Here is a 47,851-nt window from a genome sequence, read left to right on the forward strand (position 1 = left end):
TTACCCTCCCCCTTGTGGGGAGGGTCGATCCGCGAAGCGGAGGGGGGTGGGGGTCTGCGCCACAACCCACCCCGGCGCTACGCGCCGACCCTCTCCTTCAAGGGGACGGTCAGATCTGGCCCTACACGCCTTGCCCGAAACCCGCTAAACAAACCCCATGAACCAGCACGCCAGCCTTCGCATCGGCCATTCGGCCTGTCCGCATGATTGCCCGTCGACCTGCGCGCTCGAGGTCGAGTTGCTTGACGGCAACCGCATCGGCCGCGTCCATGGTGCCAAGTCCAACAACTATACGGCCGGCGTCGTCTGCGCCAAGGTTGCTCGTTACGCCGACCGCGTCCACCATCCCGACCGCTTGCTGAAGCCGCTGGTGCGCAAAGGCGCCAAGGGCGAGGGCGCCTGGCAGGAAACAAGTTGGGAGGCGGCGCTGGACCTCGTCGCCGAAAAGTTCATCGCGGCCGAGGAAAAATACGGCTCGGAGACGGTCTGGCCCTATTTCTATGCCGGCACGATGGGGCTGGTGCAGCGCGACGGCATCGAGCGGCTGCGGCATGCGAAGAGATATTCGGGCTTCTTCGGCTCGATCTGCACCAACCTGGCCTGGACCGGCTGGATGATGGGGGCGGGCGCGCTGCGCGGTCCCGACCCGCGCGAAATGGCCAAGTCCGATTGCGTGGTGATCTGGGGCACCAATGCCGTGGTGACCCAAGTCAACGTCATGACCCACGCCATCAAGGCGCGCAAGGAGCGCGGTGCCAGGATCGTGGTCATCGACGTCTATGAGAACGCCACGATGAAGCAGGCCGACATGGGCCTTGTCCTGAAGCCTGGCACCGATGGCGCGCTGGCTTGCGCGGTTATGCATGTGCTGTTCAGGGAAGGCTTGGCTGACCGCGCCTATCTCGAGAAATACACCGATGACCCGAAAGGTCTGGAAGCGCATCTGCGCACGCGCTCACCCGAATGGGCGGCCGCGATCACCGGATTGACTGTGGCCGAGATAGAGAGTTTTGCCCGTCTGGTCGGCACGACCAGGAAAACCTATTTCCGCCTCGGCTACGGCTTTGCCCGCCAGCGCAACGGCGCGGTCAACATGCATGCCGCCTCCTGCATCGCCGCCGTCACCGGCGCCTGGCAATATGAGGGCGGCGGCGCCTTCCATTCCAATTCCGGCATCTTCAAGCTCAACCAGGAGGTGCTGGAGGGCACGCGCATGCGCGATCCCTCGATCCGCTATCTCGATCATTCGCGCATCGGCCCGGTGCTGACGGGAGCGCCGGATGCGCTCTATGGCGGGCCGCCGGTGACGGCGCTGCTCATCCAGAACACCAACCCGGCCAATGTCGCGCCCGAGCAGCGACTGGTGAAGCAGGGTTTCTTGCGTGAGGATCTGTTCACCTGCGTGCACGAGCAGTTCATGACCGACACGGCCAAGCTCGCCGACGTCGTGCTGCCGGCAACGATGTTCGTCGAGCATGACGACATCTACAAGGGCGGCGGCAACCAGCACATCACGCTCGGCCCGAAGCTGATCGAGCCGCCGGAAGGGCCGCGCACCAACCATTTCGTCATCGAGCAATTGGCTGAGCGCCTCGGAGTCGCCGACAGGCCGGGCTTCGGCCTCACCGAACAGCAGCATATCGACATCATCCTGGGCAAGCGCGGGTTGGGCAGCTTTGCCAGCCTGAAGGAGCAGAAATGGGTCGACCTGCAGCCGGATTTCGAAACCGCGCATTTCACCAAGGGCTTCGGCCATGCGGACGGCAAATTCCGCTTCCGCGCCGATTGGACCGGACAAGCCGCCCCCAATAGGCCGCCGAAAAGCATGGGCCTGTTCGGCCCGGTGGAGCAGTTGCCGCAATTTCCTGATCATGTCGACCTGATCGAGGTTGCCGACGAGGCGCATCCGTTCCGGCTGGCTACGTCGCCGGCACGCAACTTCCTCAACTCGACCTTTTCCGAAACGCCGGTGTCGAAGGCCAAGGAGGGCCGGCCGGAATTGCTCTTGCATCCCGACGATGCCGCCGCACACGGTTTGGCAGAGGGCGACCGTGTCGAACTCGGCAATGCGCGCGGCGAGGTGGTGTTGCATGCAAAGCTGTTCGACGGCATCAAGCGCGGCGTGGTGATTGCCGAAGGCATCTGGCCGAACAGCGCGCATGAGCGCGGCGAGGGCATCAACGTGCTGACTGGCGCCGACGCGCCCGCACCCTATGGCGGCGCGGCATTCCACGACAACAAGGTGTGGCTGCGCAAGGCGGGGTGATCGCCAGCTCACACCGGCAGGGCTTCTACGTCCTTTTTCTGTTCTGCCGGAGACGGATGTCGTCGGCGATCGCCTGGGCTTCGATTCCGATTTCGCGCAGCAGGCCGGTGACCGAATTGTGGAAGCCGACGAGATAAAGACCGAGTTCCGAAGCGCGCGCATTGACGCCGCTGGCGCCAGGCTCGACGCCGGGCTGGAGGAATTTGGCATAGGCTGGGCGGTAGCCGGTGGCGAAGAGATCGCGTCGAAGTCGCTGTGCCGACCATCGACGAAACGGGCGCCGCCCTCTGATATCTCGGCAATGTCGGGCGCGACCTTGATCGCGCCTTCGCGGATCTTGCCGATGGTGCCGACATCGATCACCGGGATGCGCGACGCCAGGGATATCTGCTCCAGCAATCCCTGCTTGGGCCGTTTGAGCCCATATTTCTCCAGCCTGCCCAACACCAGATCGAGGATGATAGGGAACACGGCGTCATTGACGCGTCGCGGCCCCAGGCGCGTCGCCATGCTGACGACCTGGATGGGCACCCCGAGCAGTTCGCGCGGCACGATATGGACGCCGCCGCGCACGGAGATCGTCGGATGCGCGCCGCCTTCCGCCAGGTCGAGCGCGATCTCGGCGCCGGTGTTGCCCATGCCGATGACCAGCACCGATTGGCCGGCAAACGGCGTGTTGTTGCGGTAATCCGCGCTGTGCAGACTTTTGCCCTTGAAACTGCCGGCGCCGGCGAATGCCGGCATCAGCGGCTCGGCATTGTATCCCGAGGCAATCACCACATGGGAAGCGCGCACGGTGCCTGATGTCGCTTCGACGCCCCAGCTTCTGCCCTGTCGGCCGATCGCCCGCACCGCTTCTCCAAAGCGGGGCCGCAGATCGAAGCGTTGCGCATAGGCATCGAGGTATTCGACGAACAGATCACGTGGCACATAGCGCGGATAATGCCTGGGGAAGGGCACGAAGGGCAGGGATGAATAGCGCTTGGTCGTGTGCAGGTGGACGCGCTGGTAGTGGCGCCGCCAGGCGGGAGCGGGCTGCTGCTCTTTTTCAAGCAAGATGAAGTCGACCCCGGCCTGCCGCAGGCACGCGGCAACGGCCAGGCCCGCCGGCCCGGCACCGATGATCGCAACCGGGGTGGTGTCGTGCAAGCGCGCCTCCCGCCGCCAATTCGCGATGCGGAGAATGGCGAAAGCATGCCAGACATGCAACCTGATCGCTCATCCCGGCAGCGGCACCGTCAGGCCGACCTTGACGCGGTCCATGGCCACGAAGGTGCGGAATTTGCGGACATTGTTGCTGTCGAAGAACAGGCGCCGCGTCAGCGCCTCATAGGCGCTCATGTCGGCCACCGTGATGGCCAGGATGAAGTCGGCCTCGCCCGTCACATAGTAGCATTGCTGGACTTCCGGCGCCGCCAGGAATTGCCGCTTGGCCGCGTCGATCAGTTCGGTGCGTTCGCTTTCGAGTTCGACCTCGACGAAGATGGTGATGGGCTGGCCGACCGCCGCCGGTTCGATGACCGCGACATTGGCCGCGATGACGCCAGTCTGTTGCATGCGCTTGATACGGCGCTGCACCGCCGGCGCCGACAGGTTCACGGCCTCGCCGATCAGTCGCTGCGGCGTCGTGTTGTCCTTCTGCAGCACGGCGAGAATGGCCAGGTCGAAATTGTCGAGCGAGGCTGGCAACGCGGGCAATGGCATGTCCTGAGGAAACAAACTTGCATTTCGGGGCCTTGAATACAGCGCTTTTTGCGCCTGCCTTGCAATATAGTCTCGTTGTCAGCCAAGGAGGCCTTGATGTTCCTGCTCAACCGCAATGCCTTGCACGGCAGCCCACTCGATCCGGTCGACGCCGAAACGCTCGGGGTTGCGGGGGCCGACGCGGCCGAGCGTTTCCTGTCCCATCGCGACAATCATCAGGAGACGCCGCTGCATGCGCTGCCGGCGCTGGCCTCCGAACTGGGCATTGGCGCCATCCACCTCAAGGATGAGGGTTTTCGCCTCGGCCTCGGTAGCTTCAAGGCGCTTGGGGGCGCTTATGCCGTCGTTCATCTGGTGCTGGAGGAAGCCGGCCGCCGGCTTGGCAGGCCGCTCGGCATCGCCGATCTCGATCAGCCCGATGTCAGGGCGGTCGCCGCCACCATGACGATGGCTTGCGCGACCGACGGCAATCACGGCCGCTCGGTGGCACAGGGCGCGCGGCTTGTCGGCGCGAGGGCGGCGATCTTCGTCCATGCCGGCGTCAGCGACGAGCGCATCACGGCTATCGCCCGCTACGGCGCCGAGATGATCCGCGTCGACGGCAACTACGATGATTCGGTCAGGCAAGCCGCACGCGTCGCGACGGACAAGGGCTGGACCGTCGTGTCCGATACGTCGTGGCCGGGCTATGAGCGCATTCCAGGCCTCGTCATGCAAGGCTACACCGCGATCATGCGCGAGGCGCTGCGCCAGCTCGGCGAACCGCCGACCCATGTCTTCGTCCAGGCTGGGGTCGGCGGCATTGCCGCCGCCCTGGCTGGCCATCTCGCCATCGTGCTCGGCGATGCCAGGCCGGTCTTCACGGTGGTCGAGCCCGCACGTGCCGCTTGCATCCTGGGCGCCGCCAGGGCTGGCCATCCTGTCAAGATCGCGCATGGCGAAGCGACTGTCATGGCGATGCTCGAATGCTACGAGGCGTCGCCTGTCGCCTGGCGCGTGCTGGCGCGTGCCGCCGATGCGTTCATGACCGTCGACGAGGAGGATGCGGTCGCTGTGATGCGGAGGCTTGCGCGGCCGGCCGGCGGCGATCCGGCCATCGTTGCCGGCGAAAGCGGCGGGGTCGGCCTGGCCGGATTGGTCCGGGCGCTGGCCGACAACAGGGGCGAACTCGGCCTCGACAGGCTCTCGCGGGTGCTGGTCGTCAACACCGAAGGTGCAACCGATCCCAAGCGTTATGCCGAACTCGTCGGCGTGGCCGCCGCGGATGTACTTGCGGGCAAAGTACTTTCTGGAGCAACGCCATGATCTCGGTCGACGCGCAGCGGCTGCTTGACCGTATTCGGGACCTCGGCGCCATCGGCCGCGACGGCGAGGGCCGGCTGGTGCGGCTTGCCGCCTCGGACGCCGACCGGCAGGGCCGCGACCGCTTCGTCGGCTGGTTGCGCGAGGCGGGGCTCGAAGTCGCCATCGACCGCATGGGCAATATCTTCGGCATCTGGCGGACGCCTGGGAATGCCGGGCAGGCGCCGATCCTGATAGGCTCGCATATCGATACAGTCATAGATGCCGGCATTTATGACGGCTGCTACGGCGTGCTGGCCGGGCTGGAGGCAATCGAGACACTGAAGGCGTCAGGCTTTGTCCTGTCGCGCCCGTTGGCCGTCGCCGCCTTCACCAATGAGGAAGGCGTGCGCTATTCCCCCGACATGATGGGCTCGCTGGTTCATGCCGGCGGTGTTGCGATCGACGAGGCGCTGGCGGCCGTGGGGACGGACGGCAGCGTGCTCGGGCAGGAACTGGCGCGCATCGGCTATGCCGGCGACGAGCAGCCGGGCTTCCTCAAGCCGCATACCTATCTCGAACTGCATATCGAGCAGGGCCCGGTGCTGGAGCGCGAAGGCGTGCCGATCGGCGCGGTGGAAAACCTGCAAGGCATCTCCTGGCAGCGCATCACCATCGACGGGGTCGCCAACCATGCCGGCACCACGCCGATGTCGATGCGCAGCGACGCCGGCCATGCGGCCGCCCGTGTCGTCGCCTTCCTGCACGATCGTGCCAAGGCTTCGAACACGCCGACCGTCGCCACCGTCGGCACGATGCGTTTCGAGCCCAACGCCATCAACGTCATTCCCTCGCGAGCGGTCTTCACCATCGACCTGCGCGATCCTTTCGAGCACCGGTTGCAGGCGGAGGAAGCAGCACTCGCCGCTCACCTCGAAGAACTCGCCGCCGCCGAAGGCGTGACGATCTCGGTCGAGCGGCTGGCGCGCTTCGAGCCGGTGATCTTCGACAGCCGCATCGTGGAGCTGATCGAGGCCGCTGCCATCAGTCGCGGGCTGGTTTCGAAGCGCATGACGTCCGGCGCCGGCCATGATGCGCAGATGATGGCGCGTATCGCACCTGCCGCGATGATCTTCGTGCCGAGCGCCGGCGGCATCAGCCATAATCCGCGCGAATACACCGAGGATACCGAGCTCGTCGCCGGCGCCAACATTCTGCTCGATGTCGTCACCCGACTTGCAACCTAGTTTGAGAGGGGCGGAGAAATGGCCAAAATCGATCTCGATGCCTTGAAGCAGGAGATGACCGGCTGGCGGCGCGATCTGCATGCCCATCCGGAATTCGGGTTCGAGGAAAAGCGCACCGCGGCCTTCGTCGCTGCCAAACTGCGCGAATTCGGCCTCGACGATGTGACCGAGGGCGTCGGCGGCACCGGCGTCGTCGGCACGCTGAAGCGCGGCAGCGGCAACAGGGCGATCGCGCTCAGGGCCGATATGGATGCCCTGCGCATCACCGAGCAATCGGCTGTGGCCTATGGCTCGCAAAATCCCGGAATCATGCACGCCTGCGGCCATGACGGCCACACCACCATGCTGCTCGGCGCGGCGAAGCTGCTGGCCGGGGAGGGCGGGTTCAACGGCACGGTGCGCTTCATCTTTCAGCCGGCCGAGGAGTGGGGCAGGGGCGCGCTGGCCATGCTCGACGATGGGTTGATGCGCCGCTTTCCCTTCGATGAGATTTTCGGCCTGCACAATCTGCCCGGATTGCCGATTGGCCATTTCGAAACCCGCCCCGGCCCGATGATGTCGGCCGAGGATATCTTCGAGATCGTTCTGAGAGGCCTCGGCGGCCACGCTGCCGGGCCGCAGGACGGCCGGGAGACACTGGTCGCCGCTTGCGCGCTGGTCACCAATCTGCAAACCATCGTCTCGCGCCGGCTGAGCCCGGCCGACATATCGGTGGTCTCGGTAACCGAGCTGATCACCGACGGCACCCGCAACGCGCTGCCCGGCCTTGCCCGTATCCTGGGAGACGCCCGCAGCTTTCGCCCCGAGGTCAGCGCCGAGATCGAGAAGCAGATGCGCACCATCGCCGCCGGCACCGCCGCCGCCTACAACGTCACCGCCGAGGTCGCCTACAGCAGGGAATTCGTGCCGCTGCACAACGACGCCGAATTGGTCGACGAGGCCTTTGCAGCCGCCGGAAACGTGTTCGCGCCCGAAGGCGTCGCCGTCGCCCGCGAGCCGATGACCGGCTCTGAGGATTTTGCCCGTTTCCTCGCTCACGTGCCCGGTTGCTTCGTCTTCCTCGGCAATGGCGACACGGCGCCGCTGCACAATCCGAGCTACGACTTCAACGATGACGGCGTGCTGTTCGGCACGAATTTCCATGCCGCGGTCGTCAGACGGCGATTGGGAGCATGAACGGCGCGGTCGTTCCGGAATTTGGCGGGAAGCCAAAGGGGTGGAATCCCCATGACGCTACGGCAAGACTCAGCTAACATCCATATTGCGGCGGACCTGATATCCGCCTGGCCGGCGCTATCAGGCACCTCCCAAGCGGCGCCGGCCGTCCTTTCCAGGCTGTGCTTTGTGCTGTCCCGCCGTGGTCCGCGGCGTTGCTGCACGCATGTCAACTCATTTGCCGGTCTTATCGGCTACAGGATTGCCGTCGGCGTGCGGGTTTTCCGCTGCCGGAGCCTTGGTTGGCGGGACGTTGTTGTCGCAGGCCGACACGGCCAGAACGATCAGCAGAAGGCCTAGGGAGAGCTTCTTCATCGCTACCTCCTCTCGTCTGACAACGAGACGACTTCCGTTTGGTTGCGACGATCAAGCCGAGGAACAAAAGCTCATGTCTCCGGTTGGATCAGGCAAAGGAGGACTGCTGGATGATCCGTCTGCTCTTGGCCTGCACCATCGCCTTCGTCACTTACCGCCTCGCGCGCAAGCTGATCGAGGACGTACCCGACACCGTAGATCCCCTGTTGCTGCCAGTCCCGAAGAATGATCGGGAGACATTGCGCAGGCAGTCGGCAGCGATGGGTGTCGATCCGGAACGCTGACCTGTCGACCCTGAGCTCGCCGCGCCGCTTCCTTGTTGCGAACAAAGCGGAAACGATGCTTGATGGGCGATGAACCTTGCCGCTCATGATTCGACATTTCGGGAACCGACCGACCAGCCTGCTTATCTCGCAAGGCTGAACGATGCCCAACGCCAGGCTGTCGAGCATGGCGACGGCAGGATCGCCGGACCGCTGCTGGTCATTGCCGGCGCCGGCTCGGGCAAGACCAACACGCTGGCGCATCGCGTAGCCCATCTCATCGTCAAGGGCGCTGATCCGCGCCGCATCCTGCTGATGACGTTTTCACGCCGCGCCGCCTCCGAAATGGCCCGGCGCGTCGAGCGCATCGCTGGCGAGGTGCTCGGCCGTGACGCCTCGATCGTCACTGACGCGCTGACCTGGGCCGGCACCTTCCATGGCATCGGTGCACGGCTACTGCGCGATTACGCGCAGGAGATCGGCCTCGATCCGGCGTTCACCATCCACGATCGCGAGGATTCGGCCGACCTGATGAACCTGGTGCGCCACGAACTCGGCTTCTCGAAGGCGGAAGCGCGCTTTCCGACCAAGGGCACCTGCCTTGCCATCTATTCGCGCGCCGTCAACGCGCAGGCGCCGCTCGGCGAGGTGCTGGGCTCCGCCTTTCCGTGGTGCGCCGGATGGGGCGAACAGCTGAAGCAGCTGTTCGCCGGCTATGTCGAGGCCAAGCAGGCGCAGAACGTGCTCGATTACGATGACCTGCTGCTCTACTGGGCGCAGATGACGGCCGAACCGGAGATAGCGACGCATCTGGGCGGGCGCTTCGACCATGTGCTGGTCGACGAATACCAGGATACCAACCGGCTGCAGGCCTCGATCCTCATGGCGCTCAAACCCGATGGCGCCGGGCTGACGGTGGTCGGCGACGATGCGCAATCGATCTATTCGTTCCGCGCCGCCGAGGTGCGCAACATCCTGGACTTTCCCAAGCAGTTCGCGCAGGCCGCCGATGTGGTGATGCTGGAGCGCAACTACCGCTCGACCGAAACCATTTTGGCCGCCGCCAATGCGGTGATCGGCGAGGCCTCGGAACGCTTCACCAAAAACCTGTGGTCGGAACGCAAATCCGCCGCCAAGCCGAGGCTGGTGACTGTACGCGACGAGGTCGAACAGGCCAATTTCGTCTGCGAGGCCATCCTGGCCGAGCGCGAGGCCGGCACGGCGCTGAAATCGCAGGCGGTGCTGTTTCGCGCCTCGCACCACAGCGGGCCTCTGGAAATCGAGCTGACGCGGCGCAACATTCCCTTCGTCAAGTTCGGTGGGCTGAAATTCCTCGATGCCGCTCACGTCAAGGATGTGCTGGCGGTGCTGCGCTTTGCCGAAAACCCGCGCGACCGCGTCGCCGGATTTCGCGTGCTGCAGCTTTTGCCCGGCATCGGCCCGTCGGCCGCCGCGCAGGTCGTCGAGACGATGACATCGGCGCTGGACGAGGCGATGGGCCTTGCCGGCTGGCGGCCGCCGCAGCGCGCGGCGGATGACTGGCCGGGCTTCGTCTCGCTCTACTCCGGCCTGCGTGCCGGCGCCAAATGGCCGGCCGATCTCGAACAGGTCAGGCTCTGGTACGAGCCGCATCTCGAGCGCATCCACGAGGACGCAACCACGCGCCGGGCCGACCTTCTGCAGCTCGAGCAGATCGGATCCGGCTACGCTTCGCGCGAACGGTTCCTGACCGAGCTGACGCTCGATCCGCCGGACGCGACCAGTGACCAGGCCGGGCCGCCGCACCGCGACGAGGATTATTTGATCCTGTCGACCATCCACTCGGCCAAGGGCCAGGAGTGGAAGAACGTGTTTGTGCTCAACACTGTGGATGGCTGCATTCCGGCCGATCTCGGTGTTGGTACCAGGGAAGATATCGAGGAGGAGCGCCGGCTGCTTTACGTGGCGATGACAAGGGCCAAGGACAGCCTCAACCTGGTCATGCCGCAGCGCTTCTTTGCCCATGGCCAGGCGGCGCGCGGCGACCGCCATGTCTATGCCTCGCGCACGCGCTTCATCCCGGCCTCCCTCCTTGCGGCATTCGAACAGACGGTATGGCCGGCAGCGCAAGCAGCGCCGGGCAGGGCGCCCCGGCCGGAGATACGCGTCGACATTGGCGCGCGCATGCGCGGCATGTGGAAATAGTCGCGGCGATGGCGCCAGTCAGGATCGCAATTGCCGGTGCGCTCGGCCGCATGGGGCGCCAGATGGCGGACGCCGTGCAGGCCGACTCGCGGCTGGCGCTTACTGCCCGCTTTCATCGACCGGGCGTCGTCGGCGATGGCCTGGTCAGTCGCGACGAGGCGCTCGGCCTGGCCGATGTGGTCGTCGATTTCACCACGCCGGCGGCATCGGCCGATCTGGCGAGAGCCTGCGCCGGCCGTCGCGGGCCTGCCATGGTCATTGGCTCGACCGGTTTCGATGACGCTGAATTGGCAGCCATCGCCGATGCCGCGAAAACCGTTGTCATCGTACGCTCCGGGAGCTTTTCGCTTGGGCTGAACATGCTGGTCGGATTGGTCGAGCAGGCGGCGAGAGCGCTCGGTCCCGCGGACTGGGATGCAGAGATTTTAGAGGCGCATCACCGCCACAAGATCGATGCGCCATCTGGCACCGCCCTGATGCTCGGCCAAGCCATTGCCGACGGACGCGGCGTCGAGCTTGATGCGATGGCGAGGCGTGTTCGCGACGGTGTCACCGGTGCGCGGCCTGCCGGCGAGATCGGCTTCGCGGTGCTGCGCGGCGGCAGCATCGTCGGCGAGCACAGCGTCAGCTTCTGCACCGGGGGCGAGATCGTCACCCTGTCGCATGCGGCCGAGGACCGCGTCATGTTCGCCCGTGGCGCCATCGCCGCAGCCCTCTGGGTGACCGGGCGACCGCCCGGTCAATACGATATGCGCGACGTCCTTGGCTTTGGCGCTTCCTGACGGGCCAGAACCCGCCGCTTTCCATTTCTCCAGTCGCCAAAATGATTGAAAGCTTGAGCCTGCCGCGACCGGAGGCGAAGCCTCCGCGTGGAGAATGCGGGGCGCCTTTTGGCGCGTCCTTCAGCCCGTTTGCAGCGACAATGACGACCCAGCCGCGAAGCAAACGCCCGGATGCGGTCACTCGCGCGGGCATCACGTAGATAAAACCGAACCGTTCGGTTCGATTTATGTTGACGGACCGTACATCAAACGGTGAACGTACGCTCTGCGCAAACGGGTGGGCTCAATGGAATTTTCTAAACAACTCATTGATTTAACGGGACAAAATTGTGGCAGCCAGCGATGTCGTTTCAATTTCAAGGGCCGTCCCACAGCTTTTTTGGCACATTTTCGTGACTGGAAACGACAACACCGCAGACCCATCTCGGGGTGGTCCGAGCGACGCGAAATCCTCCCAAGGGCACGCCACTAGACGGACAGAACAAACATACTGGAGTAACCAAAATGACCAAGATCGCTCTTACCGCCGCTGCCATCCTCGTTGCCACGGGCACCGCTTTCGCCGGCAGCGACAATTATGGTTCGGCCAACGCCAATCAGCCCGCCGCCGCTGTCGACCATTCCGTCACCGCTTCGATCTCGAAGACGAATGGAACCGTCCAGGCCCCGGCTTCGCAGGGCGCCGACCGCAACCTTTTCGGCCGTTGATCGCGACTGCCGACATCAACCAACTTGAACTCAGGAGTAAAGAAATGACCAAGATCGCTCTTACCGCCGCCGCCATTCTCATTGCCACGGGCAGCGCCTTTGCCGGCAGCGACAATTATGGTTCCAACAATGTCAACCAGCCGGTTGCCAACCAGTCGACCTCCAACATCGACACCACGCATACCGGCTCGATCACCAAGTCCATAAAGGCGCAGGGCGACGCGAATGCCAACGTGCCGGCTCAGTCTGGCCAGGGCATCTGGGGCCGTTGATTCTGTAAGTCTTCGACCACAAAGAGCGGTGGGCCCGGCCCGCCGCTCTTGTTTTTTGCGCATGACCAATCCTCCAAGCTCGGCAGAAAACAATCCGAGCCCAGGAATAAAACAGAACTGCCTGGGGTCTTGTCCTTAGCGGAACCGTCCTCCCAAGACGCCGCCTAACGGATGAACCAGGAGATTGAAATGAACAAGATCGCCCTCGCCACCGCCGCCATCCTCGTTGCGACCGGCAGCGCCTTTGCCGGCAGCGACCATTATGGCTCCGACAATGCCAACCAGCCCGTCGCCCCGATAGCGGGCGTGGATCACGTTGTCACCGGCGCGCTCACGGAGACGGGCATGGCCGGCCACGAGACAGGCGATGCCAAGACGAAGCCCGCTACCGACTGGCGCGAACCCGGCCAGGGCATCTGGGGCAACTAGCGGCCCGGGCGCGCAGTGGCCCTGGTTGCCCGCTCAACCCTGGATTTCTAGCGCAGATCCTTCAGACGCAGGCAATGCGTCAGCCGCGCGGACGACAGGTTGGACCAGTCGCCCTGGAAAACGAGGCGCGCAAAGGCTGCCGTTGGAAATTTTCCTTCGAGCCTCCTGCGCGCCTTGGCCTCTGACCCTGGCCCGGCAAGCTGTTTCGCCAGATATTGCAGACCGGGATTGTGGCCGACCACCAGCAAGCTGTCGTTCGACGGATCGGCTTGACGAATCTGGCTCAGAATATCCGTCGCCGAGGCTTCATAAAGCGCCTCGGAGAACGCGACTCGTGGATGCGCTGGCAACTCCGCGTCCACCAGCCGCCAGGTCTCACGGGTGCGCAGCGCCGGCGATACCAGCGCCTGGTCCGGCAGCCACCCGCGCGCCGCGAGTTCGCGCCCTATCAATTGGGCCGCCTTCAATCCGCGTTCGGCGAGCGGCCGGTCGAAATCGGGGAGGTTGGGATCGTCCCAACTCGACTTGGCGTGGCGCAGCACAAACAACTGTTTCACGATACTCCCGGTCGAATGGCGGATGCAGATGGAGACAGGACAGCTGCTGGTTCAGGCAATTTGCTTTTCGGCGGCCTCGCGCAAGACTTCTTCTCCCCACTGGTTCAGGCTCTTGCCTGCGAGTTCCGCTGCCATTGCGACTTTTGAATGAACCGAGGGGTCAACGCGCAACATGAGATTGCCGGAATAAGGTCTTTGCGGCGACTTACCGATTTTCGCGCAAGTTTCGACATAGTCGTCCACGGCTTCATGGAAGGCGGCTTTTAGCCCCGCGACAGTTTCTGAATGGAAGGATACGCCGTCTCGAATACCGGCAATACGGCCGAAGAAAATCTCGTCATCGTCATCATAATCAACACGGGCCGAATAGCCCTTGTAGGTCATCGCATTCATGGCTTCACTCCGATCCTCAACAAGAATTGGCGAGCATCCCGTACTTGATATCGCTTTGCTTCCTTTGAAGGGTGCAGCCGGTGGAACGTCTCGACTTCGCTCTTAAAGACAAAACGCACGCGTGAGCCGCTTCCTTCGATCACCTGGCAACCAACGGCGACCAGCAAGGCTTCGACGGCAATCCATTCGATACTGCCCGAAACTGGATCGGTGAATATCGCTTTGAGCACGCGCCTATGCTTGCTGTTCATGCAAGCATGAGATAGGCGGGTGCGCCAAAGTTTGCAATCAAATTATGACTGCAAAAATGCCTACGGCGTGATCCGCGCCAATTGCTCGAAATCGATTTCCTCGCGCAGCGGGCTCGGCGCAATGATCATCGAGGTTGCGTTTTCGGCATCGTCGGCGAAGCGGGCAAACACGGTGCGGCCCTTTTCCATCCGAGCCTTGCCCTCGGCGACCAGCCCCAGCGCCAGCGGATAGAGCTGGTGTTCGACCTTGAGCACCCGTGCGGCCAGCATGTCGGCATTGTCGCCGACCATTACCGGCACCGCCGCCTGTGCGATGATCGGGCCGTCATCCATCTCGGACGTGACGAAATGCACCGTGCAGCCATGAATGCGCATGCCCGCCGCCAGCGCGCGCGCATGTGTGTCGAGCCCCTTGAAGGCCGGCAACAGCGCGGGGTGGATGTTGATCATGCGGCCTTGCCATTTTTGGACGAGGCCGCTGGTCAAAATGCGCATATAGCCGGCCAGTGCCACGATCTCGGCATTGAAGGCCGTGAGGGCCGCATCGATCGCGGCGTCGTGCGCCTGCTTGCTGGCGTGGTCGGCCCGGGAAATCACCTGGGTGGCGATGCCGCGCGCCCTCGCCATGCCGAGCCCGGCGGCATCCGCCTTGTCGGAGATGACGCCGACGATTTCGGCCGGGAAAGCCGGGTCGCTGGCGGCGGCGATCAGCGCCGTCATGTTGGAACCGCGCCCCGAGATCAGAACGACAGTGCGTTTCTTCTGCGCACTCATAGACCGATCGAACCCCGATAGATGACGCCGGCGTCGCGGCGCGGCACGATCCGGCCGATCGGCGTCACCGTCTCGCCGGCTTCCTGCAAGACGGCAGCGACCTGCGCCGCCTGGCCGGACGCCACCGCCAGGATCATGCCGATGCCGCAGTTGAAGGTGCGCATCATCTCTTCGGGCGCCACACCGCCGGTTTTGGCCAGCCATGAGAACACAGGAGGCACGTCGATGGCGTCGAGATCGAGCTCGGCCGAGAACTCCTTCGGCAGAACGCGCGGAATGTTTTCGGGGAAGCCGCCGCCGGTGATATGGGCCAGCGCCTTGATGCCGTGCGTGTTGCGGATCGCCTTCAGGATCGATTTCACATAGATCCGGGTCGGCTCGAGCAGCGCCTCGGCCAATGTGGCCTCGTCATTGAAGGGAGCCGGATCGGTCCATGCCAGGCCGCTGGTCGCAACGATGCGGCGCACCAGCGAAAAGCCGTTCGAATGCAGGCCCGACGAACCCAGCCCCAGCAGCACGTCGCCCTCGACGATGTCGTCGGTGGGCAGAAGCTGGCCGCGCTCGGCCGCGCCCACGGCAAAACCGGCAAGGTCATAGTCCTTGCCGTGATACATGCCCGGCATTTCCGCCGTCTCGCCGCCGATCAGCGCGCAGCCGGCCTGCCGGCAGCCCGCGGCGATGCCGCTGACGATCACCGCACCCTGGTCCGGATCGAGCTTGCCGGTGGCGAAATAGTCGAGGAAGAACAGTGGTTCGGCACCCTGCACGACGATGTCGTTGACGCACATGGCGACGAGGTCGATGCCGATCGTGTCGTGCTTGCCTGCGTCGATGGCGATCTTCAGCTTGGTGCCGACGCCGTCATTTGCGGCGACCAGCACCGGGTCGGTAAAGCCGGCGGCTTTGAGGTCGAACAAGCCGCCGAAACCGCCGATCTCGCCATCGGCGCCCGGCCGGCGCGTCGCCTTGACCAGCGGTTTGATCTTCTCGACCATGAGATTGCCGGCATCGATGTCGACGCCAGCCTCGGCATAGGTGAGCCCGTTCTTACGCTTGACTGTATCGCGCTTCATATCTGGCTTGTCGCTGTTTCCTTTGCGGCTCTTCGCATGAACGGTTTCGGTCCGCAAGGAAAACGGCGCTGAAACTGCCGCTCCCCACCAGGGGAAGCTCGGCAGCTTCTCTCTTGCGCCCATCCCCCGTCTCCATCATCTATCGTTCAGACAGAAGCGACGGGACATGCGCTTGACCATCCCCAACCTGATCACAATCATGCGCCTTGTCCTGGTGCCTGCCGTGGTGCTGGCCATGCTGCAGGCGCGCTGGGATTGGGCCTTTGCCGGGTTCCTCGTTGCCGGCATCTCGGACGGCGTCGACGGCTTCATCGCCCGCCGGTTCAACCAGCATTCCAAGCTCGGCGCCTATCTCGATCCGGTGGCCGACAAGCTGCTCCTGGTTTCCGTGTTCGTCGTCCTGGGCTTCATCGGGCAATTGCCGCTGTGGCTGGTCGTCACCATGGTGTCGCGCGACGCGCTGATCATTTGCGCGGTGCTGTTGTCCACCGTGATGGCCCATCCCGTCGAGATGAAGCCGCTCCTCGTCTCCAAGGTCAACACCGCCATCCAGATTGTACTGGCGGCGCTGGTACTGGGTGAGCTTGCTTTTTCGATCCATCTCGATCCACTTCGTCCCGCCCTCATAATGCTGTCCGGGGTCTTGACCGTGGCTTCGGCCGCAGCCTATCTCGTGGCTTGGCTGAGGCATATGAGCGGCTATGGCGAAGGCTCCACCCCGGGCACCTGACAAAGAAGCTGCGGCGAGCGCGCCGGCGGCAGCCGGGGATGATCCATCCGCCGGATTCCGCCGGCAGATCTTCTTCTGGCTTGCCGGCGTCGCCGCGCTCGCGCTTTTCCTCTATGTTTTCAGCGCCATCCTCTTGCCCTTCGTGGCCGGCATGGTGCTCGCCTATTTCCTCGATCCCGTGGCCGACCGGCTGCAGCGACTCGGCCTCAGCCGTTTCATGGCAACGGTGGTCATCCTCATCACCTTCCTTGTCGTGCTGGTGCTGGCCTTTGTCATCCTCATCCCGGTGCTGGCGACGCAGATGGCCGATTTTGCCGGCAAATTGCCTGAGTACCTGACGCGGCTGCAGAGCCTGATCACCTCGTTCGATCCAAAATGGCTGGAACAGAAATTCGGCGTCAACGCCAATGGCCTGCGCGACGGATTGAATTCACTGCTGACATCCGGCTTCGGTCTGCTGACAACCGTGTTCACCTCGATATGGAGTTCGGGCGTGGCGCTGGTCTCGGTGATCAGCCTGTTCGTGGTGACGCCGGTGGTCGCCTTCTACATGCTGCTCGACTGGGACCGCATGGTGGCGGTGATCGACAGCTGGGTGCCGCGGGACAATGTCGCCACGGTGCGCGCCATCGCCAGGGACATCAACACGGCAACGGCCGGCTTCGTGCGGGGGCAGGGCACGCTGTGCCTGGTGCTGGGCGCCATGTATGCCACCGGCCTGACGCTGACCGGTCTCAATTTCGGCATCCTCATCGGCCTGTTCGCCGGGCTGATCTCCTTCATCCCCTATGTCGGTTCGCTGACCGGGCTGGTGCTGGCCGTCGGCGTTGCCTTCGTCCAGTTCTGGCCGGACTGGACCATGGTCGTCGCGGTCGCGGTGGTGTTCTTCATCGGCCAGTTCATCGAGGGCAATATCTTGCAGCCGCGGCTGGTCGGCAAAAGCGTCGGCTTGCATCCGGTGTGGCTGATGTTCGCACTGTTCGCCTTCGGCGCGCTGTTTGGCTTCGTCGGCCTGCTGATTGCGGTGCCTGCATCGGCCGCGGTCGCGGTGCTGGTGCGCTTTGCCATTGCGCGTTATCTGGAATCGCCGCTCTACAAGGGTCACGGCAAGGCCGTGCCGCCATTGCCGGCCGATCGTCGCAAAGGCATCAATCCATGATCCGGCCTGGCCGGGTCGCGCGGCTGAGCCTGGCATGAGCGACCAGAGGGCCGACCCGCCGCGCCAGCTGCCGCTCGATCTCGGCCATGGCACCGGCTATTCGCGAGACGAACTCGTCGTCTCCGGCACCAACAACCAGGCAGTGGCGCTGGTCGACCGCTGGCCGGACTGGCCCTCGCCGGTGGTCGTGCTCGCCGGTCCGGCCGGTTCCGGCAAGACCCATCTGGCCTCGATCTGGCGGGCACGGGCGGATGCCGTTCAGGTCGACGCGCACCGCGTTGGCGACAGCATTGTAAATCTCGGTGCCCGGCCGGCGCTGATCGACGACGTCGATACCGGCACAGTCGACCAGCAGGGGCTGTTTCATCTGATCAATGCGGTACGCGGCAGCGGCTCGCATTTGCTTTTGACGGCGCGCCGCTTTCCCTCGGCCTGGGGCGTCACGCTGCCGGATCTGGCGTCGCGGCTGAAGGCTGCGGCAACCGTCGAGATCCACGAACCCGACGATCTCCTGCTGGCAGGTGTCATCACCAAGCTGTTCGCCGACCGACAGGTCGAGGTCGAGCCGCATGTCGTGCAATATCTGGTGCGCCGCATCGAGCGCTCCCTGGCGACGGCCATGCGCGTGGTGGAGCGGCTGGACCGCGCCGCGCTCGAACGCAAGACGCCGATCACCCGGGCGCTGGCGGCTGAAACCGTCAGCGCCATGGACGAGGGGCAGGGCGAGTTCGAGGTTTAGGGCGCGATGGTCGGCCGGCCAGCAAATGGTGGTTCCATGTCCCTTTAACCGTCCCATTTCGGGAAACAAAGCTGGCACCGATCTTGCGACACAAGCTTGCCGGCTGACCCCGGTCCTGATTGCGTTCCAAATCAGGTTGTAGGCTCGCCGGGAGTGGGGCGGTTGGGGTTCTCGCCCGGCGAGCTTACCTTCATGTGACTTCAGTCACCCTCACTATTGCTGCGCGTTCGGCTTGCCCGCGCAATGCCAAGCTAGGTGAGAGAAGAACGGGTATTCGTCAATTGACGGATACCAAAAATGGCGACGAGGCCACCGAGTCGCTGAAATGCCGGCGCTCGGTGAACTCCGTGGCTAAGGCGAACGAGCCATATGCCCGCTGCTTGGCGTTGATCTCGTCAGTTGGCCTTCTTCGCCTTGTTCACATAGTCGTTCGTGTACGTCTGCGTGATATCGATCTTGGCGTTGGCCACATCAGGCGAACCGAGAGAGAAAACGTCGAGCACGGCCTGCGCGCCTTTTGGATCCATGAGCCCGGTGGTCGAATACATGGGGATCGCATTTTTCAACGCGGCCAGATAGGCGTCCTTGTCGCTGCCGATCAGATTGTCGGGAATCTGGGCCATGATCTCTTCGGCGCTGTGGGAGTGAATGTAATCCAGCGTGGCAAGCATGGCATTGGTCAATCCCTGCGTTGCTTGGGGATGCGCGGCCATCCATTCCGGCCGGGTGTAAAGCGCTCCGCCGGGATAGTCGCCTCCGAATACCGCCTCGGTATCTTTCTGGGTGCGCGTGTCCGCCAGGATGGTCAGGTCCTTATGCCTGGCCTGAAGCACGGTGACGGCCGGATCGAGCGTCACCACGGCGTCGATCTGCCCTTGCTCCATGGCGGCGACAGCGGTAGCGCCCAGCCCAACGCCGATCACGGCGGCGGATGTCGGGTCGATGCCGTTCTTCTGCAGAAGGAACTTCAGGAAGAAGTCGGTCGAGGAACCGGGAGCGGTCACGCCGACCTTTTTGCCAGCAAGGTCCTTCACTGACTTGATCTTGCCGGTCTGGCCCGGCGCCACCGCCAGCACCAGTCCCGGGAACTGGTCGTAAACGACGAAGGATTGCAGGCGCTGGTTCTTGGCGGCCAATTTCACCGTGTGATCGAAATAGCCGGACACCACATCCGCGCTGCCACCCAATACTGCGGTCAGCGATTGAGAACCGCCCTTGAAATCGACGAGGTCTGCATCGATGCCGGCTTTTTCGTAAGCGCCGATCTGTTTGGCGAGCACGGTCGGCATATAGCAGAGGCATGACGCTCCGCCGATCGAAATGGTGACCTTTTCGGCGGCCCCCGCGTCTGTGGCCACCGCGAGCAATACGACGGCGGCGGCCGCCAGTTTCGAAATGATCCTCATGATCTCCTCCTTGAGCGGGATTGGGCCCTATCGGCCTGGTTTCGAGAATTCAGGCCGCCAGACAAGCAGCCGCTTTTCGACCAGCGTGACGATCCAGTCGATCAAGAGCACAAAAGCGGCGAGGACGAACATTCCGGCAAAGACGCCCGCTACGTCGAAAACGCCTTCGGCCTGCTGTATCAGATAGCCTAGTCCCCCGGCCGCACCGAGATATTCGCCGACCACGGCGCCGACCACGGCAAATCCGACGGAGATATGGAGCGATGAAAACACCCAGGACAATGCCGATGGCATATAGACGTGGCGCAGCAATTGCCGTTCGTTCATGCCGAGCATTCGGGCATTGGCCAGCACCGTCGTGTTCACCTCCTTCACGCCCTGGTAGACATTGAAGAAGACGATGAAGAAAACCAGCGTCACGCCCAAGGCAACCTTGGACCAGATGCCGAGGCCAAACCAAAGCGTGAAGATCGGCGCCAGCACGACGCGGGGAAGCGCATTGGCCGCCTTTACATAGGGATCGAAGACGGCCGCAAGTCTCGGCTTGCGGGCAAACCAGAAGCCGATCGCGATCGCTGCCAGCGAGCCGATGGCGAAGGCCAGTATGGACTCCCACAGCGTGATCCACAGATGATGCCAGATCGTCCCGGTGGCAAACCACTTCCATATCTGGCCTGCCACCGCCAATGGGGTCGAGAAGAAGAAGGAAATATTGTTCGGATCGCCGATCAGGTGCGTCGTCGACGCTGCCTGCCAGAGCGCGATGACGATGACGGCCACGGTTAGCTGTGCGAAAAGCAGCGTCGTCCTTTTCATCGGATCGCTCCTTCTTCAATCTCGCCGTAAGCCTTGAGCACTTCCTTCTTCAGCATGTGCCAGATGTCGCGATGCAATTCCTGGAAGCGCGGTTCCAGCCTGATTTCCGAAATATCGCGTGGACGCGCCAGCGGGATTGGAAAGTCGCCGATGATGCGTGCCGAGGGACCGGCTGACATCACCACCACGCGATCAGCCAGCGCGATCGCTTCTTCGAGGTCGTGGGTGACGAACATCACCGCCTTGCGGTCGTCCGACCACAGCTTGAGCAAAAGGCCGCCCATGATCAGCCGCGTCTGTGCGTCGAGCGGTCCGAAGGGTTCGTCCATGAGGATGATCTTGGGGTCGCGGATCAGCACCTGCGCAAGAGCAACGCGCTTTCTCTGGCCGCCTGAAAGCATGTGAGGGTAGCGCTCGCAGAAAGCAGCCAGGCCGACGCGTCCGAGCCATGCTCGCGCGCGTTCCTTTGCTTCGGAAGAGGGCACGCCTGCCACTTCCAGCCCGATGGCCACATTGTCCAGAGCGGTCTTCCAGGGCATCAATGCATCCTGCTGGAAGAGGTAGCCAGCCTGTCTGTTGAGACCGCGAAGCGGGGCGCCGAACACACGGACGCTGCCTGCCGAAGGCTCGAGAAGCCCTGCGCCGGCATTCAGCAGCGTTGACTTGCCGCAGCCCGTCGGCCCAATGATCGCCACGAATTCCTGGTCGCCGACTTTCAGATCGGCGCGGGCGACCGCCTGGAAGCTACGCCCAGCCGCCAAAGCGAAATCTATGGTCACTCCATCGAGGTCGACCGCGATCCCGGATCCGGCTGGCGGCTGTCTGAATTTTGTCTCCGTGCCGCCCGTGGCGGTTTCCGTCGTCATGCCGAATGCCGCCCTGCGCCGAGACGGGTGGGTGTCCAACTGTCGCTCATGGTTCCTCCGTGAGGCTTTAGCGGAGACCGTCGATGTCCGATGGTCATCTGTCGCCCCACACCGTGCCGTGTTCCGGCTCACAATAGTCGATGCGGTGGAGCAGGCAACTTTGCCGTCCGCGGCTTTTTGTTGCGACCGTGACATGCAGCAGCAAAGACCACTGGGCGCGCGCGGAGATTGCCGACAGCCCCATTCTGCACCCGACACATTGCCATTCGCAGGCGCCAACGGCCCTCGATTGCCTGTTCTGTGAAAGGTGGTCGGAGTGGAGAGATTCGAACTCCCGACCCTCTGGTCCCAAACCAGATGCGCTACCAGGCTGCGCTACACTCCGAACGGTCTGTTGCCTATTCATTTCAGTGTTGCATGGCAAGTGCAAAAACCTGCAAGTGCAAAAACCTTGCCGCCGTCGGCATTGCGCAGTAATGACGGGCGAAGAGGCGGCCATGCTGCCTTGCACAGCAATGAGGTGGTCATGTCCGCGCGCATTTTCAGTCCAGCCAAAACCGCGATGCAGTCCGGCACGGCCAAGACCGGCCATTGGGTGCTGGAATTCGATCCCGAGATGCGCAAGAAAATCGACCCGCTGATGGGCTACACCACTTCCGGCGACATGAGGAGCCAGATCAAGCTGACCTTCGACACGCGTGAAGAGGCCGTGGCCTATGCCGAGAAGGAAGGGCTCGCCTACCGCGTCGAGGAGCCGAAAGAGCCCAAGCGCCGCCAGATTTCCTATGCGGAAAATTTCCGCTATGACCGCAGGACGCCCTGGACGCATTGACCGGCAAAGCCCGGGCGGGCGCCAGCGCAGACATCTTACCGGCTCCGAGCCGGCCAGCGGTCCCGTAGCTCAGCTGGATAGAGCACCGGCCTTCTAAGCCGATGGTCACAGGTTCGAATCCTGTCGGGATCGCCAATCTTTTCAACGGCTTAGCTGCTCCGGACGTGAGAAATTTCAACGCGGGCAGGAATCCGGTCGGAACTTTTCATCCCTTCTCGTCTTCACGAATGCGCTTGCCGGCACGACGGCGGCACGCCGCCGCCGTGGCGCCCTTTCCGTATTATTTCGTGACCTTGTCGCGCGGGAACCTTCGCAAGGATCACGCGTTCGGGGCCTTGTATTCGCGGTCCCTCATAAAAGTAAGCATTCGGGCTGCGAATGGCGGGCAAAACAAGCATGGGTTGGGGAAGGAGAAAACCGCGTCATGTCGAAACGTGAAATTGGAACGTCGCCCGCCTTGGGGCGACGTATCGCCGAGCTCAAAGCCAAGATGCAAACCGCCCGGATTTCCGACCATGAGCTGAAGACCTTCCACAAGGTTGCCGCCATCATGGGAGCGGGCGAAGGCTCTCTAGGCCTGGATGCCGACGATCTGATCGCGGCATCCTTTGTTGCAGAGACGCTGGGCGAATCGGCGCCCAACGGCTGACGGCAGGACCCTCCTGTCGTAGGTCCGGATCGATCATCCGGACAAATCTTCGAGACGCAGGCCGGAGGCGGCCGCCGGTCCGGCGGCCGTAACCCTGCAACCTCTGCCGTCGAATTGGAGGGAAAGTCTTATCGTTTTGTTTGCGTTGGCGCGTCATAGTAGACGCGGCTAACGGAGTTGAAGAGATGAAGCTCGACCTGTCGCCGACGAGTTGGGGCAGGGTGATCGCCGTCACCGCCGCCGGCACGGCGTTCTTCATTGGCGTGGCGTTTTTCGTCGATTCGTTCAACTTCCCGTATCTTTCCCCCGAAGCTGTGTGGCGGGCTCAGCTGACCGACATTCTGTTGCCCCTGGTGCTGGGTGGATCGTTTCTCTTCTTCCTGATGTGGAAGATACGCCAGTTGGCCATTGCCCAGCGCGATCTCACCGTCGTTGCCGCCACCGACAGCCTGACGGCGGTGCTCAACCGCGGCGCTTTCTCCATGCTGGTCGAAGCCTATCTCGAACAGGTCCGCAAACAGGCGTCGGCCAATTCCGGTGCGCTGCTGATCATCGACGCCGATCACTTCAAATCGATCAATGACCGGCTTGGGCATGACTGCGGCGACCAGGCGCTCAAACTGATCGCGCAGACGATCAAGGATCAGCTCCGCGGCACCGACATCGTCGGCCGCATCGGCGGCGAGGAATTCGGCGTGTTTCTTCCCGGTGTCGATCCCTCGCAATCCTGGCTGGTTGCCGAAAGCATCCGCCGGCGAATTCGTGAGGTGGAATTTTCGCCGGGCGGCCGGTCCTGTCCGCTTTCCGTCAGCATTGGCGGTACTGCCTTTAACGGGCCGACCACCTATGAGGAGATATTCTCGGCAGCCGACAGGCGGCTCTATGCAGCCAAATCGAATGGACGCGACCAGGTCAGTTTCGATCCGATGGTTTCCCAGCAAACGCCGCCAGCCGCGACAATCACGGTTCATTGAGGCGGATCCGGCCAGCCACCGGCGCCGGGGGCGCGTCGCTGGGGATTTCTGCAGCCATCACGCAGAAGGTATTTTCGCTTTGCGCGCCGCCCGCTAAAGGTGGTGGCCACAGCTCCGGCCGGGGCTGAATGCATCGGGCAGGGCCTTCTTCGCATGACATTGATGGGCGCGGCGGCACTGCTGATCCTGGTCCTGACCTATGCCGGCGTCGCCGCCGGCCGCATACCAGGCCTGCGCCTCGATCGGGCGGGGATCGCACTGCTCGGCGGGGCCGCGATGATCGCCATCGGGGCGATCAGCCTGGAGGCTGCCTACCGCGCCATCAATTTCGACACCATCACGCTTTTGCTCGGCATGATGATCGTAGTGGCGCATCTGAAGGTCTCGGGCGCCTTTCGCGGCCTCGGTGCCATCGCGATCGAGCATGCGCATGCGCCGTTCATGCTTTTGGTTATGGTGACCCTGCTGACCGGCCTGCTGTCGGCCTTCCTGGTCAATGACGCCATCTGTCTTGTCATGGCGCCGATCGTCGTTCACGTCACCCGCGCCATCAAACGCAATCCGGTTCCTTACCTCATCGCGACCGCCACCGCGTCAAATTGCGGCAGTGTCGCCACCATCACCGGCAATCCGCAAAACATGGTCATCGGTGCGCTGTCGGGCATCTCCTATCCGGCCTTTTCAGCGGCTCTGGCTCCGGTTGCCCTGTTCGGTCTCGTCGCGGTCATCGCCATTGTTCGCATCGTCTACCGCACCGAATTCGCGCGCAACGGCGAATTGACGCCGCAGGTCTCGCGCGGCCGCATGCATCGCCGCCAGGTGCTGAAAGCGGTGGTGGTTTGCATCGGACTGGCCGTGGCCTTCTTCGCCGGTGTGCCTGTCGCCAAGGCGGCGCTCATCGGCGGCGCCATCCTCCTGCTCACCCGCGCCATCAAACCAGAGCGCATCTATCGCGAAATCGACGGGCCATTGCTGTTCATGTTCGCCGGCCTGTTCATCGTGGTTGCCGGCGCCGAACGAACGCTGCTGACACCGGACATCGTCGCATCGGCCAAGAACCTCGGGCTGGACGACGTCTGGCGCCTGTCGGGCTTCACCGCGTTGCTCTCCAACATAATGAGCAACGTGCCGGCCGTGCTGGCGCTGCGGCCCTTCATCCCCGGCCTGGAAAACCCCGAGCGCGCCTGGCTGGTCGTCGCCATGAGCTCGACGCTGGCCGGCAATTTCACGCTCCTGGGTTCCGTCGCCAATCTGATCGTTGCCGAGCAGGCGCGCGCCGCCGGCACGTCGCTGTCGTTCGGCGCTTTCTTCAAAGTCGGCCTGCCATTGACGCTGCTGACGCTGGCGGCTGGCACGGCATGGCTGGCGCTCTGATCCCTGGCGCGACTGTTCCGTGCTGAATTGCTCCGGAGTGACGGGTGCTCCGGAGTGACGGGGCTTGGTATTTGCGGCCAAGTCCCGCCACCGGCCCAGATTTTCAGGGCGCCACTACCAATCGGCCTTTCATGTTGGGATGGAAGCGGCAGAAATAATCAACCGCTCCCGCCGTCTTGAGGGTCAGTTTTCCCTTCGCCTTCGGCGGGATCATCACCTCCCAGCCGCCCTTCACCGTGGCCGTGTGGGCGAATGCGTCCTTGTTCACCCACTCGATCGTGTCGCCGACCCTGGCCTCGACGCTTGCGGGCGAGAAGACGAGCTTGTCGATCGTCACCTCGATCGTCGCTGCCGGCGCCGGGCCGGCGGCAAGCACCAGCGCCAGCCAGGCAAGGAGCGGTCGGATCAGCACGGCCGCTTTCATTTCAACATGCCGGCGACATGTTCGGCATGCTGCTCATGCCCCTGGAAGATCTTGAGGCCGGTTTCGAGCAGGCTCTTCAGCTCGGCATTGCTGGCCGACGGAATGAGCAGGGTTTCGAGCGCTCCATTGACCTGCTTGTGGTAGGCCACCTCGTTTTCGATATAGGCCTTGTCGAAGGCAGCCCCTTTCAGCTTGGCGAGCTTGGCATGTTCCTCTTTCGCCGCCTTGGTCAGCGCCTGGCTGGTGGCATTGTCTTCCGGCTTCACCTTGAGCTTCTTGAGCAGGTCGAGCGCCTGCTTGTTCACCGCTTCGTGGTCGCGCTCCATGTCCTTGGCGAAATCGACGACTTCCTTGTTCTTGGATTTCTTGATTGCCTGCTTGGCCGCCTCGATGTCGATCATGTCGGCTGTGTAGGCGATGTGGGCGATCTGCGGGTCGGTCGGCTTGTCGGCAGCTTGCGCGAATGGGGCAGCGCCAAGCAGCAAGAGGGCGGCAAGCGCTGCGGTGTGTCTGATAAGCATGGCATCTCCTTCCGCCCGACAGCCTGGGCAGCGGGCTTCATCTGGGTTGACATTCATTGGATGAGGATGGCGCGGAAACGTTCCCGACAAATCGGCGAAAGATCTGGCTTTGAAGATCACCCCTCGAATCCGAGCCGCTTCATCACGGCCTGCGTCAGCCGTTCGCAGCGCCGGCCGGCGAAGGGGAAGGCGTCGAGCAGCACCGGCCCGATCTCGTCGTCCAGCGCCTTACGCAGCAAAGCGCGGGCGCGGTGCAGTCTCGTCTTGACGGTCTCTGGCCGCACGCCGAGCAGGTCGGCGGTCTCCTCGATGCTCAGCCCCTCGATGACGCGGGCTACGAAAACCGCGCGATAGGCGTCGGGCAGGCTGTCGGTCGCCCGCTCGACAAGCCCGAGGATCTGCCGCTGCGCCATCGTCCGCTCCGGATCGTCGCTTGGGTTGAGAGGAAACCGGATGATCTGCGCTTCCGGGTTTTCAGGCATGGCCACGGTTCGCCGTCCTTTGCGAAGCCGCCCGAGCGCCTCGTTGATGACGATGCGCGACAGCCAGGTGGAAAGCGAAGCATCGCCGCGATAGGTGCCGAGATTGGTAAAGGCCCTGACATAGGCCTCCTGCACGATGTCCTCGGCCTCGCCGTCGTTGCGCACCATGCCGCGCGCCAGTCGGTAGAGCCGCTGGTTGTTCAGCTTCATGATCTTGCGAAAGGCATCGCTGTCGCGGGCGAGTGCGCGGGCCACGAGCCGAAGCTCGTCCGTCGCTGTTGATGTTGCCGTCAGCGCGGGCATGTGTCCTCCATCGATCCTTGCACGAAAGATTGGATGCAGGTTTCGAAAAAAGGTTCCCGAAAAATCACGCCGGGCCGATCGCCTGGCTACCTATGCTAGCACTTTGGCCGGCTCCGTGCCGGTGTTTTGCATCCGCGCCGTCGCGGCCAGCAGATCGGTTTGCGTGATCAGCCCGAGGATGTGGTTTTTATCGTCGACGATGATGACGGCGTGACTGCGCCCGTCGGTCAGCACTGGCAGCAGCGCCATGGCGTTCGAGCCGGCAGTTGCGGTTGCCGCCGGCGAGATCACGGTTCCGACCGTGCCGGCCGCCAGTGTCAGTTCCCGCAAGCCCACGGTTCCGGCCAGCCTTGCCTCGGCATCCACCACCGGCAAGGTTCGTATGTTGTGGTCAAGCAGCAATTGGCGCGCAGCGGCGGCTGGCGTGTGCTCGTCCACCGAGATGACGTCGCGCGACATGATGTCTTGGCACCGCAACGTCGCGTGCTCGCGCACCATGGCCTGCAATTCGACCTGCCGCAGCAACCGGTCGAGATCGCCCCGATCGATGTCGAAGGTCTCGTCGAGCGCTCCAAGCGCGGCGTCGATGTCCTCGGAGCGAAAACCGACACGCAATTGCGCCGGCGGATCGATGGTGCCGTGACTGTTTACCGGCGCCGGGGCCGGCACGTGCGGGTAGTTGCGCCGGGCCAGCTTGTGGAAGCCGTAGCCAAGCGCCACCAGCAGCATCGAATTGACCGCCACGGGCACGAAAGGAAAAAGGAAGCCGGCGCTGATGACGGCTGGACCGCCGAACACCGCGGTCAATGCCGCCGCACCCCCGGGTGGATGCAGGCAGCGCGTGAACGACATTGCGGCGATCGCCAACGCTACCGCAATACCGGTGGCGAGCACCGGCTGGTGCACGAATTGCACCACGATCACGCCGACAAGCGCCGAGATCGTGTTGCCGCCGATGATCGACCAGGGCTGCGCCAGCGGGCTGGCGGGCACCGCGAACAACAGCACCGCCGATGCTCCCATTGGCGCCACCAGCAGCGGCACATGTGGCCCGCTACCCAGTGTGAGTCCGCTGATCGCGCCAGTCAGCGCAATGCCGATCATCGCACCGACGCAGGCGATGATGCGTTCGCGCAGCGTCGCGCCGGCAAGAATGGGAACAAAGAGGCGGAACGCCATGGGCAGGCTCTTGGTGCGGTGGCTGGGGAATGATTTCCGCTGCCGCAATGAAGCGGAAGCCGGCAATTTGGAAGTCAAACAAATCCGCAAAACTGCGGATGGGGAGAATAATATTGCCGACATGGCCGGACCGGGGCGCCGCGTGCAGCCCCGGTTTGCTCAATCGCGTCAAGGCCTTGCGGACGTTGCTGGTATCGGTCCGAGAGGTCGCGTCAGGCCGCTGCGGCGGCGGTGAGCCCGCGAAGAATATCGGTCATGAGGTCCTCGACATCCTCGAGGCCGATCTGGAGACGAATCAACGGCCCTTCATAGGGGCCCTTGGCAACGACGCGGTCGCCGAGCCAGACCGGCACGGCAAGGCTCTCGTAACCGCCCCAGGAGTAGCCGAGACCGAAGATCCGCAATGCGTCGAGGAACGCGTGCTGCTGTTTCTGGCCGCCGCCGGCAAGCACGATGGAGAAGATGCCGCTGGAGCCGGAAAAGTCACGTTTCCACAGCGCGTGGTCGGGATGGCTGGGAAGGCCAGGGTGGAGCACGCGCGCCACGCCCTTCTGGCCCTCCAGCCATGCCGCGATGGCGAGCGCGCTGCGCTGATGGTGATCGAGGCGCACCCCCATGGTGCGCAAGCCGCGCAGCACCTGGTAGACGTCGTCGGGTCCGGCGCAGCAGCCAAGCGTGCAGAAGCTTTCATACAGCTGTTTCCAGCAGGCCTCGGTGGCCGACACCGTACCCAGCAGCACGTCCGAATGACCGGCGGGATATTTCGTCGCCGCATGGATCGAGATGTCGACGCCATGGTCGAGCGGACGGAAATAAAGCGGCGTCGCCCAGGTATTGTCCATCATGACGATGGCACCGGCGGCGTGCGCGGCCTTGGCGATGGCTGGTATGTCCTGCACCTCGAACGTGTTTGAGGCCGGCGATTCCGTGAACACCACCTTGGTGTTCGGCTTGATCAAGGCGGCGATGCCCGCGCCGATGCCGGGAGCATAATATTCGACCTCGACGCCGAGCCGCTTCAGCATTGTGTCGGCGAAGTTGCGCGTCGGATGATAGACGCTGTCGACGATCAGCAGGTGGTCGCCCGCCGAAACGAAGGCAAGCAGCGGCACCGTCACCGCCGCCAGGCCCGACGGGACCACGATCGTGCCGGCCGACCCCTCCAGCGCGTCTATGGCCTGGGCCAAGGCGTCGGTGGTCGGTGTGCCGCGCGTGCCGTAGGTGTATTTCTGGTCCCGTCCAGCCATCGAGGCGGCATTGCGGAACAGCACCGTGGAGGCGTGCACGACAGGCGGATTGACGAAGCCGAAATAGTCGTGCGGGTTGTTGCCCGAATGGGCAAGCCGCGTGTTGATGCCTATTTTGCCAGTCACCGGCTCGTTGCCGTCTTTTGCCATTCGTCGTCGCCTTTTTTGGTAAGCCGCTAGCCATAGTGCGGCGACATGGACCGCGCAACAGCCGGCTTTCGCCAGGACCCCGACTTCGAATGTGCCAATTGCCGAGCCGCCGCAGGCCGACTGCAAGCGGCAATGCCGGCGGCCAGAAAGCCCGCCGCCGGCAGCGGCATGCGTCGCCTGATAGCGCAAAGCGCACCTTCACCATGACCCAGACCAGCCAGAGGGCGCAGACATCGGCACGCAACCGGCCGGCAGAGCACAGTAACGCAGAGTAATCCCGGCGGATGGACTTTTTGCGGACAGAGCGCAGCCTGTCGTAGGGCGAGCTTCGCCGGCTTTATTCGCGCTTCTGACTAAATTGCGGGCGCGTTTGTCTGCGATTCAGGCAATTGCGGCAAACGATTTTCAAACCCATCTGAATTCGGTCATTTTCCTTGACCTCACAGGAATTATCGCCTTCGATGCTGTTCGTGAATGGGAGGCGGCGCGTCGACTGCGATGCGGAGTTCCGGAAATGGGCCGGAACGAAAAGCTGCGTTCACGCGGGAAAAAAAGATCAGGTTTGCCTGAAAACAGAAAAGGGTCTGTGGGTCATGAAACACATTGCAATCGGCATCCTTGGAGCCGCCGCGCTTGGAGCCGTGGCTTCAACGGCTTCAGCCACCACGCTCGACACGGTCAAGCAGAAGGGCTTCATCCAGTGCGGCGTGTCGACGGGCCTGGCCGGCTTCTCGGCGCCGGACGACAAGGGTGACTGGCAAGGCATCGATGCCGATTTCTGCCGCGCCGTGGCGGCCGCCGTCTTCGGTGACGGCTCCAAGGTCAAGTTCACGCCGCTCAGCGCCAAGGAGCGCTTCACCGCGCTGCAGTCGGGCGAGATCGACATCCTGTCGCGCAACACCACCTGGACCATTAACCGCGACACGGCACTTGGCCTGAACTTCATCGGCACCACCTACTATGACGGCCAGGGCTTCATGATCAACGCCAAGAAGCTGCCGGGCGTCAATTCGGCGCTTCAGCTGTCCGGCGCCGCCGTCTGCGTGCAGAGCGGCACCACCACCGAGCTCAACCTCGCCGACTACTTCAAGGCGAACAAGATGGAGTATAATCCGGTCGTTTTCGAGAAGCTCGAAGAGGTCAACGCAGCCTATGACGCCGGCCGCTGCGACGTCTACACCACAGACCAGTCGGGCCTTTACGGCATCCGCCTGACGCTGGGTGCGCCGGCCGATCACGTCGTGCTGCCGGAGATCATCTCCAAGGAGCCGCTCGGACCGGCAGTGCGCCAGGGCGACGACCAGTGGTACCATATCGTCAAGTGGACCTATTTCGCGCTGCTCGATGCCGAGGAACTCGGCATCACCAAGGCCAATGTCGACGAGATGAAGAACTCGGCCAGCCCTGAGATCAAACGCGTGCTCGGCCAGGAAGCCGACACCAAGATCGGCACCGATCTCGGCGTCTCCAACGACTGGGTCGTCAACATCGTCAAGGCGGTCGGCAATTACGGCGAAATGTTCGACCGCAATGTCGGCTCGGGCAGCCCGCTGAAGATCGCCCGCGGCATCAACGCGTTGTGGACCAAGGGCGGCCTGCAATACGCTCCACCGATCCGCTGATCGAAATGTGATCCGGAAGGCAGAACCATCTGCCTTCCGGTTTCTCTTTCACAGGGGACGGTGATATGGCATCGCAGGAAGTCCTTCGCGAGGATACAAGTCGCGGCTCCTTTATCAACGACCCGAAAGTCCGCAGTCTCTTCTTCCAGACACTGGTCGTCGTCGTTCTGTTCGGCTCTGTCTGGTGGATCGTGCAGAACGTCATCGACAATCTGCAGCGTCTTCACATCGCCTCCGGTTTCGGCTTCCTCAGGGGCCGCGCCGGATTCGACATCTCGGACACGCCGATCGCCTACACGTCCGATTCGACCTACGGTCGCGCCATCATTGTCGGCCTGATCAACACCATCATCGTCGCCGTGGCCGGCATCGTCACCGCGACCATTATCGGCTTCGTCATCGGCATCGGCCGGCTGTCGCAGAATTGGCTGATCCGCAAGATCTGCACGGTCTATGTCGAGATCTTCCGCAACATCCCGCCGCTGCTGGTCATCTTCTTCTGGTATTCGGGCGTGCTGGCCGTGTTGCCGCCGCCGCGCGAGAGCTATAACCTGCCTTTCGGTTCCTTCCTCAACCAGCGCGGTTTCTATTTCCCGCGCGCCGTCTGGGGCGAGGGCTCATGGCTGATCTTCGTGGCGCTCATCGTGGGTATCGCCATGGCCTGGTTCGTCGCCCGCAAGGCGCGCCAGCGGCAGATGGCGACGGGTCAGCAGTTTCCCGTGTTCTGGACGTCCGTCGCGCTGATCGTCGGCCTGCCGCTGCTCGCCTATGCGCTGAGCGGCTTTCCGCTGAGCTTCGATTTTCCGAAACAATCGACCTTCAACCTGACCGGCGGCTTCCAGGTCAAGCCGGAGTTCCTGTCGCTCTATCTGGCGCTGTCCTGCTACACGGCGGCCTTCATCGCCGAGATCGTGCGGGCCGGCATCAGGGGTGTCAGCAAGGGCCAGACCGAGGCCGCCGCCGCACTTGGCCTGCGCTCGGGATCGATCCTGCGGCTGGTCGTGGTGCCGCAGGCCATGCGCATCGTCATCCCGCCGTTGACCAGCCAGTATCTCAACCTGACCAAGAACTCTTCGCTGGCCATCGCCATCGGCTATCCGGACCTGACGGCGACCGCCGGCACGGTGCTCAACCAGACCGGCCAGGCGGTCGAGGGCGTGCTGATCATGATGATCGCCTATCTCATACTCAGCCTGGTGACCTCGGCCGTGATGAACGTGGTCAATGCCAGAATGGCGTTGGTGGAAAGGTAGGGCCATGCAGGAACACGACATGTCCTGGGTGCGCACCGAAATGGCCCTGGCGGAGGCGGCGCCGATCAGCGAGCGTGGCCTGTATGCCTGGGTCCGCAAGAACCTCGTCGGTTCGGTCGGCGACACCATCCTCACCATACTCGGCATCATCATCGTCGCCTGGGTCCTGCCGCAGGTCATCAACTGGGCCTTCATCAATGCCCAGTGGACCGGGCCGGACCGGACCGTCTGCGCGACAGTGGCGCAGGGCGGCATCCAGCCCGATGGCTGGAGCGGCGCCTGCTGGGCCTTCGTCAACGCCAAGTTCGGCCAGTTCATGTTCGGCACCTATCCGGTCGAGGAGCGCTGGCGGCCGATCCTGGTCGCCATCCTGTTCGCGGCGCTGCTGGTGCCGATGCTGGTCCCCAGCGTGCCGCGCAAGGGCCTGAACGCCATCCTGCTTTTCCTCGTGCTGCCGATCGTCGCCTTCTTCCTTCTGGTCGGCGGCGTGTTCGGCCTGCCGCATGTCGAGACGTCGCGGTGGGGCGGACTGCTGATCACGCTCAGCCTCTCCTTCGTCGGCATCGCCGTGTCGCTGCCGCTGGGCACCGTGCTGGCGCTCGGCCGGCGCTCCAAGATGCCGATCGTCAAGATGCTGTGCATCATCTTCATTGAAGCTGTGCGCGGTATCCCGCTGATCACAGTGCTGTTCTTCGTCAGCGTCATGCTGCCGCTTTTCCTGCCCGCCGGCGTCACCTTCGACAAGTACCTGAGGGCTCTGATCGGCGTGTCGCTGTTTGCCGCCGCCTATATGGCGGAAGTGGTGCGCGGCGGCCTGCAGGCGATCCCCAAGGGCCAATACGAGGGCGCCGATTCGCTCGGCCTCGGCTATTGGCAGAAGATGGGACTGATCGTGCTGCCGCAGGCGCTGAAGCTGGTCATTCCCGGCATCGTCAACACGTTCATCGGCATGTTCAAGGACACCAGCCTGGTCCTCATCATTTCGATGTTCGACCTGCTCGGCGTCGTCAAGCAGAACTTCTCGGACGCCAACTGGGCGACGCCGCAGACCGCGAAATCCGGTCTCGTGTTCGCCGCCTTCGTGTTTTGGCTGTTCTGCTTCGGCATGTCGCGCTATTCAATGTATACGGAACGCCGGCTCGACACCGGTTACAAACGATAAAAAGGGGATTGGTTCATGGCCACCGAAAACGCCGTCAGCGCGGAAGAGATCAAGGTCAATGCCGCGAAGATGCACATCTCGACCACCGATGTCGCCATCGACATCATCGCCATGCACAAATGGTATGGCGAGTTCCATGTGCTGAAGGACATCAACCTCAAGGTGATGCGCGGCGAGCGCATCGTCATCTGCGGCCCGTCCGGCTCCGGCAAGTCCACCATGATCCGCTGCATCAACCGGCTCGAAGAACACCAGAAGGGCAAGATCTTCGTCGACGGCAAGGAATTGACCAACGATCTCAAGAAGATCGACGAGGTGCGCCGAGAGGTCGGCATGGTGTTCCAGCACTTCAACCTGTTCCCCCACCTGACCATCCTGGAGAACTGCACGCTGGCGCCGATCTGGGTCCGCAAGACCCCGAAGAAACAGGCCGAGGAGATGGCCATGCATTTCCTCAAGCGCGTCAAGATCCCCGAGCAGGCCAACAAATATCCGGGCCAGCTCTCCGGCGGTCAGCAGCAGCGCGTGGCGATCGCCCGTTCGCTGTGCATGAACCCGCGCATCATGCTGTTCGATGAGCCGACCTCGGCACTCGACCCGGAAATGATCAAGGAAGTGCTGGAGACCATGGTTAGCCTTGCCGAGGAAGGCATGACCATGCTGTGCGTCACCCACGAAATGGGCTTCGCGCGGAAAGTCGCCAACCGGGTGATCTTCATGGATCAGGGCCAGATCGTCGAGCAGAACACGCCGGCCGAGTTCTTCGATCACCCGCGCCACGAGCGCACGAAGCTGTTCCTGTCGCAGATATTGCACTGAGCGCTGCCTCGTCGAAATGGAAGGAGCCCGGCCGCGCCACGGTCGGGCTTTTTCACATTTGGCCGATCGGATCGTTTCGATTGAGACATGATGGAATCGCAAGAACTATGCCCGGATGAGAAAACGCCTTCGTTTCCTGGCCGTGCTGGTGGCCGCGGTGGTGCTGGTCGCGGCACTCGGCACGCTGGTGCCACGACCACTCTGGCCGGCTGCCGCGGCCGGCGAGGGCGTCAGGCACATTCTGGTGCTGAGCAATCCGATCCACACCGACATCGCCATTCCCGTCGATGATGGCGTGCGCCGGCGTTTTCGCTTCCTCGCGGCTGCCGGCCAGCCTTCCGATGCGCCCGAGGTGCGCTACATCGTCTTCGGCTGGGGCGGCCGCGCCTTCTACCTGGAGACGCCGACCTGGTCGCAGCTGAAGGCGATGCCCGTATTCAAGGCCCTGACGCTTGACGCTTCAGTGATGCATGTCGAGGTCGCCGGCGATATCTCCGGACCCGATGTCGCCGGCTTCGACATCCCGGAAGACCGCTTTGCGGCATTGCTCGACTTCATCGATGCGAGTTTTCAGCAAGGACCAGGCGGGCCGATCGTCATCGCCAGGGCCGCCTATTCCGATTTCGACCGCTTCTATGAGGCGAACGGCCATTTCAATGCGCTGGCCGGCTGCAACACCTGGACGGCCGCCGCCTTGCGAACCGCCGGCCTGCGGACCGGTTGGTGGAACCCGCTGCCGGTCTCGCTTGGGTGGTCGTTGAAGCTGTATAATGGTAGGTAGCGCAGATAACGCCAACGCCTCGTTCGAGTTCTAGGCCCGCCACCCATAAAGCCAGTCCAAATCCGCAGCGAGCTTCTCCGGCGCCCGCACTTTCAGGAAAAGGTTGCGCGCCAACGCCACCGGACCCCAGGCATGCCAGGCAAGGCGGTTGAGGGCGCCGCGACGTGCCACTCTCACGACGCGCGGCCGGCGCAGGCCTTCCCAGATTTGAAGACTTCCGGCCAGGTCGGCACGGGAGGCGCCCATGACGTCGGCAAGCGTGGCGGCATCCTCGATGGCCATCGCGGCGCCCTGTGCCGCGAACGGCGTCATGGCATGCGCCGCGTCGCCGACCAGTGCGATGCGGCCCGACCTTACCCATGGCGGCTTCTGATCGACCGTATGGACCGGCCAGGCCGCCCAAGGGCCGGCCAACTCCGCAAGCCTTGCCAGCGCCGGCGTGGTGCGGCGCATGGCGCCGGCCAGGATTGCGGGATCGGCATGGCCGGACCAGCCTTCGGCGATACGCTCGCCCCTGGTGAAAGCGACGAGGTTGATGGCGCTGCCCTTGCTGACGGGATAGGCGACCATGTGAAAGCCGGGATGCAGGAAGGTGGTGACGCAGTCCGGCGCACCGATCTCTGCAAAAGCTTGCCCGGCAGGACTGTCTGCGCTGACGGTTGCCCGCCAGGCCAGTTCGCCGGAGAAGTGGCTTTTCGCAAGCCTGGTTTTCCTTCCTTGGTCGGCAAGTCCGCGCACCGACGACCAGACGCCATCGGCGCCGACCAGAAGGAAACCTTCCGCCGCGACGAGCCTGCCACCCACATCGGCTGCCGCGGTGATGCCTGAACTGCTGATCGTGACGCTGTCAAGGCGCGCGCCGGTGGCGAGATGAACATCGGGCATGGCAGCCACGCGCGCCATCAGCGCGTTTTGCAGGTCCGCTCGATGCGCCACGAGGTAGGGCGCACCCCAGCGCGCCTCGCCTGCTCGTCCAAGAGGCACGCGCGCCAGTTCGCCCAAGGTTGCCGCATCCTTCAGCACCACGGCTTCCGGCCTGACGGCATTGGGAAGAAGTGCGTCGAGTACGCCGAGCTCACGCAGGATGCGTGTCGCGTTGGGCGAAAGCTGGATGCCGGCGCCCGCCGCTTCGAGGCGCTGCGCCTGTTCGAAGATCCGCACGGTATAGCCGCGCTCGGCGAAAGCCAGTGCCGCGGTCAGCCCGGCAATACCCGCCCCGGCGATGATGACTTGCCGGGACTGTGCGTCTGCCATTGGCCCGGCCCGCTGGAGGTCAGGCGGCCTGATCGATGTAGAGGCAGCCGGCCGGCAGCGTTTCCATCGCCGTCAGCTTCGGCGAATAGCGGTAGAGCGTCGAGCAGTAGGGGCAGACCTTCTCATTGTCGTCGCCCATGTCGAGAAACACATGCGGATGGTCGAAAGGCGGGTTGGCGCCGGTGCACATGAATTCCTTGACTCCGATATCGATCGCCGGATGGCCCGCATCGTTCTGGAAATGGGGAATGGAACCGCCTGCCATCGTCGTCTCCTTTAGCGCAGTCTGTTCAGCGTTTGGATCATAACCGGTCTGTTTGCAAGTTCGATGAAATGAAACTGTCGCAAAAGCCTGTCAGAGGATAAGTTAAGCCGGTTAACCGGCTGGAGCATCGCAGCCAGGCGCAACAGCCTGGGCGCCGCCCGAAAAAGCGGCGAAGCAACCAGACGTGGGAAGAGCAGGAACCATGAACGAACTGAAGCCGGTCCAGAGCGAATTCATCAATGCCGAAGTGGCAAGCCCGGAAGGCAATCCGGATCGTTTCGTCAATCGCGAGTTCTCCTGGTTGCAGTTCAACCGCCGCGTGCTCGAGGAATCGCAGAACACAAACCATCCGCTGCTGGAGAGGGTACGTTTCCTGTCGATCTCCGCGGCCAATCTCGATGAGTTCTTCATGGTGCGCGTCGCCGGTCTGGCCGGCCAGGTTCGCGAAGGCATCGTGTTGAGAAGCCCGGACGGGCGTACCCCCGAACAGCAGCTCGAACAGCTGCTTCGCGAGGTCGAACGGTTGCAGGAAGACCAGCAGAAGAGCCTTTCGGCGCTGACCGTGCTGCTCAACAAGGAAGGCATCGAGAGCATCACCCGCGACGCGCTGACCAAGGACGAGAAGGCCTGGCTGGAGGAGCACTTCCAGGACCAGGTGTTTCCTGTTCTCACGCCATTGTCGATCGACCCGGCGCATCCGTTCCCGTTTATCCCCAATCTCGGCTTCTCGATGGCGCTGCAGCTTCGCCATCGCAAGAATGGCGAGGAGATGAGCGCGCTCTTGCGCCTGCCGGTGGCGCTGAAGCGCTTCATCCGCCTGCCGGACCGCAAGCACCATGTCCGCTTCATCCCGCTGGAAGAGGCGGTCGGCCTTTACATCGGCAAGTTGTTCCCGGGTTACGAGGTCAAGGGCTCCGGCACGTTCCGCATCATCCGCGACAGCGATATCGAGGTCGAGGAGGAATCGGAAGATCTCGTGCGCCTGTTCGAGACCGCGCTGAAGCGCCGCCGCCGCGGCTCCGTCATTCGCATCGAGTTCGACATGCTCATGCCGGCCGAACTGCGCGAATTCGTCGCCGGCGAACTCGGCGTCTCGTCGAGCCGCATCAGCGTCCTGACCGGCCCGCTGGCGCTCAGCCAGATTTCGGAGATCGTCGCCGTTGCCCGCGACGACCTCAAATTCACGCCCTACAATCCGCGTTTCCCCGAGCGCATCCGCGAGCATGGCGGCGATTGCTTCGCCGCTATCCGCGAGAAGGACATCATCGTCCACCACCCCTACGAATCCTTCGACGTGGTGGTTCAGTTCCTGCGTCAGGCGATGGCCGACCCGGAAGTGGTGGCGATCAAGCAGACGCTTTACCGCACCTCCAACGACAGCCCGATCGTGCGTGCGCTGGTCGACGCGGCCGAGGCCGGCAAGTCGGTGACGGCCCTGGTCGAACTCAAGGCCCGCTTCGACGAGGAGGCCAACATCCGCTGGGCGCGCGACCTCGAGCGCGCCGGCGTCCAGGTCGTGTTCGGCTTCCTCGAGCTCAAGACCCACGCCAAAATGTCGCTGGTGGTGCGGCGCGAGGACGGCAAGCTGCGCAATTATGTGCATCTGGGCACCGGCAATTACCATCCGGTGACCGCGCGCATCTACACCGACCTGTCCTTCTTCACCACCGATGCAACGATCGCACGCGATGTCGCCCAGCTTTTCAACTTCATCACCGGCTATGCCGAGCCGACCGCCGAAATGCGGCTGGCGATCTCGCCCTTCACGCTGAGGAACCGTATCCTGCAGCACATTTCCGATGAGGTCGCCCACGCGCTCGAGGGAAGGCCGGCGCGCATCTGGATGAAGATGAACGCGCTGGTCGATCCGATCATCATCGACGCGCTCTACGACGCCAGCCGAGCGGGCGTCGAGATCGACCTGGTCGTGCGCGGCATATGCTGCCTGCGGCCGCAGGTGCCGGGCCTGTCGGAAAACATCAGGGTCAAGTCGATCGTCGGCCGTTTCCTCGAGCACAGCCGCATCTATTGCTTCGGCAATGGCCACGGCCTGCCGTCGGACGAGGCCGTCGTCTACATCTCCTCGGCCGACCTCATGCCGCGCAACCTCGACCGCCGCGTCGAGACCATGGTGCCGATCACCAACCCAACTGTGCATGAACAGGTGCTGGGCCAGATCATGCTCGGCAACATCATGGACAATCAGCAAAGTTTCGACGTATTGGCTGATGGAACCTCCCGGCGCGTCGTGCTCGAGGAGGGCGAGGAGCCGTTCAACGCACAGGAATATTTCATGACCAATCCGAGCCTGTCGGGACGGGGTGATGCGCTGAAATCGCATGCGCCGAAGCGGATCGCGCAATTCAAGCGCCGCAAGAAGAACGCCGCCGCCTGATGCTGTCCGATTCCCAGGGCCGGCTGCAGGATCGCCGACCGCTGTCCATCATCGACATCGGCTCGAATTCGATCCGCCTTGTCGTCTACGAGGGGCTGGCGCGCTCGCCGACCATGCTGTTCAACGAAAAGATGCTGGCGGGCCTCGGCCGCGGCATCGTGTCGACGGGAAAGCTCGACCCCGAGGGCGTGACACGGTCGATGGAGGAGTTCCGCCGTTTCCGCGCGCTCTCCGACCAGGCCGGTGCCGAGCACATGTACGTGCTGGCGACCGCCGCCGCCCGCGAGGCCGTCAACGGCCCCGATTTCATCCACCGCGCCGAAGACGTGCTCAAGACCGAGATCCGCGTGATCAGCGGCCGCGAGGAAGCCTACTATTCCGCGCTCGGCGTCATCTGCGGCTTTCATCCGGCCAACGGTATCGCGGGTGACCTCGGCGGCGGCAGCCTTGAACTGGTCGACGTCAATGGCGAAGCGATCGGCGACGGCATAACGTTGCCGCTGGGCGGCCTGCGCCTCCAGGATATGGCCAAGAACTCCCTCACGCAGGCAGCGAAAATCGTGCGCGACGAGCTGGGGCGGGCGAAGCTGCTCAAAGGCGGGCAAGGCAGGCCTTTCTATGCCGTCGGCGGCACCTGGCGAAATCTCGCCCGGCTGCACATGGAGATGACCAACTATCCGCTTGGCGTCATGCACCACTACGAGATCGGCGTCGAAAGTGCCGCCAATTTCCTGCGGCAAGTGGCGAAAGGCGAGATCGAGAAGATCAAAGGCATCGAGGGCGTTTCGAAGAACCGCCGCTCGCTCCTGCCTTACGGTGCCATCGTGCTGCAGGAGATCATGGCGGCGATGCAGCCGTCGAAGATCATCGTCTCGGCGCTCGGCGTGCGCGAAGGCTTCCTCTATTCGCTGCTCGACCAGGCCGAGCAGAAGGCCGATCCGCTGATCTCGGCATCGGAGGAACTCGCCCGGCTGCGCTCGCGCTCGGTCACCCATGCGCATGAACTCGTCGACTGGACGGCCAAGACCTTTGCCGCTTTCGGCATCGACGAGACCGAGGACGAGGCGCGCTACCGCCACGCGGCGGCATTGCTGGCCGACATCGGTTGGCGCGCGCATCCCGAATATCGCGGCAAGCAATCGCTCAACATCATCGCCCACGCCTCCTTTTTCGGCGTGGACCACCCTGGCCGCGCCTACCTGGCGATGGCCAACGCCTATCGGCACGACGGCATCTTCAACGAAGCCATCGCGCCCGAAATCAAGGCGCTGGCGACACCGCGCTATCTGGAGCGAGCGCGGGTGCTGGCGGCATCGATGCGCGTCGTCTACCTGCTGACCGCCTCGATGCCCGGCGTCATGCCGAGACTGAAATGGGAGCAGCGCGGCAATGGCGTGCTGGCGCTGGTCTTGCCGGCATCGCTGGCAGATCTCTATGGCGAGCGCCCGGCCGGGCGCCTGGCGCAACTGGCGCGAATTACCGGCCGCCGCCTGGTACTGGCGGTCGAAGGTGGGCCGAGCGTTTCGGTGAAATAGGTACGGCCTACCAGAGCGTGAGTTATCTGATCCACGCCGATATTGACCAACTCAATCGCGCCACTTGTTCAGCGGCTTCGTGTTTGAAGACCGGCTTCCCCCACTCCGTCTTGGCTTCGCCAAGCCACCTCTCGCCCGTCGATCGGGGGAGAGGTGTCGAGCGCAGCTCGACGGAGTGGGGGTCGACTTGACACGGGCGTTGGCTTGGCTCGGGCATTGAGAGTCCAACCCGGGGCATTTGTCTGGTTGGTTCCGGGCCTGCCCTTGGATTTAGGCGATATCAAACAGCAGCCCGCCCGTCGACCGACCAGGCGCCGGCGCCGGCCATGGCGAGCGCCAGAAAGCCGCCCGATATCGCGATGTCCTTCATCAGCATCTGCTGGTGCAAGAAGGCAAGCGTCGCATCATCGGCGCCCTGGCCGTAATGGCCGATGAAGCCGGCAACGATGCAGAAGGCGGCCAAAAGCAGAGCCACGATCCGGGTCTGGAAGCCGATGAGTATCAGCAGTCCGGCGATCAGCTCGAACAGGCCCGTGCCCCACGCGGCGAGCCCCGGGAGCGGCAGGCCAAGGCCGGCGAAATAGCCCGATGTGCCGGCAATGTCGGCGAGCGCATGGAAGCCTGACGGTACGAACAGCGCGGCAAGCAGCAGCCGCGAAGCCAGAAGCAGTGCGTTGCGAGGCATGGTCACCTCCGTTGTCGGTTGGCCGGTTTGGGCCTTTACCCACCCGGACCGATCGATCCTACCACCAATGCCCCGGCAAATCCGGGCGCTGAATTGAGGCTTCTGGACCGACAACGAAACAGTGGCGCGGAAAATTCCGCGCCACTGCTGTCAAAGACGGGGGAGGGAAGTTCAGCCGCGCTTGGCGTCGACCGAATAGGCGCCGGCGCCTGAGGAAGCCAGCACGAGGAAGCCGCCGGTGATCGCCAGGTTCTTCATGAAGTTGATCATCTGCATCTGGTCGGCCCAGCCGGTGTGGGCGACCAGGGCCGTGGCGACGGTGAAGATCGCCAGCACCCAGGCGGCAATCCGGGTCTGGAAGCCGACGAGAATGGCCAGACCGCCGAGCAGTTCGATGAGGCCGACGACGATGGCCGTCACGGTCGGCAAGGGCAGGCCGAGGCCGCCGAAATAGGCCGCGGTGCCGGAAAGGGCGCTGAGCTTGCCGAAACCGGAAAGCAGGAAAATGACCGCGAGCAGGATGCGGCCGAGCAGGATCGTGACAGAACTGTTGGACGCGGTGCCGGTGCCGGCGAAGGAAGTGTTGGTGGACATGGTGGCTCTCCGAATGGGGTTGATCGCCCGTCAGATAGACCATGCTGACTGTTCACCAAAGCCGCCTGTCTGGCGACACATTGTTCACAGGACATACGTTTCCGTGAACCGGTGAAAACGGAAATTCGTGCCGGTCGATGCGGTGGCGGGAGCATATTTTCCCGCCGAAAAAGTGCCTTCACCCAGGATGGGTCATATCTTCCGGCCGCACGATCCGATCGTAATCGGCTTCGCTGACCAGCCCGGTGGCCAGCGCTTCCTCGCGCAGCGTGGTACCGTTCTTGTGCGCGGTCTTGGCGATCTTGGCGGCGTTGTCGTAGCCGATGGTGGGCGCAAGCGCCGTCACCAGCATCAGCGAGCGGTCGAGGGCCGCCTTGATGTTGTCTTCGCGCGCCTCGATGCCGACGACGCAATTGTCGGTGAAGGAGACCGAAGCGTCGGCGAGCAACTGCACCGATTGCAGGAAGTTGTAGGCCATCAGCGGGTTGTAGACGTTGAGCTCGAAATGGCCTTGGCTGCCGGCAAAGGTGAGCGCCGCATTGTTGCCGAACACCTGCACGCAGACCTGGGTCATCGCTTCGCACTGCGTCGGATTGACCTTGCCCGGCATGATCGAGGAACCAGGCTCGTTTTCCGGCAGCGACAATTCGCCAAGGCCCGAACGCGGGCCGGAACCGAGGAAGCGGATGTCGTTGGCGATCTTGAACAGCGCGGCGGCAGCGGCGTTGATGGCACCGTGCGAGAATACCATGGAATCATGGGCGGCGAGCGCCTCGAACTTGTTCGGCGCTGTGACGAAGGCGATGCCGGTGATGGCGGCGATGCGGTCGGCCACCCGCTCGGCGAAGCCGACGGGCGCGTTGAGGCCGGTGCCGACGGCGGTGCCGCCCTGCGCCAGTTCCTGCAGGCCGGGCAACGTCAGCTCGATGCGCTTGATCGACGAAGCGACCTGCGCGGCGTAGCCCGAGAATTCCTGGCCCAGCGTAAGCGGGGTGGCGTCTTGCGTGTGGGTGCGGCCGATCTTGATGATATGGTTGAACTCTCTGCTCTTGGCGGCAAGCGCCTTATGCAGGTGCTTCAGCGCCGGCAACAGGTCATGCACGATGCGTTCGGCGCAGGCGATGTGCATGGCGGTCGGGTAGGTGTCGTTCGACGACTGGCTCATATTGACGTGGTCGTTCGGGTGCACCGGCTTCTTGGAGCCCATGACGCCGCCCAGCATCTCGATCGCCCGGTTGGAGATCACCTCGTTGGCGTTCATGTTGGATTGCGTACCCGAGCCGGTCTGCCAGACCACCAGCGGGAAATGGTCGTTGAGCTTGCCGTCGATGACTTCTTGAGACGCTTCGACGATCGCCTTGCCGATCGCCGGATCGAGCCGCTTCAGCTCCATATTGGCTTCCGCCGCCGCCCGCTTGACGATGCCGAGCGCGCGCACGACGGATGCCGGCTGCTTTTCCCAACCGATCTTGAAATTGCCGAGCGAACGCTGCGCCTGCGCGCCCCAATAACGGTCGGCGGCGACCTCGATGGGACCGAACGTATCGGTTTCGGTTCTGGTCTTGGCAGCGCTCACGGCAAGTCTCCGGTCTGTCGATTTGGGCAACGGCGTATCGCGTTGCACAAAACGCATCAAGCGGAGATTGCGGGCGATGAAGATGCAAATCGGTTGAAGACGGAGCCAATCTCCCCGCTCGTGGGGAGATCGGCTGTCCCACTCATCCTGCCGTGTACCCGCCATCCACCGCGAAAATCCCGCCGCTGGTCCATGCCGCCTCGTCGCTGGCGAGATAGACCGCGATGCCGGCGAGGTCCTCAGGGCGGCCGATGCGGCCAAGCGGGTAGCTGCGCCGGACATAGGCCTCGAGCTCAACCTTTGCCTGCGCCGGCAGATTGTCGATGGTCCTGCGCCGCATGGCGGTGTCGACCGTGCCGGGCGCAATGGCGTTGACCCTGATGCCACGCGGACCGAGCTCGAAGGCGAGTGACTTGGTCAGCGAATTCAGTGCGCCCTTCGACAGGGAATAGAGGCTCGACGGCCGGTTGGGGATCATCTTACTGGCGAAGTAGGAGGAGATGTTGATCACCGATGCGCCGACCGGGAGATGCGGCAACAGCCCTTGCGTGAGGAAGAACGTGGCCGCCACATTGAGCGCGAAGGATTGCTGGAATTGGTCAATGCTGACAGTCTCGAACGGCACGAGATAGGCGACACCGGCATTGTTGACGAGGATGTCGAGCGGCCGGCCGGATTCTTTCACAAGCTCGACAGCCGCCGCGACGCCGGGGCTGGTGGCGAGGTCGGCCGACAGCGTTTCGACGGCACCGTTCGGATGGGAAGCCGTGAGTGTTTCGCGGGCCGCCTCGAGTTTTCCGATGTCGCGCCCGATGATCAGGACCTCGGCACCCTCACGCAAGAAGGCGTCCGCTATGGCAAGGCCGATGCCGTCCGAACCGCCGGTCACCAGCGCGCGTTTGCCGGAAAGTCTCATTGAACGCTCCAAGCCTGTTTGGTGACGAGAGCACCGCATATCGGCGGTCGAGGTCAAGCCGGCTGCCTATCCCATGGTATGAACTTCGGCTGCGGCCGGCGTCGGGGTCAACTGCCGGCGCTTGCATTCGCGAACTGGGCAGGGAGCAAGCGGGAATTTACGCCCCGCCTCGATGCCGGGGAGGTATAGCGGATCAGACGCCGCTTCCGCGCGGACTGGAGATCAGCAACAAAGCCGCGAGCGCGATGTCGCCGACAGGCGCATGGTTTCGGTTGGTCTGGCCAGGTCATGTCGGACGGCGTACGAAAAGGCCTGCCATGCAGGTGAGGCGGCAAGCGCGGTTTCATGCTGGGCCTGCGCTTCTTCGCCATCAAAACCCATCACACTGATGAAAACATTCTCACTCGCTCGCACCGGCAGGCGTGGAAAGCTGTTTTCCGCATGCTCCGTGACGAAAGCGGCGAGCAGCCGCGCACCGGGTGACGCCGTCATCGGCGCGACTTCGGGCTCGAAGCGGCTGGCGAACGCGGCCTCTGCGCCCGGCCGCAAATGATAAATCCGAATCACGACCATCCCTGACAGCGGCGTGCTTCTGCCTGGCTTTTCGTCGGCAGCCAAGCCCGCGCGCAATGCGCCGGAGAGATCGAAGCCAGCCCCGGTCCACGCAGGTTTGAGCAGCAGCACATCGTCGGAATCGATCATCGTGGCGTTGGCGGCATTGCGGTGCGCTGCCCATACCGGACCGTCATAGAAGGCGCTCAGGGCACGTTTGCGCGCCTCCATGTCCTCGAAACCGCGCAGCCAGACGAACATGTCGGGGCGATCGAGGTCCCTGAATTGGCCGATGATGGTCATCCCGGCCTCTTCCTGGCCTTCGATCAGCTTGCCGTCAAAGAGGTCGATAAGGGTATCGCGTTTGCCAGGTTTCAGCGTGTACTGCCGCAGTTCGACGACCGGGGAGGCGAGCGCTGCTGTCTCCGATGTGGCACTCAGGGGCAGGCTCATAAGCTCGTCTCCAAAAACAGGGTGATCATCCTGTTTTATAAAACAGACCGGTTGTCCTGTTTTGTCAATCTGCTAGCTTCTTTTTCTTCCCTCCTGGAGGGGCACGGTGGAGATTCCCGATGACAGGGCATGCCCAGAAGCGCACCAATGATCCCGAAGGCATGCGCAACAGAGTGCTCGATGCCGCGCAGGAGTCCTTTCAGGTACGCGGCTATCACGCGTCCAGTCTCGGCGATCTGATGGCGGCGGCGGGTGTCAGCGGCGGCGCGTTGCATCATCATTTCCCGACCAAGAAAGCGTTGGCGCTGGCGGTGATCGAAGAGCGTGTGGCCGCGGCGGTCGAAGAGACATGGATGGCGCCTTTGCGGGCGGCCGCTTCGGCGCGCGAAGGCGTGCGTGCAGCCTTCGAAGCCGTGGCGGCGGAACTTGAGCAACAAGGCTTCGTGCGCGGCTGTCCCCTCAACAACCTTGCACATGAACTGTCGTTCGTCGATGCCGAATTGCGCGCCGCCCTTGCCGGCATTTTTGCCGGCTGGCGCCAGGCGATCGCCGACAAGGTCCGGGCTGATCAGCAGGCGGGCAGGGAGCAGGACACCGACCCGCAGCGTTTCGCCGCCCTGGCCGTCGCGGCCTATTCCGGCGCGATGTCGATGGCCAAGACGGCGCAGGATGCCGGCATGTTGCGCGATTGCCTGGCGGGGCTGGAGCAGAATGTCGCCCAAGCTTCGCCCATGGCCGCAACGAGGCGGCGTCGCAGGATATTGCTGCCACCGGGAAACCTTTGATGCCGAGGACGGGAACGATCCCTACAACTCAGTTCCGTTCTGGGGGAGGGCAGCAGCCGTGGACCGGGCGCTGAACTTTACTGCTGACCGGTGTCCGTGCTGAACTTCAACCCATGATGAAGCGCTTCTCACCAAAATCGGTATCACGACGCCGTTTTCTGGCGCGGGCCGCCGGTCTTGCCACGGCCCTTGCGCTTCCACGCCCGGCGCTCGGCCAGACCGGGCAGCGCATTCAGCCTGTCGACGCCACCTTCCTGTTCATCGCCGATGTCCATGCCTGCCGCATGGCCAGCGGCTTGAGTCCCAATTGCCAGCAGGAAGGCAAGACCGACGCTGCCTTGCTGCGCAATGTGGCGGCTCTGAACGGCATTGGCGACAAGACATGGCCCGTCGAGATCGGCGGCGTCCCGACGGGCCTACGCTCCGCCGGCAGCCGAATCGGCACGCCGCTCGGCCTCGTCATCGGCGGCGACATGACCGACGATGGCGGTGGTCAGATCACCCAGCCGAGTGAAGGCACGCAATTGCTGCAATTCAGCCAGCGTTACCAGCAAGGCATGGGGCCTGACCGCGTGCATGTTCCAGTCTATGTCGGGCTCGGCAATCATGACCTCGACCAAAACGGCCCGCGGCATCACGTTGACTGGTACCGGCGCGAAATGCGCGACTATGTCGAAGTCAATCACCGTGCCGGCGTGTTCTTCAAGCCACCGGTTCCAGCCACCGACTACGATGTCGAGACCGACTGCTATGCGTGGGACTGGGGCGGGCTGCATCTCGTCCAGACCCACCGTTTCGCTGGCGACACCGGCCATGGCGCGGACAGCAGCCTGCCCTGGCTGAAGCAGGATCTGGCGACCTATGCGGCGGACGGCCGCCCGGTCATCCTGTTTCAGCATTATGGCTGGGATAATTTTTCGACTGAGCGATGGGATCCCGCCAAAAAGGCGTTCGACGACGACGGCAAGGGGCCGCCGCATTGGTGGAGCGATGCGGACCGTCAGGCACTGCTTGCGGCCCTGAAAGGCTACAACGTGATTGCCATCTTCCATGGCCATCAGCACGAGGTGCCGATGATCTATCAGCGCGACGGCCTTGATCTCTTCAAGCCAAAGGCGGCCTATATGGGGGGGTTCGCACTGGCGCGGGTCACCAATGATGGCATGGATGTCGTGCTGGGCGAAGCCAGCGACGATCACGGCGGGGTCACATTCACCAACGCCTTCAGCAAACCGTTCCAGACATGAAAGCCCGCAGCGGCCTTTTCGTCCCGGACGCTGACTGACGTCGACCTGGCAGTGCGCTCGGGCCTCGGCCTCCGCTACGAGATGCCGCCGATGATGACCGCCGCGATGTAGGGGCCGAAAGAAAACGCCCCTCGCACCTTTTATCGTGCGGGGGGCGTCTTTGCCGTTCGCTTTTCCTTCGATTGCTCTCGTGAATTGCTGACGACAACCATGAAACGTGCTTCGACCGAAATGGCTCCCGGCGCGTCCAGATTTTTTTAGGGCCGCTTTGTTCAGTGCCCGATTGGCGTGAACCGTCGCGGCGGGTGAGCCAAGAATGTCGGTAGCTAATCAAGTTGTCCGGTTTGGTAGCACATGATCTGTCCGCTTCTGTTTTGGCGTCGAAGCGGTTC

48 protein-coding genes, 2 tRNA genes and 1 pseudogene are annotated in these 47,851 nt (G+C 63.4%); 27 read left to right on the forward strand and 24 right to left on the reverse strand.

Features of this window, described 5'->3' with window-relative positions; all coding sequences use genetic code 11:
• Positions 1-157 precede the first annotated feature (157 nt).
• Entirely contained in the window at positions 158-2,266 is a 2,109-nt protein-coding gene (locus FJ959_RS30745; protein WP_140633814.1) for a molybdopterin oxidoreductase family protein, read from the forward strand.
• 312 nt (positions 2,267-2,578) lie between these two features.
• Here FJ959_RS30745 and FJ959_RS30750 read toward each other — a convergent pair.
• Positions 2,579-3,475: pseudogene (locus FJ959_RS30750) on the reverse strand (NAD(P)/FAD-dependent oxidoreductase); the annotation flags it as partial.
• A gap of 9 nt (positions 3,476-3,484) precedes the next feature.
• Positions 3,485-3,970: an Lrp/AsnC family transcriptional regulator gene (locus tag FJ959_RS30755; RefSeq protein ID WP_181172026.1), complete on the reverse strand. Its 486-nt coding sequence runs from the start codon at positions 3,968-3,970 to the stop codon at positions 3,485-3,487.
• Between the two features lie 96 nt (positions 3,971-4,066).
• Here FJ959_RS30755 and FJ959_RS30760 point away from each other — a divergent pair, with 96 nt between their 5' ends.
• Genes FJ959_RS30760 through FJ959_RS30770 form a run of 3 tightly spaced genes read left to right on the forward strand, consistent with a single transcriptional unit; the run spans position 4,067 to position 7,674 of the window.
• Positions 4,067-5,275: a diaminopropionate ammonia-lyase gene (locus FJ959_RS30760; protein WP_140633818.1), complete on the forward strand. Its 1,209-nt coding sequence runs from the start codon at positions 4,067-4,069 to the stop codon at positions 5,273-5,275.
• Positions 5,272-6,498 (forward strand): Zn-dependent hydrolase, encoded by a 1,227-nt coding sequence (locus tag FJ959_RS30765; protein WP_140633820.1) that lies wholly within the window; start codon positions 5,272-5,274, stop codon positions 6,496-6,498. The genes FJ959_RS30760 and FJ959_RS30765 overlap by 4 nt, the downstream gene beginning before the upstream one ends.
• An 18-nt stretch (positions 6,499-6,516) precedes the next feature.
• Positions 6,517-7,674, forward strand: a complete 1,158-nt coding sequence (locus FJ959_RS30770; protein ID WP_140633822.1) for a M20 aminoacylase family protein — start codon at positions 6,517-6,519, stop codon at positions 7,672-7,674.
• A 213-nt stretch (positions 7,675-7,887) separates the two neighbouring features.
• Here the strand turns inward: FJ959_RS30770 and FJ959_RS31965 are convergent, their stop codons facing one another.
• A complete protein-coding gene (locus FJ959_RS31965) occupies positions 7,888-8,028 on the reverse strand; it encodes a hypothetical protein (RefSeq protein ID WP_181165131.1) in 141 nt (46 codons plus the stop codon).
• A 110-nt stretch (positions 8,029-8,138) separates the two neighbouring features.
• Here FJ959_RS31965 and FJ959_RS31970 point away from each other — a divergent pair, with 110 nt between their 5' ends.
• The 6 genes from FJ959_RS31970 to FJ959_RS30795 all read left to right on the forward strand — a co-directional run bounded on the left by FJ959_RS31970 (position 8,139) and on the right by FJ959_RS30795 (position 12,666).
• Positions 8,139-8,312 (forward strand): hypothetical protein, encoded by a 174-nt coding sequence (locus FJ959_RS31970; RefSeq protein WP_181165130.1) that lies wholly within the window; start codon positions 8,139-8,141, stop codon positions 8,310-8,312.
• Positions 8,313-8,381: 69 nt separating this feature from the next.
• Positions 8,382-10,475 (forward strand): ATP-dependent helicase, encoded by a 2,094-nt coding sequence (locus FJ959_RS30775; protein WP_140633823.1) that lies wholly within the window; start codon positions 8,382-8,384, stop codon positions 10,473-10,475.
• 8 nt (positions 10,476-10,483) lie between these two features.
• Positions 10,484-11,257, forward strand: coding sequence for a 4-hydroxy-tetrahydrodipicolinate reductase (dapB, locus tag FJ959_RS30780; protein WP_140565083.1), 774 nt, complete (start codon positions 10,484-10,486; stop codon positions 11,255-11,257).
• A 504-nt stretch (positions 11,258-11,761) separates the two neighbouring features.
• On the forward strand, positions 11,762-11,965 hold the full coding sequence (locus FJ959_RS30785) for a DUF680 domain-containing protein (RefSeq protein ID WP_140494361.1): 204 nt from the start codon (positions 11,762-11,764) through the stop codon (positions 11,963-11,965).
• Between the two features lie 44 nt (positions 11,966-12,009).
• Positions 12,010-12,237: a DUF680 domain-containing protein gene (locus FJ959_RS30790; RefSeq protein WP_140494359.1), complete on the forward strand. Its 228-nt coding sequence runs from the start codon at positions 12,010-12,012 to the stop codon at positions 12,235-12,237.
• A gap of 189 nt (positions 12,238-12,426) precedes the next feature.
• Complete coding sequence (locus tag FJ959_RS30795; protein WP_140565085.1) at positions 12,427-12,666, forward strand: DUF680 domain-containing protein; 240 nt, start codon at positions 12,427-12,429, stop codon at positions 12,664-12,666.
• Positions 12,667-12,713: 47 nt separating this feature from the next.
• Here FJ959_RS30795 and FJ959_RS30800 read toward each other — a convergent pair whose 3' ends face one another.
• The 5 genes from FJ959_RS30800 to purM all read right to left on the reverse strand — a co-directional run bounded on the left by FJ959_RS30800 (position 12,714) and on the right by purM (position 15,714).
• Complete coding sequence (locus tag FJ959_RS30800) at positions 12,714-13,223, reverse strand: histidine phosphatase family protein (RefSeq protein ID WP_140565086.1); 510 nt, start codon at positions 13,221-13,223, stop codon at positions 12,714-12,716.
• A 51-nt stretch (positions 13,224-13,274) separates the two neighbouring features.
• Positions 13,275-13,616, reverse strand: a complete 342-nt coding sequence (locus FJ959_RS30805; RefSeq protein WP_140494354.1) for a type II toxin-antitoxin system HicB family antitoxin — start codon at positions 13,614-13,616, stop codon at positions 13,275-13,277.
• On the reverse strand, positions 13,613-13,846 hold the full coding sequence (locus FJ959_RS30810) for a type II toxin-antitoxin system HicA family toxin (RefSeq protein WP_246675121.1): 234 nt from the start codon (positions 13,844-13,846) through the stop codon (positions 13,613-13,615). Before FJ959_RS30810 ends, FJ959_RS30805 begins: the two co-directional genes overlap by 4 nt.
• A gap of 81 nt (positions 13,847-13,927) precedes the next feature.
• Complete coding sequence (gene purN / locus FJ959_RS30815) at positions 13,928-14,641, reverse strand: phosphoribosylglycinamide formyltransferase (RefSeq protein WP_140633827.1); 714 nt, start codon at positions 14,639-14,641, stop codon at positions 13,928-13,930.
• A complete protein-coding gene (gene purM / locus FJ959_RS30820) occupies positions 14,638-15,714 on the reverse strand; it encodes a phosphoribosylformylglycinamidine cyclo-ligase (RefSeq protein WP_140633829.1) in 1,077 nt (358 codons plus the stop codon). Before purM ends, purN begins: the two co-directional genes overlap by 4 nt.
• Positions 15,715-15,886: 172 nt before the next feature.
• On the opposite strand from purM, the gene FJ959_RS30825 reads away from it, so the two are divergent.
• The 3 genes from FJ959_RS30825 to hdaA are packed head-to-tail and all read left to right on the forward strand — an operon-like array spanning position 15,887 to position 18,342.
• Complete coding sequence (locus FJ959_RS30825; protein WP_140495033.1) at positions 15,887-16,444, forward strand: CDP-alcohol phosphatidyltransferase family protein; 558 nt, start codon at positions 15,887-15,889, stop codon at positions 16,442-16,444.
• Positions 16,416-17,603 carry an AI-2E family transporter gene (locus tag FJ959_RS30830; protein ID WP_140494346.1) on the forward strand — a complete coding sequence of 396 codons (1,188 nt, stop codon included), beginning with the start codon at positions 16,416-16,418 and terminating at the stop codon, positions 17,601-17,603. Before FJ959_RS30825 ends, FJ959_RS30830 begins: the two co-directional genes overlap by 29 nt.
• A gap of 34 nt (positions 17,604-17,637) precedes the next feature.
• Positions 17,638-18,342 carry a DnaA regulatory inactivator HdaA gene (gene hdaA / locus FJ959_RS30835; RefSeq protein ID WP_140515482.1) on the forward strand — a complete coding sequence of 235 codons (705 nt, stop codon included), beginning with the start codon at positions 17,638-17,640 and terminating at the stop codon, positions 18,340-18,342.
• Between the two features lie 395 nt (positions 18,343-18,737).
• On the opposite strand, the gene FJ959_RS30840 is transcribed toward hdaA, so the two are convergent.
• The 4 genes from FJ959_RS30840 to FJ959_RS30855 all read right to left on the reverse strand — a co-directional run bounded on the left by FJ959_RS30840 (position 18,738) and on the right by FJ959_RS30855 (position 21,815).
• Positions 18,738-19,748 (reverse strand): ABC transporter substrate-binding protein, encoded by a 1,011-nt coding sequence (locus FJ959_RS30840; protein ID WP_140520617.1) that lies wholly within the window; start codon positions 19,746-19,748, stop codon positions 18,738-18,740.
• 27 nt (positions 19,749-19,775) lie between these two features.
• A complete protein-coding gene (locus FJ959_RS30845; protein WP_140633831.1) occupies positions 19,776-20,564 on the reverse strand; it encodes an ABC transporter permease in 789 nt (262 codons plus the stop codon).
• A complete protein-coding gene (locus tag FJ959_RS30850) occupies positions 20,561-21,430 on the reverse strand; it encodes an ABC transporter ATP-binding protein (RefSeq protein ID WP_140633833.1) in 870 nt (289 codons plus the stop codon). Before FJ959_RS30850 ends, FJ959_RS30845 begins: the two co-directional genes overlap by 4 nt.
• 308 nt (positions 21,431-21,738) lie before the next feature.
• Positions 21,739-21,815, reverse strand: a tRNA-Pro gene (locus FJ959_RS30855).
• A gap of 141 nt (positions 21,816-21,956) precedes the next feature.
• Between FJ959_RS30855 and FJ959_RS30860 the strand changes: the two genes are divergently transcribed.
• From FJ959_RS30860 to FJ959_RS30880, 5 genes are all read left to right on the forward strand, one after another.
• Positions 21,957-22,262: an ETC complex I subunit gene (locus tag FJ959_RS30860; RefSeq protein WP_140494338.1), complete on the forward strand. Its 306-nt coding sequence runs from the start codon at positions 21,957-21,959 to the stop codon at positions 22,260-22,262.
• Between the two features lie 58 nt (positions 22,263-22,320).
• Positions 22,321-22,397: transfer RNA gene (locus FJ959_RS30865), tRNA-Arg, on the forward strand.
• 289 nt (positions 22,398-22,686) lie between these two features.
• Positions 22,687-22,911: a hypothetical protein gene (locus FJ959_RS30870; protein WP_140494336.1), complete on the forward strand. Its 225-nt coding sequence runs from the start codon at positions 22,687-22,689 to the stop codon at positions 22,909-22,911.
• 185 nt (positions 22,912-23,096) lie between these two features.
• Complete coding sequence (locus tag FJ959_RS30875) at positions 23,097-23,885, forward strand: GGDEF domain-containing protein (RefSeq protein WP_140494334.1); 789 nt, start codon at positions 23,097-23,099, stop codon at positions 23,883-23,885.
• Between the two features lie 153 nt (positions 23,886-24,038).
• The gene (locus FJ959_RS30880) at positions 24,039-25,259 is read left to right on the forward strand and encodes an anion transporter (protein WP_140633836.1); all 1,221 of its coding nucleotides are present in this window, start codon (positions 24,039-24,041) and stop codon (positions 25,257-25,259) included.
• Between the two features lie 103 nt (positions 25,260-25,362).
• On the opposite strand, the gene FJ959_RS30885 is transcribed toward FJ959_RS30880, so the two are convergent.
• From FJ959_RS30885 to FJ959_RS30905, 5 genes are all read right to left on the reverse strand, one after another.
• Positions 25,363-25,683 carry a cupredoxin family copper-binding protein gene (locus tag FJ959_RS30885; protein ID WP_140494330.1) on the reverse strand — a complete coding sequence of 107 codons (321 nt, stop codon included), beginning with the start codon at positions 25,681-25,683 and terminating at the stop codon, positions 25,363-25,365.
• Positions 25,680-26,204, reverse strand: a complete 525-nt coding sequence (locus tag FJ959_RS30890; RefSeq protein WP_140494328.1) for a DUF4142 domain-containing protein — start codon at positions 26,202-26,204, stop codon at positions 25,680-25,682. The genes FJ959_RS30885 and FJ959_RS30890 overlap by 4 nt, the downstream gene beginning before the upstream one ends.
• Positions 26,205-26,320: 116 nt before the next feature.
• Positions 26,321-26,989, reverse strand: coding sequence for an RNA polymerase sigma factor (locus FJ959_RS30895; protein ID WP_140494326.1), 669 nt, complete (start codon positions 26,987-26,989; stop codon positions 26,321-26,323).
• A gap of 90 nt (positions 26,990-27,079) precedes the next feature.
• Entirely contained in the window at positions 27,080-28,168 is a 1,089-nt protein-coding gene (locus FJ959_RS30900; RefSeq protein WP_140494324.1) for an HPP family protein, read from the reverse strand.
• A gap of 212 nt (positions 28,169-28,380) precedes the next feature.
• Positions 28,381-29,565 (reverse strand): cystathionine beta-lyase, encoded by a 1,185-nt coding sequence (locus FJ959_RS30905; RefSeq protein WP_140633839.1) that lies wholly within the window; start codon positions 29,563-29,565, stop codon positions 28,381-28,383.
• Between the two features lie 593 nt (positions 29,566-30,158).
• On the opposite strand from FJ959_RS30905, the gene FJ959_RS30910 reads away from it, so the two are divergent.
• The 5 genes from FJ959_RS30910 (at position 30,159) to FJ959_RS30930 (ending at position 35,202) form a co-directional block, all read left to right on the forward strand.
• On the forward strand, positions 30,159-31,187 hold the full coding sequence (locus FJ959_RS30910) for an amino acid ABC transporter substrate-binding protein (protein WP_140494320.1): 1,029 nt from the start codon (positions 30,159-30,161) through the stop codon (positions 31,185-31,187).
• A gap of 65 nt (positions 31,188-31,252) precedes the next feature.
• On the forward strand, positions 31,253-32,440 hold the full coding sequence (locus tag FJ959_RS30915) for an amino acid ABC transporter permease (RefSeq protein ID WP_140494318.1): 1,188 nt from the start codon (positions 31,253-31,255) through the stop codon (positions 32,438-32,440).
• A 4-nt stretch (positions 32,441-32,444) separates the two neighbouring features.
• Complete coding sequence (locus FJ959_RS30920) at positions 32,445-33,602, forward strand: amino acid ABC transporter permease (RefSeq protein ID WP_140565096.1); 1,158 nt, start codon at positions 32,445-32,447, stop codon at positions 33,600-33,602.
• A gap of 15 nt (positions 33,603-33,617) precedes the next feature.
• Positions 33,618-34,421, forward strand: a complete 804-nt coding sequence (locus tag FJ959_RS30925) for an amino acid ABC transporter ATP-binding protein (RefSeq protein WP_140494315.1) — start codon at positions 33,618-33,620, stop codon at positions 34,419-34,421.
• A 115-nt stretch (positions 34,422-34,536) separates the two neighbouring features.
• Positions 34,537-35,202 (forward strand): TIGR02117 family protein, encoded by a 666-nt coding sequence (locus tag FJ959_RS30930; RefSeq protein ID WP_140584477.1) that lies wholly within the window; start codon positions 34,537-34,539, stop codon positions 35,200-35,202.
• Positions 35,203-35,232: 30 nt separating this feature from the next.
• Here the strand turns inward: FJ959_RS30930 and FJ959_RS30935 are convergent, their stop codons facing one another.
• Both FJ959_RS30935 and FJ959_RS30940 read right to left on the reverse strand, forming a co-directional pair.
• Positions 35,233-36,456, reverse strand: a complete 1,224-nt coding sequence (locus FJ959_RS30935) for an FAD-dependent monooxygenase (RefSeq protein WP_140633842.1) — start codon at positions 36,454-36,456, stop codon at positions 35,233-35,235.
• Positions 36,457-36,475: 19 nt separating this feature from the next.
• A complete protein-coding gene (locus FJ959_RS30940) occupies positions 36,476-36,721 on the reverse strand; it encodes a zinc-finger domain-containing protein (protein WP_140494310.1) in 246 nt (81 codons plus the stop codon).
• Positions 36,722-36,923: 202 nt separating this feature from the next.
• Here FJ959_RS30940 and FJ959_RS30945 point away from each other — a divergent pair, with 202 nt between their 5' ends.
• Positions 36,924-39,116, forward strand: a complete 2,193-nt coding sequence (locus FJ959_RS30945) for an RNA degradosome polyphosphate kinase (protein ID WP_140633845.1) — start codon at positions 36,924-36,926, stop codon at positions 39,114-39,116.
• Positions 39,116-40,651, forward strand: coding sequence for an exopolyphosphatase (gene ppx, locus FJ959_RS30950; protein ID WP_140515513.1), 1,536 nt, complete (start codon positions 39,116-39,118; stop codon positions 40,649-40,651). The genes FJ959_RS30945 and ppx overlap by 1 nt, the downstream gene beginning before the upstream one ends.
• A gap of 280 nt (positions 40,652-40,931) precedes the next feature.
• Here ppx and FJ959_RS30960 read toward each other — a convergent pair whose 3' ends face one another.
• The 5 genes from FJ959_RS30960 to FJ959_RS30980 form a co-directional block, all read right to left on the reverse strand.
• Complete coding sequence (locus FJ959_RS30960; protein WP_140494304.1) at positions 40,932-41,336, reverse strand: DoxX family protein; 405 nt, start codon at positions 41,334-41,336, stop codon at positions 40,932-40,934.
• A 171-nt stretch (positions 41,337-41,507) separates the two neighbouring features.
• On the reverse strand, positions 41,508-41,930 hold the full coding sequence (locus FJ959_RS30965; protein ID WP_140494302.1) for a DoxX family protein: 423 nt from the start codon (positions 41,928-41,930) through the stop codon (positions 41,508-41,510).
• A gap of 178 nt (positions 41,931-42,108) precedes the next feature.
• Positions 42,109-43,506, reverse strand: coding sequence for a class II fumarate hydratase (gene fumC, locus FJ959_RS30970; RefSeq protein ID WP_140584480.1), 1,398 nt, complete (start codon positions 43,504-43,506; stop codon positions 42,109-42,111).
• 142 nt (positions 43,507-43,648) lie between these two features.
• Positions 43,649-44,422, reverse strand: a complete 774-nt coding sequence (locus tag FJ959_RS30975) for an SDR family oxidoreductase (protein WP_140584481.1) — start codon at positions 44,420-44,422, stop codon at positions 43,649-43,651.
• Positions 44,423-44,644: 222 nt separating this feature from the next.
• Positions 44,645-45,427 carry an NIPSNAP family protein gene (locus tag FJ959_RS30980; protein ID WP_140633847.1) on the reverse strand — a complete coding sequence of 261 codons (783 nt, stop codon included), beginning with the start codon at positions 45,425-45,427 and terminating at the stop codon, positions 44,645-44,647.
• 119 nt (positions 45,428-45,546) lie between these two features.
• Here FJ959_RS30980 and FJ959_RS30985 point away from each other — a divergent pair, with 119 nt between their 5' ends.
• The gene (locus FJ959_RS30985; RefSeq protein ID WP_140584482.1) at positions 45,547-46,212 is read left to right on the forward strand and encodes a TetR/AcrR family transcriptional regulator; all 666 of its coding nucleotides are present in this window, start codon (positions 45,547-45,549) and stop codon (positions 46,210-46,212) included.
• A gap of 113 nt (positions 46,213-46,325) precedes the next feature.
• Positions 46,326-47,459 carry a metallophosphoesterase gene (locus FJ959_RS30990; protein ID WP_140494294.1) on the forward strand — a complete coding sequence of 378 codons (1,134 nt, stop codon included), beginning with the start codon at positions 46,326-46,328 and terminating at the stop codon, positions 47,457-47,459.
• Positions 47,460-47,851 lie beyond the last annotated feature (392 nt).

This window comes from Mesorhizobium sp. B2-2-4 (assembly GCF_006442375.1).
Lineage (GTDB): Bacteria > Pseudomonadota > Alphaproteobacteria > Rhizobiales > Rhizobiaceae > Mesorhizobium.

Bases quoted from the DNA above. Each gene is read 5' to 3' on its own strand.
- FJ959_RS30745 (WP_140633814.1), top strand. From the start codon at position 158: ATGAACCAGCACGCCAGCCTTCGCATCGGCCATTCGGCCTGTCCGCAT.
- FJ959_RS30755 (WP_181172026.1), bottom strand. From the start codon at position 3,970: ATGCCATTGCCCGCGTTGCCAGCCTCGCTCGACAATTTCGACCTGGCC.
- FJ959_RS30760 (WP_140633818.1), top strand. From the start codon at position 4,067: ATGTTCCTGCTCAACCGCAATGCCTTGCACGGCAGCCCACTCGATCCG.
- FJ959_RS30765 (WP_140633820.1), top strand. From the start codon at position 5,272: ATGATCTCGGTCGACGCGCAGCGGCTGCTTGACCGTATTCGGGACCTC.
- FJ959_RS30770 (WP_140633822.1), top strand. From the start codon at position 6,517: ATGGCCAAAATCGATCTCGATGCCTTGAAGCAGGAGATGACCGGCTGG.
- FJ959_RS31965 (WP_181165131.1), bottom strand. From the start codon at position 8,028: ATGAAGAAGCTCTCCCTAGGCCTTCTGCTGATCGTTCTGGCCGTGTCG.
- FJ959_RS31970 (WP_181165130.1), top strand. From the start codon at position 8,139: ATGATCCGTCTGCTCTTGGCCTGCACCATCGCCTTCGTCACTTACCGC.
- FJ959_RS30775 (WP_140633823.1), top strand. From the start codon at position 8,382: ATGAACCTTGCCGCTCATGATTCGACATTTCGGGAACCGACCGACCAG.
- dapB (WP_140565083.1), top strand. From the start codon at position 10,484: ATGGCGCCAGTCAGGATCGCAATTGCCGGTGCGCTCGGCCGCATGGGG.
- FJ959_RS30785 (WP_140494361.1), top strand. From the start codon at position 11,762: ATGACCAAGATCGCTCTTACCGCCGCTGCCATCCTCGTTGCCACGGGC.
- FJ959_RS30790 (WP_140494359.1), top strand. From the start codon at position 12,010: ATGACCAAGATCGCTCTTACCGCCGCCGCCATTCTCATTGCCACGGGC.
- FJ959_RS30795 (WP_140565085.1), top strand. From the start codon at position 12,427: ATGAACAAGATCGCCCTCGCCACCGCCGCCATCCTCGTTGCGACCGGC.
- FJ959_RS30805 (WP_140494354.1), bottom strand. From the start codon at position 13,616: ATGAATGCGATGACCTACAAGGGCTATTCGGCCCGTGTTGATTATGAT.
- purN (WP_140633827.1), bottom strand. From the start codon at position 14,641: ATGAGTGCGCAGAAGAAACGCACTGTCGTTCTGATCTCGGGGCGCGGT.
- purM (WP_140633829.1), bottom strand. From the start codon at position 15,714: ATGAAGCGCGATACAGTCAAGCGTAAGAACGGGCTCACCTATGCCGAG.
- FJ959_RS30830 (WP_140494346.1), top strand. From the start codon at position 16,416: ATGGCGAAGGCTCCACCCCGGGCACCTGACAAAGAAGCTGCGGCGAGC.
- hdaA (WP_140515482.1), top strand. From the start codon at position 17,638: ATGAGCGACCAGAGGGCCGACCCGCCGCGCCAGCTGCCGCTCGATCTC.
- FJ959_RS30840 (WP_140520617.1), bottom strand. From the start codon at position 19,748: ATGAGGATCATTTCGAAACTGGCGGCCGCCGCCGTCGTATTGCTCGCG.
- FJ959_RS30845 (WP_140633831.1), bottom strand. From the start codon at position 20,564: ATGAAAAGGACGACGCTGCTTTTCGCACAGCTAACCGTGGCCGTCATC.
- FJ959_RS30850 (WP_140633833.1), bottom strand. From the start codon at position 21,430: ATGACGACGGAAACCGCCACGGGCGGCACGGAGACAAAATTCAGACAG.
- FJ959_RS30860 (WP_140494338.1), top strand. From the start codon at position 21,957: ATGTCCGCGCGCATTTTCAGTCCAGCCAAAACCGCGATGCAGTCCGGC.
- FJ959_RS30870 (WP_140494336.1), top strand. From the start codon at position 22,687: ATGTCGAAACGTGAAATTGGAACGTCGCCCGCCTTGGGGCGACGTATC.
- FJ959_RS30875 (WP_140494334.1), top strand. From the start codon at position 23,097: ATGAAGCTCGACCTGTCGCCGACGAGTTGGGGCAGGGTGATCGCCGTC.
- FJ959_RS30880 (WP_140633836.1), top strand. From the start codon at position 24,039: ATGACATTGATGGGCGCGGCGGCACTGCTGATCCTGGTCCTGACCTAT.
- FJ959_RS30885 (WP_140494330.1), bottom strand. From the start codon at position 25,683: ATGAAAGCGGCCGTGCTGATCCGACCGCTCCTTGCCTGGCTGGCGCTG.
- FJ959_RS30890 (WP_140494328.1), bottom strand. From the start codon at position 26,204: ATGCTTATCAGACACACCGCAGCGCTTGCCGCCCTCTTGCTGCTTGGC.
- FJ959_RS30895 (WP_140494326.1), bottom strand. From the start codon at position 26,989: ATGCCCGCGCTGACGGCAACATCAACAGCGACGGACGAGCTTCGGCTC.
- FJ959_RS30900 (WP_140494324.1), bottom strand. From the start codon at position 28,168: ATGGCGTTCCGCCTCTTTGTTCCCATTCTTGCCGGCGCGACGCTGCGC.
- FJ959_RS30905 (WP_140633839.1), bottom strand. From the start codon at position 29,565: ATGGCAAAAGACGGCAACGAGCCGGTGACTGGCAAAATAGGCATCAAC.
- FJ959_RS30910 (WP_140494320.1), top strand. From the start codon at position 30,159: ATGAAACACATTGCAATCGGCATCCTTGGAGCCGCCGCGCTTGGAGCC.
- FJ959_RS30915 (WP_140494318.1), top strand. From the start codon at position 31,253: ATGGCATCGCAGGAAGTCCTTCGCGAGGATACAAGTCGCGGCTCCTTT.
- FJ959_RS30920 (WP_140565096.1), top strand. From the start codon at position 32,445: ATGCAGGAACACGACATGTCCTGGGTGCGCACCGAAATGGCCCTGGCG.
- FJ959_RS30925 (WP_140494315.1), top strand. From the start codon at position 33,618: ATGGCCACCGAAAACGCCGTCAGCGCGGAAGAGATCAAGGTCAATGCC.
- FJ959_RS30930 (WP_140584477.1), top strand. From the start codon at position 34,537: ATGAGAAAACGCCTTCGTTTCCTGGCCGTGCTGGTGGCCGCGGTGGTG.
- FJ959_RS30935 (WP_140633842.1), bottom strand. From the start codon at position 36,456: ATGGCAGACGCACAGTCCCGGCAAGTCATCATCGCCGGGGCGGGTATT.
- FJ959_RS30940 (WP_140494310.1), bottom strand. From the start codon at position 36,721: ATGGCAGGCGGTTCCATTCCCCATTTCCAGAACGATGCGGGCCATCCG.
- FJ959_RS30945 (WP_140633845.1), top strand. From the start codon at position 36,924: ATGAACGAACTGAAGCCGGTCCAGAGCGAATTCATCAATGCCGAAGTG.
- ppx (WP_140515513.1), top strand. From the start codon at position 39,116: ATGCTGTCCGATTCCCAGGGCCGGCTGCAGGATCGCCGACCGCTGTCC.
- FJ959_RS30960 (WP_140494304.1), bottom strand. From the start codon at position 41,336: ATGCCTCGCAACGCACTGCTTCTGGCTTCGCGGCTGCTGCTTGCCGCG.
- FJ959_RS30965 (WP_140494302.1), bottom strand. From the start codon at position 41,930: ATGTCCACCAACACTTCCTTCGCCGGCACCGGCACCGCGTCCAACAGT.
- FJ959_RS30975 (WP_140584481.1), bottom strand. From the start codon at position 44,422: ATGAGACTTTCCGGCAAACGCGCGCTGGTGACCGGCGGTTCGGACGGC.
- FJ959_RS30980 (WP_140633847.1), bottom strand. From the start codon at position 45,427: ATGAGCCTGCCCCTGAGTGCCACATCGGAGACAGCAGCGCTCGCCTCC.
- FJ959_RS30985 (WP_140584482.1), top strand. From the start codon at position 45,547: ATGACAGGGCATGCCCAGAAGCGCACCAATGATCCCGAAGGCATGCGC.
- FJ959_RS30990 (WP_140494294.1), top strand. From the start codon at position 46,326: ATGATGAAGCGCTTCTCACCAAAATCGGTATCACGACGCCGTTTTCTG.